We start from the raw sequence: 54,768 nt of genomic DNA on the forward strand, positions 1-54,768 counted from the left end.
AGGGTCAGCAGCCGGCCGAGGTTGACGTCGTCCAGCGCCGCCTCGACCTCGTCGAGGACGTAGAAGGGCGACGGCCGGGCGCGGAAGATCGCGACGAGCAGGGCGACCGCCGTCAGCGACCGCTCGCCGCCGGACAGCAGCGACAGTCGCTTCACCTTCTTGCCCGGCGGCCGGGCCTCCACCTCGATGCCGGTGGTCAGCAGGTCGTCGGGGTCGGTGAGGACCAGCCGCCCCTGGCCACCGGGGAACAGCGTGGCGAAGACCCGCTCGAACTCCGTGGCGACGTCGGTGAACGCCGAGGCGAACACGGAGTGGATCCGCTCGTCCACCTCGCGCACGACGGTGAGCAGGTCGCGGCGGGTGGACTTGAGGTCCTCCAGCTGCGTGGCCAGGAAGCCGTGCCGCTCCTCGAGGGCCGCGAACTCCTCCAGCGCCAGCGGGTTGACCTTGCCCAGGGTGGCGAGGTCGCGCTCGGCCCGGGCCGCGCGGCGCTCCTGCACCGCGCGGTCGTAGGGCACCGGACCGGGCTCGGGCTCCCCCGCCGCCTCGGCCGCCGCGATCTCCTGCGGCGACGGCGGCACGGGGGCGGCCGGTCCGTACTCCCCGAGCAGCGTCGGCAGGTCGACGCCGTACTCCTCCGCCGCGCGGGTCTCCAGGGCCTCGATGCGGTAGCGCTGCTCCGCGCGGGCGACCTCGTCGCGGTGCACCTCGTCGGTCAGCCGGTCGAGGTCGGCGGTGGCCGCGCGCACCCGCGCGCGCACCTCGAGCAGCTCGGCCTCGAACGAGCTCCGTGCCACGGCGAGGGCGTCCCGCTCGGCGGCCGCGCGGACGAGCGAGGCGCCGAGCGCGGCGAGGGCGCGCTCGGCACCGGTGCGCACCGACGCGGCGACGACGGCCCCCTGCTCCCGGGCCGCCCGGGCCGCGGCCGCCCGCTCGCGGGCGGCCCGCTCCTGACGCGCCTGGCGGCGCAGCGACTCCGCCCGCCCGTGCAGCGCACGGGCGCGCTCCTCGGCGGTGCGGACGGCCAGCCGGGCCTCGGTCTCGGCCTGGCGGGCGGCGGACACCTCGGCGCGCAGCCGGTCACGGGCCTCCGTCGAAGGCTCCTCCTCGACCGGCGCCGCCTCCGCCTCGGCGAGACGCTGCTCCAGTCCGGCGAGGACGCCCAGCGCCTGCTCCAGCGCCTGCTCCGCCCGGACCCGCGCGGCCAGCGACCGCTCGGCCTCGGCCTCCGCGGACCGGGCCGCGGCACCCAGCTCGGCCAGCTCGGCGGCGACGGCCGAACGGGAGCGGTCGGACGCCTGCCGCGCCGCGAGCGCGGAGTCGACCTCGTCGGAGCGAGCGCGCGCCGCGTCGCGAGCCCGGGCGAGCTCGTCGGCCAGCTGGTCGGCGCGCGCCTGCGCCGCCACCAGCTGAGTCTCCGCCTCGTCGACCCGCGCCCGCACGACGAGGTTGGACGGGGCGTCGCTCTGACCGCCCACCGCCCAGTCCGCGCCCACCAGATCGCCGGCGGCGGTGACGGCACGCACCCGCGGGTGGACGCCGACCAGCCGGACGGCCGCGTCGAGATCGGGCACCACGGCGACCCGCTCCAGCGCCCGAGCGAGGGCGGGCTGCAGCTCCTCGGGAGCGGTGACCGAGTCCAGCGCCCAGCGGGCCCCGTCGGGCAGCGCCGGCCAGCCGTCCCGCGGCCCGGGCGGCAGTCCGCCGGTGACCAGGAGACCCGCGCGGCCGCCGTCGGTGCCCTTCAGGTGACCCAGCGCGGCGGCGGCCGAGGCGACGCCGGAGACGACGACGGCGTCGGCCATCCCGCCCAGCGCGGCGGCCACCGCCACCTCGTCGCCGGCGCGCACACCCAGCCGGTCGGCGACCGGCCCGAGGACCCCCTCCAGACCCGCGCCCAGCACGGCGGCGGCGCCGTCGACCGGGGTGAGCCCCTGCGCCAGGGCGTCCCGGCGGGCCTGCCAGGAGGCACGGTCGCGCTCCGCGGCCCGCTCGGCCTCGGTCAGCTCGGCGACCAGCCGGGCCGCGGTGGCGTGGGCGGCGACCGCCTGCTCGTGCGCGGCGGCGAGTGCGGCGTCGCCGTCCTCCTGGTCGGCCACCGTCTCCCGCCGGTCGGCCAACCGCTCCGCGGCCACCTCGGCACGGTCGGCCGCCTCGCCCGCGGCGAGGGTGAGCCGCTCGATCTCGGCCTGGCCGGCGGTGACCCGGGATCGCGCGGCGGCCACCTCACCGGAGAGGCGGGCCAGCCCTTCGCGGCGGTCGGCCAGGGCCCGGGCGGCGGCCACCCAGGCCCGTTCCTCGGTGGCCAGCGCCGTCTCCAGCCCGCCGCGTTCCGCGACGACCGCGGCCAGGCGGGCGCGCTCGGCCTCCAGGCCGGCCGCCAGCTCGATCTCGGTGGCGGCGACCCGCTCGGCCTCGGCGTCGAGCTGGTCGGGGTCGCGACCGGCCGTGCCGGCCGGCGCCGCGGCGGAGAGGTGACGGTGCCGCTCGGCAGCCAGCTGGGCGATGCCGCGGAAGCGCTCACCGAGGGCCGACAGCCGGTACCAGGTGTCCGAGGCGGCCTGCAGCCGCGGGGCGCCGGCCGCGAGCTCCGCCTCGAGCTCCGCCTCCCGGCGGGAGACGACCGACAGCTCGCGCTCGACGACGGCCCGCCGTTCCCGTGCCGCGGTCTCGTCGGCGACGTCCTTGTCCAGGGAGTCGCGCAGCTGGACGAGGTCGTCGGCGAGCAGCCGCAGGCGGGCGTCGCGGAGATCGGCCTGCACACCGGCGGCCCGGCGCGCGACCTCGGCCTGCTTGCCGAGGGGCTTGAGCTGGCGGCGCAGCTCGGTGGTGAGGTCGGCCAGCCGGTCGAGGTTGTGCGACATCCCCTCGAGCTTGCGGAGCGCCTTCTCCTTGCGCTTGCGGTGCTTGAGGACCCCGGCCGCCTCCTCGATGAAGGCACGCCGGTCCTCGGGACGCCCGGACAGGACGGCGTCGAGCTGCCCCTGCCCGACGATGACGTGCATCTCGCGGCCGATGCCGGAGTCGCTGAGGAGTTCCTGGACGTCGAGGAGGCGGACCTTGTCGCCGTTGATCTCGTACTCGCTCTCGCCGGAGCGGTACATGCGGCGGGTGATCGACACCTCGGTGTACTCGATCGGCAGGGCGCCGTCGGAGTTGTCGATGGTCAGGGTCACCTCGGCCCGCCCCAGCGCCGGGCGGCCGGCGGTGCCGGCGAAGATGACGTCCTCCATCTTGCCGCCGCGCAGGCTCTTGGCGCCCTGCTCGCCCAGGACCCAGGCGATGGCGTCGACGACGTTGGACTTGCCGGACCCGTTGGGGCCCACGACGGCGGTGATGCCGGGCTCCAGCCGGAGGGTGGTGGCGGACGCGAAGGACTTGAAGCCCTTGAGCGTCAGGCTGGAGAGGTGCACGAGACGAGGACCCTAGTGGAGCGGAGGCGCTGCACCCCGCAGATCAGGGCCGGGTGGGAAGAGTGTGACGGAAGGGTCCAGAACGAGGACCCCGTCCTCCCCGGCCCTCGCGAACTCGGACCGGTGCCCTGGACGCTGCCTCAGGCGAGCGCGGGCTCGTTGTCGCCGGCCATCGACAGCAGTTCGTGGGCGATGGCCGCGTCGCGCTGGGCGCGCAGCTCCTCGAGTTCCTGCTCCAGCCGGCGCACCTTGGCCCGCAGGATCGCGTTCTCCTCGACTACTCGAAGCTCCGCGGGTGCGACGACGTGACCGAACAGGGCCTTGGCCATGACTGCAACGGCCTTTCCGAGCGAGAGGGTGAGCCCGGCGCCCCGGATGTCGGTCGGCGCGAGCTGTGGTATCCCCAGAGTGACAGGCCCGGACACGCAGGTCAACGCGAAGACTGCCTACTCCCCGTGTCGGGGGGATGTCGCGTTCGTCACTCTGTGGTGAACTGCCGGCACCCCCGCACCGGCTCGTGCCGGACGTCGACGCGCCGGACCGATCCGGGCGCGCGGGGGCCGTCGAGCTGGTCGAGCACGGCGGCGACGTCGTCGGCGGCGCCCTCCAGGACCACCTCGACGCGGCCGTCGGGGAGGTTGCGGGCAGAGCCGGTCAGCCCGGCGGACTCGGCGAGGCTCCGGACGAACCACCGGTAGCCGACGCCCTGCACGTGGCCGGTGACGACGGCGACGGCCCGGGTGGCGTTCATGCCCGCCGCCGGCGGATCGGTGCGGTGCGAGGCCGGGGCTGGCACGCGGGACAGCTGTAGCTGGACCGGTTCATGAACGACTCCCGGCGGATGGGCGTGCCGCATCGGGGGCAGGGCCGGTCGGCCTGGCCGTAGACGGCGAGGAAGCGGGAGAAGTAGCCGCTCTGCCCGTTGACGTCGACGTAGAGGGAGTCGAACGACGTGCCGCCCTGGGCAAGGGCCTCCCCCAGCACGTCGCGGACGCCGCCGAGCAGGTCGGCGACCTGTGTGCGGGTGAGCCTGTCGGTCGGCCGGGCGCCGTGCAGCCGGGCCCGCCACAGCGCCTCGTCGGCGTAGATGTTGCCGACGCCGCCGATGAGCGTCTGGTCCAGGAGCGCGCGCTTGACCTCGGTGCGCCGCCGCCGGAGCGCGGCGCTGAAACCGGCCTCGTCGAAGGAGGCGTCGAGGGGATCGATCGCGATGTGCGCGAGCCGGGGCGGGATCTCGCCGTCCGGCCCACCCTCCTCGACGGCGAGCCCGCCGAAGGTGCGCTGGTCGACGAACCGCAGCTCGCGGCCGCCGTCGGCGAAGGTGAACCGGGACCGGAGGTGCGTCTCGTCGGGCTGGCTCGGCTTCTCCACGAGCAGCTGACCGCTCATGCCCAGGTGCGCCACGAGCGCCCGGCCCGACGGTGTGCCGTCGGGCTCGGCCAGCGGGAGCCAGAGGTACTTGCCCCGCCGGTGGGCGGCGGTGAGGGTCCGGCCGGTCAGATGGGACACGAAGGACTCGGCGCCCTCCAGGTGCCGGCGCACCGCGCGGGGGTGGTGCACCTCGACCGTGGCCACGGTGCGCCCGGCGACCCACTGCTCCAGGCCCCGGCGGACCACCTCGACCTCGGGAAGTTCGGGCACGGCTCAGCCGTCCTGCTGCAGCGCCCGCCAGGCCGCCTCCGCGGCCTCCTGCTCGGCGGCCTTCTTGGTGCGGCCACTGCCCCGCCCGTAGACGCTCCCGCCGAGCAGGACCGTGGCGGCGAAGGTCTTGGCGTGGTCGGGCCCCTCGTCCTCCACCCGGTAGCTGGGCGCCCCCAGGCCACGGGCGGCGCCGAGCTCCTGGAGGCTGGTCTTCCAGTCCAGGCCGGCACCCCGGGTGGCGGCCTCGACGAGCATCGGGTCGAACAGCCGGTGGACGATCTCCGCGGCGGTGTCGAGCCCGCACCCCAGGTGGATCGCGCCGATGAGCGCCTCGAGGGCGTCGGCGAGGATCGAGTCCTTCTCGCGGCCGCCGGTGGTCTCCTCGCCGCGCCCGAGCAGCAGGTGCGGGCCCACGCCGCCGTCCCCCAGCCGCCGGGCGACGCCGGCCAGGGAGGTCATGTTGACGACGGAGGCACGCAGCTTGGCCAGCTGGCCCTCGGGGAGGTCCGGCTGGCTGCGGTAGAGCTCGTCGGTGACGACCAGGCCGAGCACCGAGTCGCCCAGGAACTCCAGGCGCTCGTTGGTCGGCAGGCCGCCGTTCTCGTACGCGAAGGACCGGTGCGTGAGCGCCAGCCCGAGCAGACCGTCGGGCAGCTCGACGCCGAGGGCGTCCCGCAGCCAGGCGGCGGACCGCTCGGCGTGCGCGGGACCGCCCGGGGCCATGCCGTCAGCAGCGCTCTCCGAGGAGCGCGTGCCGGCGACCGTGCCCACCGTCGACCCGGCGATCAGACCGAGAGGACCTGGCGGCCGTCGTACTGACCGCAGTTCGGGCACGCCTGGTGCGGCGGCTTGAGCTCGCCGCAGGCGCGGTTCGGGCACGGCGACAGGGTCGGCGCGCTGGCCTTCCACTGCGACCGGCGCGAACGGGTGTTGGCGCGGGACATCTTCCGCTTCGGGACAGCCACGGTCAGTTCTCCTCGGTGGTGGGGCGCTCGCCGGGGGTGCCCGGCGAGGACGTGGATGCGTCGGCACCGGACGCGTCGGTGCCGAACTTGGCGGCCAGCGCCGCCCAGCGGGCGTCGACGACCTCGTGCGCGTGGTCGGCCGGCAGGTCGTCCAGGCGCTGCCCGCAGTCGACGCACAGTCCGGCGCAGTCGTCGGTGCACACGGGCGCCAGCGGCAGGGCGAGGACGACGGTGTCGCGGGCCAGCGACCCGAGGTCGAGGTGGTCGCCCTCGATCCGGCGGACCTCGTCCTCCTCGCTGGTTGCCTCGGTCGTGCTGCCCTCGTAGGCGTAGAGCTCCTGGATGGCGAGCGACAGGGTGTCCTCGACGGGCTCGAGGCAGCGGGCGCAGGAGCCGGTGACCGGGACGCCGATGTCGCCGCTGACCAGCACGCCCTCCATGACCGACTCCAGCCGCAGCCGCAGGTGCACGTCGGCACCGGCGGGGACGCCGATCAGCTCCACGCGCCAGTCCTCCGGCGCGGGCGCGGTCCGGTCGAGCTCCTGCATCGACCCGGCCCGTCGGCCCAGCTCCCGGAGGTCCACGCGCCAGGGGTCGGCTGCGGGGCGCCGGGGGTCGGAGGGCCGTTGACCCTGAGACTCGGCGCCAGAGCGGAGCGGAGAGGCAGACATGTCAGTACTCGCGGTAGGCAGTGGATGGAGGCCGGCCGGGACCACCCCGTGACGTCGGGGCAAACCGGCAGTCGGACCGGGAGTCGAGACTACCCGATCCCCGCCCGGCACCGGCGGCCCGCACGTCGGCCCCAGGGCGGCCCCGTCCCGAGGCTCACCGCGAGCTCGCGAGCGGTGAGAGGGACGGGGTCCTTCTACTCGCGCAGCGTCGTGCGGGCCTTCTCCACCGAGTGCAGCATGCGCTCGAGGGTCGTCCCGAAGTCCGCGAGCCGGCTGTCGACGTACTGGTCGACCTCGGCCCGCATCCGTGCGGCGTCGGCGTGCGCCTGGGCGCCGAGCTCGTCGGCGCGGGTGACCGCCCCCCGGTAGACCTCGGTCTCGGTGATCAGCCGCTCGTGCTCGGCCTCGGCGGCGGCCAGCATCTCGGCGTGCTGGGCCCGGGCGTCGGCGAGCAGCGCCTCCCGGTGGGCCACCGCCTCCGCGACCAGCCGCTCGGCCTCCGTCTCCGCCTCGGCCAGGATGTCCTCGGCGTCGGCCTGGGCCTGGGCGAGCAGCTCGTCGCGCTGCCGGCGGGCGGTGCCCAGCAGCTCGTCGCGCTGACGACGGGCCGCCTCGAGCAGCTGCTCGCTCTCCGCGCGGGTGCGGCCGGTCAGCCGCTCTGCCTCGGCCTGTGCCTGCTGGAGGATCTCGGTGCGCTGCTCGACGATCGCGCCCGCGGCCTGCACGTCCTCCGGCAGGGACTCCCGCAGGTCGTCGAGCAGGTCCAGCAGGTGGTCGCGGGGCACCATGCAGGAGGCGGACATCGGCACGCTGCGGGCGTTCTCGATGACCGTCGTCAGCTCGTCGACCGTCTCGTACAGGCGGTACACCACCTCGGTCACGGGGTCGCCTCACGCCGCGTGCGCTCCCGGAGCCGGTCGTCGACGGCCTTGGGCACGAGCCGGGAGACGTCGCCGCCGAAGGTGGCGATCTGCTTGACCAGGCTCGAGGACAGGTGCCCGACCTGCGGTGCGGTCGGCACGAACAGGGTCTCGACCGCCGCCAGCTCACGGTTCATCTGCGCCATCTGCAGCTCGTACTCGAAGTCGCTGACCGCGCGCAGGCCCTTGACGATCACCGGGATGGCGTGGCTCCGGCAGTACTCGACGAGGAGGCCCTGGAAGCTGTCCACCGTGACGTTCGGCAGGTCGGCGACGGCGTCGCGGAGCAGCTCCATGCGCTCGTCGACGGTGAAGAGCCCGGCCTTGCCCGGGTTCACCAGCACCGCGACGACCAGCTCGTCGTAGAGACCGGCGGCCCGGGTGATGACGTCGACATGACCGTTGGTCACCGGGTCGAAGGATCCCGGGCAGACGGCGCGTCTCACGGAGAGCGACCGTACCGGAGCTGGGCCTCCCCGTAGCGGCGGTCGCGCAAGCCGGTCAGCGGTGTCGGCCACTCCCACGGCTCCTCGCGGCTGGAGCGCTCGACGACGAGCACGGCCCCGGGCGCCAGCCAGTCGCGGTCCACCAGTGAGCGCAGCACGGCGAGGACCTCGTCGACCGGCGTGTCGTACGGCGGGTCGGCGAGGACGAGGTCGAAGCGCGCGGGTGGCGCTCCGCCGACGACGCCGGGCACCGAGCCCGCGACGACCCACCCGCCGGGGAGGCCGATCGTGGCGAGGTTCTCCCGGAGCACCGGGAGGACGGCCGGTGACGACTCGACGAAGACGACGCGGCCCGCTCCCCGGGAGAGGGCCTCGAGCCCCAGCGCGCCGGTGCCCGCGTAGAGGTCGAGCACCGCGGCGCCGCGCAGGTCGGTCAGGTGCGTCAGCGCGTTGAACAGCGCCTCGCGGGCGCGGTCGCCGGTGGGCCGGACGCCGCTCTTCGGCACCTTGAGCCGGCGTCCCCCGGCGGTTCCCGAGATCAGCCGCGTCATCGCGGCCTCATGCCTTCTCCAGCCACTCGGCGCGCTCGTCGGTGGCCAGCCGGGCGACCTCGGCGGCGAGCCCGGGGTGGTCGGCCAGCCCGCGCTCGGTGTCGAGGAGTGCGGTCGCCTCGGCTCGTGCGGCGGCGATGAGGTCCTCGTCCTCCAGCAGCGAGAGCATCCGCACGCCCGACCGCCGGCCGGACTGGGCGGCGCCGAGGATGTCGCCCTCACGGCGGGTCTCCAGGTCGAGCCGGGCGAGCTCGAACCCGTCGGAGGTCGCGGCGACCGCGGCCAGCCGCTGCCCGGTGGAGGAGGAGCTGGACGCATCGGTGACCAGCAGGCACAGGCCCGGGTGCTGGCCGCGGGCGACACGGCCGCGGAGCTGGTGCAACTGGCTGACACCGAAGCGGTCGGCGTCCATGACGACCATGACCGTGGCGTTGGGGACGTCCACCCCGACTTCCACCACGGTGGTGGCGACGAGGACGTCGATCTCCCGGGCCGCGAAGGCCCGCATCCGGGCGTCCTTCTCCTCCGGGGTGAGCCGGCCGTGGAGCACCTCGAGCCGGAGCCCCGCCAGCGGGCCGGCGCGCAGCAGCTCGGCCACGTCGAGGACGGCCAGTGGGGGCCGGCGGTCGCCGCGCGGGCCGTCGTCGGGGGCGCCGTCGGCGTCCTCGGGCTCGTCGTCGGAGCCGGCAGCGTCACTGGCATCGTCGCCGATCCGCGGGCAGACGACGTAGGCCTGACGGCCCGCGGCGACCTCCTCGCGCAGCCGTTCCCACGCCCGGTCCAGCCAGTTCCGCTTCTCGCTCACCGGCACCACCGAGCTGGCCACCCCGCCGCGGCCGCTCGGCAGCTGACGCAGCGTGGAGACCTCGAGGTCGCCGTAGACGGTCATGGCGACGGTGCGCGGGATGGGCGTCGCGGTCATCACCAGGACGTGCGGGGGACGGTTCCCCTTGGCGCGCAGCGCGTCCCGCTGCTCGACACCGAAGCGGTGCTGCTCGTCGACCACGACCAGCCCCAGGTCGGCGAACTCCACGCCCTCCTGCAGCAGCGCGTGCGTGCCGACGACGATGCCGGAGCGCCCGTCGGCGACGTCGGCGCGCGCGGCCCGCTTGGCCGCGGCCTTCAGGGAGCCGGTGAGCAGCGTGACGCGGGTGCCGGCGGGGTCGCCGTCGATCTCGCCGGCGCGGCCCAGCGGCCCGAGCAGCTCGCGGATGCCGCGGGCGTGCTGCGCGGCCAGCACCTCGGTGGGTGCCAGCAGCGCCGCCTGCCCACCGGCGTCGACCACCTGGGCCATGGCACGCAGCGCCACGACCGTCTTCCCGGAGCCCACCTCGCCCTGCAGCAGCCGGTGCATGGGCTGGTCGCGGTCGAGCTCGGCGGCCAGCTCCTCACCGACCGCCCGCTGCCCGTCGGTGAGCGCGAAGGGCAGGGCGGCGTCGACCGCGTCGAGGAGGCCGCCGGAGCGTCGGGGGCGGGCGGTGCCCGGCTCCAGGGCGGCGGCACGCCGGCGCGCGGCGAGGGTGAGCTGGAGGATGAGCGCCTCGTCCCACTTCAGCCGGTGGGACGCGTGCTCGACGTCCTCCATCGTGGTCGGGCGGTGGATGTCGAGCAGGGCGGCGGCCAGGGGCAGGATCCCGTGCCGGGTCCGCATCTCCTCGGGCAGCGGGTCCTCGACCAGGCCCGCGAGGTTGCCCTGGGGACCGAGCAGCAGCTTCAGCGACTTCTGGATGACCCAGCTCGAGACGTCCTTGCTCGCCGGATAGATCGGGATCAGCGCACGGGCCCAGTCGTCGTCGCCGCTGTCATTGTCGAGCAGGTGCATGTCCGGGTGGGCGAACTGCTTCTCGCCGCGGTATTCCCCGACCGTCCCGGCGAACATCCCCCAGGCGTTCACCTTGAGCGCGGCGTGCCGGTGGTTGAAGAAGACCAGCTTCATCCGGCCGCTGCCGTCGCCGACGACGACCTCGGTGAGGCTGCCCCTGCGGTTGCGCATCGGGCGGGTGGTGACGCTGCGGACCTGCGCCAGGACCGTGACGCGGTCGCCGACCTGGACGTCGGCGAGGTCGGCCTGCTCACCGCGGCGGGCGTAGCGGCGCGGGTAGTGCCGCAGCAGGTCGCGCACGGTGTGCAGGTTGAGCTGCTCGGCCATGCTCGTCGCCGTCTTCGGCCCGAGCACCCGGGACAGCGGGGTCTCGAGGGTCACCGCCATGACATCCCCCGCCCGCCCATCACTCGACCCCCACTTGGAGCGGGACGCCGCTCGGTCCGCCGGCGTACCGGCTCACCTCGATCGTGGGGTGGACGGTCGCGAGATGGCGGCAGACGGCGTCGCCGAGGATGTCGTCCGCGCCGACCACGAGGGTCGCCATCTCGGCCCCGGCCGAGAGCAGCCGGTCGAGGAGCTCGCAGGCGACCGAGGCCAGGTCGCGGCCGATGACCACCACGTCGCCCTCCGCCGATCCGAGGACGTCCCCCGGCCGGCAGCGCCCCGCCGAGGTCAGCGCCTCCTGATCGGCGACGGTCACCTCCGCCCACCGGGTGGCGGCCGCCGCCTCGGCCATCGCGATGACGTCGTCACCGAATCGGCGGGCGGGGTCGGAGACGGCGATCGCCGCCAGCCCCTGCACCGGGGACCGGGTCGGGACGACGCCGATCTCGCGTCCGGCCTCGCGCGCCCGGCCGGCGGCGCGCGCGGCGACCGGCAGCAGGCCGGCGTCGTTGGGGAGGATGACGACCTCGTGGGCGGTGGAGGAGATCACCTCCCGCAGCAGGTCCTCCTCCCCCACGCCGTCGGGCCCGCAGGTGACCACGCGCACGCCCTCGCCGGTGAACAGCGCGGCCAGGCCGTCGCTGGGGGCCACGGCCACGATCGCCCGCGTCCCGTGGACCGGTGCGCTGGGCTGGACGGGGGCCAGCGGGGTGACCGAGATCCGGTGCGGCCGGCCCGCCTCGATCCCGGCCTCGATGGCGGCCCCGACGTCGGCGACGTGCACGTGCACGTTCCACTCGCGCCCGGTCGGGGTGTCGACACCGACGACGACGAGGCTGTCGCCGAGGGCGGCGAGGCGTTCGTGCAGGCGGGCGACGGCCTCCTCGTCGGCGTCGGCCAGCAGGTACTGCACCTCGCTGCCGGGACCGGCCGGCGGCGGATGCGGCAGGTGCTCGCCGGAGTGCCGGTGGCCGTCGTCGCGGCGGGCGAGCGGCGGACGGGCCGGTTCCACACCGGTCACCGTCGTCACCAGTGCATCCAGGACCAGGCAGAGGCCGGCTCCGCCGGCGTCCACCACGCCGGCCTCGCGCAGGGCGGCCAGCTGCCCGGGAGTGGCCTCCAGCGCGACGCGGGCTCCGTCCGCGGCCGCCCGGACGACGTCGGCCAGCTCGGTCCGGCCCTGGTCGACCGCGGCGACGGCGGCCTCGCCGCCGGCCCGCGCCACGGTGAGGAAGGTGCCCTCCTCGGGGTCGGCCACCGCGCCGTAGGCGGCCTCCGAAGCCTTCTTGAGGGCGGCCGCGAAGGCGGGACCGTCGGCCGGCGGCTGGCCGGCGAGCTGATCGGCCAGCCCGCGCAGCAGCTCGGCGAGGATCGTCCCGGAGTTGCCCCGGGCGCCGAGCACCGCTCCGCGGGCGAGGACCGACCAGGCCGACTCGGTGGTGCGCTGCCCCTCGGCATCGAGCGCGGCCACCGCGGCCTGTGCCGTGAGCAGCAGGTTGGTGCCGGTGTCGCCGTCGGGCACGGGGAAGACGTTGAGGTCGTCCAGCCGGCCCCGGGACTCGGACAGGACCTCGACCGCGGTCCGGTACCACAGCCCGACCGCGCCGTCGTCCAGCGCCTGCACCACGGCCGGAGGGTACCCATGGGCGCCGACAGCACCGGTGATGCTGCCCGACGGGGTACCTGTTCCCCGGCGGTGCGAAGGGGCCTGGCGACATCATCGCCGGCGAACGGCTAGACTGCTGGACGGTCTTGTTGCGGGTGCGCCCTCGCCCCGCCGTCTGTGAACGATTCTCTGGGAGTGATCAACCGTGGCTGCCGTGTGCGATGTGTGTGGCAAGGGGCCCGGTTTCGGTATGTCGGTGTCGCACTCGCACCGCCGCACGCCGCGCCGTTGGAACCCGAACATCCAGTCCGTGCGGGCGCTGATCGCCCCCGGCAACCGTCGCCGGATCAACGCGTGCACCTCGTGCATCCGCGCCGGCAAGGTGGTGCGCGCCTGATCCAGGCGTGAACCCGCGTCAGGGAACCCCGGAGGTCACCGACTTCCGGGGTTCTTCGCGTTCGCACGAGCCCGGCGGTGTCGGCCCTCGGGTCACCGCGGTGAGCCGCGATGCCGAGCATCGCTTCGGCAAGCGTCCGGCCACGGAGATCCGGCTCGTGGCCGGGGTGGGCGTGGAGGGTGACGCCCATGCCGGGAAGACGGTGCAACACCGCTCGCGAGTCGCCGCCGATCCGACGCGGCCGAACCTGCGCCAGGTGCACCTGATTGCCGCGGAGCTGCTCACCGAGCTGGCGGCGGTCGGCTTCGACGTCGAGCCGGGCCAGCTGGGCGAGAACGTGACGACCCACGGCCTGGATCTGCTGGCTCTGCCGCGCGCGACCCGGCTACGGCTGGGAGCGCACGCGGTGGTCGAGGTGACGGGCCTGCGCAATCCGTGCCGTCAGATCGACGCCTTCCGCCCCGGGCTGCTGAGTGACTTGGTGGGCCGCGCCCCCGACGGCAGTGTCGTGCGCAGGGCCGGAGTCATGGCGGTGGTGCTCGCTGGCGGGACCGTCCGGCCCGCCGACCCGATCGCCGTGCGACTGCCGACAGGTCCTCACCAGGCACTCGCCCCGGTCTGACACACCCTCGCCCGCACCAGGGCAGCCATCCGCATCCACGGGGCCGGCGCGGGCATTCGTCAGCTCGGCAGGGTGGTGGGTCGTCGGCGGCGGGCAGACGAGCCCCGCGGCACGGGAGCCGCCCCGGCCGCGTGGCGGCGCCCGCCGCGTCAGCCCGCGCCGATCCCCCGCGCCCGGGCGGCGGTCACGACGAGCTCGACCACCGTCTGCACCGGCAGGGCCGTGCCGTCGACCACGAGGTGGTAGTGCCGTGGCGACGCCGGGTCGCACCGGTAGAAGTGCCGCACGTAGGCCTCCCGCGCCCGGTCGCTGGCCGCCATCTCGCGCCGCACCTCCTCGACGCTGCGACCCGACCGCTGCACCGCCGCCGCCAGGCGCCGGTCGGGCGGGCCGTCGAGCCGCACGTGCAGCACGTCGGACCGGTCCCGGAGGACCATCGCGCCGGCCCGGCCGAGCACCACTCCCCCTGCGCCGGAGGCGATCTCCGCGAGGACCCGCTCGGTCTGGTCCCGGTACGCCCGTGCGTCCGGCAGCGTGGTCGTCGGCAGCACTCCTCCCACGGGATCGGGCATGGTGCCGAGCGAGGCCACCAGCCGCCAGAGCCCGCGCACCACCGTCTCGTCGTTGGCCTCCGCCTCCGCGACCGGGACGCCCAGCCGCACCGCCACCTGTGCCGGGATGGCGCGGTCGTGGAAGGGCAACCCCAGCCGCTCCGCCACGGCCGGCGCGACCTCGGCTCCGGCGGCCCCGTAGGCCGCTGAGATCGTCACGACGCCCACGACGGCTCCTCCTCCCCGTCCCTCAGCGCCAGGGGCTTGCCCAGGAAGACGGCCTGGGGAGAGCACGCGTAGACCCCGTACCCGGGGACGGGCCGGTAGCCGAGCTCGGCGTAGAGCGCGAGCGCCTCGGGCTGCCGGCGGCCGGAGTTGAGCACGATCTCCGTGTGCCCGGCCGCTGCCGCGGACTCCTCGAGGGCGGCGACCACCACCTGGGCGATCCCACGTCGACGGAACCCGGGCGCCACGTAGACCCGCTTGACCTCCGCCTGCCCCGACGGCAGCGCCCGCCACGCGCCGCACCCCGCGGGGACGCCGTCCACCTCGGCGACCAGGAACAGCCCGCGGGGCGGCAGGAACTCGCGCGGATCCACCTCGGCGGCGTCCCGCCCGCCGTAGCGGCGGAGGTACTCCTGCTGCACCTGCTCGACGAGGTGCTGCGCCACCGGGTCGTCGTACGGCAAGGCTCGCAGGTCGGCCACCGTCCCGTCCCGGAGCACACCCCGGGCGACCGGCCGATCAGCCGAAGTGGACATGGCCCGCTCCTTCCGCACCGACCGCCCGGACCACGTCCGCCGCGGCCTGCCCGCCGACCAGCACCCCCGGCCGCCGCCCCTTGCGCACCTGGCCGATCGGCGTCCAGCCGACCGGGAGGCCCGCGCGCGGCGGGAAGGTCGCCACCAGGGCGTGGTCCTCGCCACCCGTGAGCACCCACGCCAGCGGATCGGTTCCCAGCGCCGAGCCCACCTGCTGGAGCGGGCCGGCCGGTTCCAGGCAGGCCCGCACGAGGGCTGCCCGGTCCAGGTCGACGACGACGCCGCTGGCGGTCGCGATGTGGCCGAGGTCGGCGAGCAGGCCGTCGCTGACGTCGCACATCGCCGTCGCTCCGGCCTCCGCCGCGCCCGGACCGGCCGCGTAGGGCGGCGTGGGACGGCGGTGGGCGGCCACCACCGCGTTCGGGCTGCTGAAGCCCCGCCGCAGCACGGCCAGCCCGCACGCCGACCAGCCCAGTCGCCCCGCCAGCGCCACGACGTCACCCGGACGCGCGCCGGACCGCAGCACCGGTGCCCGGCCGCCCAGGTCGCCGAGTGCGGTGACCGACAGGACGACCGACGCGCTGTCGGCCGCGGCGGCCACCAGGTCCCCGCCGACCACCGCCGCCCCGAGGGGGGCGCACTCAGCCGCCAGGCCCGCGGCCACACCCTCCAGCCACGACGTCTGGGTGGACGACGGGCACGCGAGGCCCACCAGCAGCGCCGTGGCCACGCCGCCCATCGCCGCGACGTCGGCCAGGTTGGCGGCCGCCGCCTTGTGGCCGACGTCCTCGGCCGACGACCAGTCGCGGCGGAAGTGCCGTCCCTCCACCAGGACGTCGGTCGTCGCGACCACCCGCCGGTCCGGGGTGCGCAGGACGGCCGCGTCGTCGCCGGGGCCGACCTGCGCCGCTCGCGCCGTGCCGGCCTGGGCGAGGACCCGGTCGATGACCCCGAACTCGCCGACCACCTTGACGGTGTCCGCGGGATCGCCGCGAGGGACGAGGGGGCGGGGGCGAGTCATCGGTCACCCTTCGTCGCTGGGGTAGGTTGCCGTTCTGACCGCCAGCCGGCGGGGACGACGAACCGGCAGTGCTGCCCGAGGAAGGATCTCCCGTGGTCCACGCCTACATCCTCATCCAGACCGAAGTCGGCAAGGCCGCCCAGGTGGCATCGACGATCGCCGAGATCGACGGGGTGACCAAGGCCGAGGATGTCACCGGCCCCTACGACGTCATCGTCCGGGCCGAGGCCGAGACGGTCGACGAGCTCGGCCGGCTGGTCGTGGCCCGGGTGCAGTCGGTCGACGGCATCACCCGCACGCTGACCTGCCCGGTCGTGAACCTCTGAGAGTCCCGGCACCCGAGTACGCCGCACCCGAGGTACCAGCCCTGACCGAGGACACCGCTCCACCCCGCACGACGCCCGAGGACCCGCTCCGCCGCATCGCGGTGATCGCGACGGCCGTCCTGGTCCCCGTGGTCGTCGCCGCGGTGGTCCTCGCCAACGTGCTCGGTGGCCCGGGCGACGCGACGGACCCCGACCACGCCGGGCACGGCCCGGCCGCGGTCGACGGCAGCACCCCCGCCGAGCGGGAGGACCTGCCCGTCCTCCCGGTCGACGTGCCCGCCATGACCCCGGAGGCCGAGGCCTCCTGCCCGGCGCTCATGGGCTCGCTGCCCTTCGAGCTCGCCGGCGAGACCTCCCGCCGAGTGCAGTCGGACACCCCGAACGCCTACGCGTGGGGCGATCCCCCCATCGTGCTGGTCTGCGGCGTCGACCGGCCCGCCGGCTACGTCGTCGGGGTCTCGGCCATGCAGATCAACGGCGTCCAGTGGTACGTCGACACCTCCGACCCCGGGTCGACCGTCTGGACGACGGTGGACCGCCCGGTCTACGTCGAGATCACGCTGCCCGCCGAGGTCGACAGCGCCCCGGTCACGGCGCTCACCCCCGAGATCGCCGCGGCCCTGCCCTACCGGGAGCCGCAGCCGGGACCGTGAGCGGGCCCGACCGGCTCAGCGCGGGGGCAGCCGGTCCAGCTGCTCGGCCAGGACGGCACGGACCTCCGCCTCCGCCGCGTCGACGGTCGGCCCGACCGCGGTGACCCCGACGCTGAACACCCCGTGGCCGCACCAGGCGAGGGCGGCCGGTCCCATCAGAGCGGCGGCCGGCCGGGGCTCCTCCACCGTGAGCAGGCGGCAGCCACCCGGCAGGTCGGGCGGGTGCTCGTCGAGCTCGCCGTCGTAGTGCTCGGCGTCGTTGCGGGCGAGGTCCTCGGCGTACGCGCCGGCCCCGGCCCGGGCGTCGAACTGGTCGACGAAGACCCCCGTCATGGACGTCGGGCCGTCGCCCCAGAACCGTTCCCAGCCGTACCGGTAGCCGTAGTCCTCCAGGACCTCGCGCTCCCGGGCCGGATCCGCGGCGTAGCCGGCGACGTCCTCGGCCCGCTTCGCGCCGGCGGGCGGGTGCACCTCGTCGTCCGGAAGTCGTGCCCGGCCCGACGGCACGTCGGTGACGATCAACGGCTCGAGCTCCTCGGCGGAGCCGGGCAGGGGCCCCACCGCTCCCGCGGTGGGCGTCCCGGCAACCGCACGGGTGCAGCCCGTCAGGGACAGCAGACCGGCCACGACGGCGAGCAGGACGGCGCCCCGGACCGGCCGGGGCCGCCGCCCGGAGGTCACCGACCGGCCCGGGAGCCGCCGTCCAGGGCCGACCGCACGAGCCGGTCCACCAGCTCCGGGTAGCTCACCCCGCTGGCCGCCCACATCCGGGGGAACATCGAGATCGGGGTGAACCCGGGCATCGTGTTCACCTCGTTGATGACCAGCCGGTCACGTCCGTCGGATCCGGTGCCGAGGAAGAAGTCGACCCGCGCCAGGCCGCGGCAGTCCAGTGCCTGGTACGCCCGCACCGACGCCTCCTGCACCGCCGCGGTCTGCTCCGCGGGGAGATCGGCGGGCACGTCGAAGTCGACCGAGTCGTCGAGGTACTTGGCCGCGAAGTCGTACCAGTCGACGCCGGGACGCAGCCGGATCTCCGCGGGGAGGCTGGCCTCCGGCACGCCGCCGCCGACGCCGGCGAGGACGCCGCACTCGATCTCCCGGCCGGGCACCGACGCCTCGACGACGACCTTGGGGTCGACGGCGGCGGCGGTGGCGACGGCCTCGGGGAACTGCGCCCAGTCGGTCACCTTCGTGATGCCGATGCTCGACCCCGCCCGCGACGGCTTGACGAACACGGGCAGGCCCAGCCGTTCCCGCGCCGCCTCGTCGAGGAGGTCGGGGTCGGGCCGGACGGCACCGGTGGCGTCACGGAGGACGACGTGGTCGCCCTGGGGCAGCCCGGCAGCCGCCAGCAGCTTCTTGGTGAACTCCTTGTCCATGGAGGCGGCGCTGGCGAACACCCCGGACCCGACGTAGGGCAGCCCCGCCATCTCGAGCAGGCCCTGGATGGTCCCGTCCTCGCCGTAGGCCCCGTGCAGGACCGGGAAGACGACGTCGACGCCGGTCAGCGCCGGCCCGATCGCCGCGCCCGGTTCGAGGAGCGCGAAGCCCCGCCCCGCCGGGTCGCCGACCAGGGCCACGGCCGTGCCGCCGGTGACCTCGGGCAGCTTCCCGTCGGTGATCGCCAGCGGCTGGTCCGGATCGGCGAGCACCCACCGCCCGTCGGACGTGATCCCGACGCGCACGATCTCGTAGCGGTCGGGGTCCAGGGCGGCGATCACGCTCCCGGCCGACACGCAGGAGATGGAGTGCTCGGCACTGCGGCCCCCGAACACGACCGCGATCCGCACCTTGCCGGCCGTCCCGCCCGCCGCTCTGCCCGACATCAGCCGCCCGCCATCTCGCTCATCACCGCGACCCTAGTGGAGCGGATGTGACAACCTCTTCGAGTGCACGACAACGCGGCGCCCCCGGCGGCCGGAGCGATCACGGGTCCGGCGGGCTCGGAGCCGGAGCCCGCTCCCTTCCCCCTGCGACTGCGCCTGGCCGGGGCCGCGGTCCACGTCTACACGGCCAGCGGTTCCGTCCTGGCCCTGCTGATCGTGCTCGCGGCCTTCGACGGCGACGCCGCCACCGCCCTGTGGCTGGGGCTGGCGACGCTGATCATCGACGGCACGGACGGGATGCTCGCCCGCCGGCTGCGGGTCAAGGAGACGATCCCCTGGTTCGACGGCGGCCGGATGGACGACATCGTCGACTACCTGACCTACGTCTTCGCGCCCATCGTGCTGCTGTGGACCACCGGCTACCTGCCCGACGGCCCCGTCGGCTGGGTGCTGGCGGCGATCCCGCTGCTGGCCTCCTGCTACCAGTTCTGCCGGGTCGACGCGAAGACCTCCGACCACTTCTTCCTGGGCTTCCCCAGCTACTGGAACATCGTGGCGTTCTACATCATCGTGCTCGACGTGGGGCACGTCGTCGTGGGCATCACCCTGGCGGTGTTCTCCGTCCTGGTCTTCGTGCCGGTCCGCTACGTGTACCCGTCCCGCACGCGGTTCCTGCAGGGGGTGACGCTGGCCCTCACGGCGGCCTGGCTGGTCGCCTACGCCGTCCTCGTGGCGCAGCTGCCCGATCCGCATCCCGCGGTCGTGGTGGCCTCGCTGGCCTACCTCGTCTACTACTGGGGCCTGAGCTTCTACCTGACGGCGCGCGGCGCGCACCGGCGGCGGCAGGCCGCCGCGTCAGAGGCAGGCCAGCGCGCCTGACAGGTCGGCCACCAGGTCGGCGGTGTCCTCGATGCCGCACGACAGCCGCACGAAGCCGGGAGGGACGGCGTCGCCGCCCCACTGGGCCCGCCGGTCGACGGTGCTGTGCACGCCCCCGAAGCTGGTCGCCGCGGTCCACAGCCGGGTGCCGGCCAGCAGCCGCGCCACGGCGTCCTCGTCGGCCAGCTCGGCGGAGACGACGCCGTGGGGCCGCAGCATCTGCCGGGCGGCCAGGGCGAAGGACGGGTCCTCCGGCCGCCACGGCCACCGCACCCCGGTGACGGCCGGGGTGGACGCGAGCAGGTCGGCCACGGCCGCCGCGTTCGCCGCCTGGCGGGCCAGCCTCAGGTCGAGGGTGCTCATCGAGCGGTGGCCGAGCCAGGCCTCGAACGGGCCCGGGGTGCTCCCGCTGTGGTTCCGCCAGCCCTGGAGGCGCCCGTGGAGGTCGTCGTCGGTGGTGCTGACGTGCCCGAGCAGCAGGTCGCTGTGCCCGGTGAGCGCCTTCGTGTCGCTGCCGACGGTCATGTCGGCGCCGAGCTCCAGCGGCCGCTGCCCGAGCGGCGTGGCGGTGGTGTTGTCGACGGCCACGAGGGCGCCGGAGGCCTTGGCCGCCCGCGCCACGGCGGCGATGTCGCAGACGTCGAGCTGCGGGTTGCTGGGGGTCTCCAGCAGGACCATGCGGACGCCGTCGAGCCCCCCGCCGGCCGCGAACTCCTCGATGCCGGGGGTGGGCACGTACTCGGCCTCGATCCCGAAGCGCGCCAGCTCGTGCGCCGCCAGCAACCGGGTCGTGTAGTACCCGTCGGAGGGCAGGACGATCCGGTCACCCGACCCGGCACAGGCCAGGACGGCGGCCGTGAGCGCGGCCATGCCCGTGGCGAAGGAGAGACAGCGGCCGCCGTCCAGCTCGCCCACGGCAGCCTCGAACTCGCGCAGGGTCGGGTGCTCGGTGCGGGCGTAGGCGTCGGCGCCGCCCGCTCGCGGCGGCAGGTCGGCCAGGTGGAACGGAGCGGCGAACACCGGCGACGGGCGCAGCGGCGCCCCCGCGACCGGAGGTCCCTCCCCCGCCCGGACCGACCGGGTCCCGTCCCCCCAGGACTCGCGGGTTCCCGTTCCTGGTTCGCTCGCGCGGGGCGCCCCGCTCCTCGCTCGTTCCTCGCTGCGAGGCTCACGCTCCTGTCCGCTCACTCCGGCTTCGCCTCCCGCGACATGATCTCCTTCACCATCTGCGCCGGCGCCTCGCCCTCGTGGCACACGCGCACGACCGCCTCGGTGAGTGGCACGTAGACGTCGTGCGCCCGCGCCAGGTCGAGCACCGAGCGGCAGCTCTTCACGCCCTCCGCCGTCTGCCGGGTGCTCTCCTGCACCTGGGCCACGGTCATGCCCCGGCCCAGCTTCTCGCCGAAGGTGCGGTTGCGGGACAGCGGTGAACTGCAGGTGGCGACCAGGTCGCCCATGCCGGCCAGCCCGGCGAAGGTGGTCAGCTCCCCGCCCAGCACCAGGCCGAGCCGCGCGGTCTCGGCCAGCCCGCGGGTGATCAGGGAGGCGCGGGTGTTGTCGCCGAAGCCCAGTCCCTCGGCGATCCCGCACGCCAGCGCGATGACGTTCTTCACCGCACCCCCGAGCTCGCAGCCGATGACGTCGGGGTTGGTGTAGGGCCGGAAGTACGGCGTGTGGCAGGCCGCCTGCAGCGCCTCGGCGCGCGCGGTGTCGGTGCAGGCGATCACCGTCGCGGCGGGCTGCTCCTCGGCGATCTCCCGGGCGAGGTTGGGGCCCGACAGCACCGCCACGCGGTCCGGCCCGGCACCGGTCACCTCGCAGATGACCTCGCTCATCCGCTTCGTCGTCCCCAGCTCGATGCCCTTCATCAGGGAGAGCAAGGTGGCGTCGGCAGGCAGCAGCGGCGCCCAGCCGGTCAGGTTGTCGCGCAGCGACTGCGACGGGACGGCGAGGACCACCACGTCGGCGTCCAGCAGCGCCTCCGCCGCGTCCGCGGTGGCGCGGACCGAGGCGGGCAGGCGGATGCCGGGCAGGTACTCGCGGTTCTCGCCGTCCTCGGCGATCGACTTGGCCAGTTCCGGCCGCCGGGCGTGCAGCATGACCTCGCAGCCGGCGTCGGCGAGGACCTTGGCGAAGGTCGTGCCCCACGAGCCGGCTCCGAGCACGGCGGCGCGCGTCATGCGGCACTCCCCGAGAGGTCGCCGGGCAGCTCGCGCCGCGGCCGCGGGTGGAAGGTCAGCGGCGCCGGGACCCCGCGCAGCTCGGCCAACTGGTCGCGCACCCGCCCCATGATCAGGTCGGTCGTCCCGCGCAGGAGCTCGGCACCGAGCGGACGGCCGGCCCGCACCTCCGCACGGAGCGCGGAGAGGTCGACGGGCTCCCCCACGAGGTACTCGGCCGGGGCGCGGAAGCGCAGGCGCAGCTTCTTGCGGTGGTAGTCGTGCACCTCCTGCGGCCCCCACTGCGCGACCGGCAGGACCACGGCCTCGGTGGTCAGCGCCAGCCGGGCGACCCCGGTGCGCGCCTGCATCGGCCACCAGTCGGGATCGCGCGTCACCGACCCCTCGGGGTAGATCACGACGACGTTGCCGGCGTCGAGATCGGCCTTCGCCGCCGCCAGCGCCTCGTGGGCGTCGGCGGAGAACCGGGCCACGGGGATCTGCCCCGCGCTGCGCAGCAGCGTGCCGGCGAACCCCTTGAAGACCGACTGCTTGGCCAGGAAGTGCGGGAGCCGGCCGTTGTCGAACACCAGCCGGGCGCAGGCCAGCGGATCCAGGATCGAGACGTGGTTGGCCACCAGCAGCACCGGCCCGGTCACCGGCAGCCGGTCGCCGTGCCGGTAGCGCAGCCGGAACATCAACGCGGACACGGGGTAGACGACCAGGATGGCCGCGACCATCCCGTAGGTCAGCCGGCCGCGGGTGCGCCACTTGGGTGGGCGGCGCGTGCCGGGCCGGTCCGCGACCGGCCGCCTCCCGATGTCCGCGCTGCCCGAGGACGTCCCCTCCGTCATCGGTCCACCTCCCCTCGTCCCGTGATCCTGCCCATGATCGACCCCGGCCACCTCGGGTGGGCGCACCGGGTCCCCCGGCCGCGTCGCGCGAGCCGCCCGATGTGCTGACATGGATCCGTGCCCAGCTGGTCGGTCGTCGTCCCCGCGAAGCGGCTGGACGTCGCCAAGACCCGGCTGCGGCCGCTCACCGCGGCCCGGGCCGACGCCGGGGCGGCCCACCAGGAGCTGGTGCTGGCGCTCCTGGCGGACACGGTCTCGGCGGCGCTCGCCTGCCCGGCCGTCGGCGCCGTCGTCGTCGTGACCGACGACCCGGCGGCGGCCGGCGTCGTCCGCCGGCTCGGTGCGCGCACCGTGGCCGACGAGCCCGACCGCGGCCTGAACCCGGCTCTGGAGCACGGGGCTCGTCAGGCCCCCGGAGCGGCGGTCGCCGCGCTCTCGTCCGACCTGCCTGCGCTGCGGCCCGAGGAGCTCGCCGCCGCACTGGCAGCGGCCGGGAGGGCGACACGCGCCTTCGTGGCCGACGCCCAGGGCACGGGGACGACGCTGCTGACCGCGGTGGGCACGGATCTGCAGCCCCGCTTCGGCCCCGGCTCGGCCGCGGCGCACCTCGCCGGCGGCGCCAGGGCGCTCCGCGGGGACTGGCCCGGGCTGGTCCGCGACGTGGACACCGAGGCGGACCTGCGCGCGGCGCTGCTGCTCGGGGCGGGGTCATGCACGACGGCTCTCGCGGTTCACCTGGGTGCGGCACGATGACCCCGTGCCCTCCGAGAGCCCTACCCGGCCCCGCCCCCTCCCGGCCGACCGCTTCCTGAACCGGGAGCTCTCCTGGCTGGACTTCAACGCCCGCGTCCTGGAGCTGGCCGAGGACGAGAGCCTGCCGCTGCTGGAGCGGGTGAAGTTCCTGGCGATCTTCGCGAGCAATCTCGACGAGTTCTACATGGTGCGCATCGCGGGCCTCAAGCGCCGCCAGTCCACGGGGCTCTCGGTCCGCTCGCCCGACGGCCTGACCATCCGTGAGCAGCTCGAACGGGTCACCCGGCGCACCCAGGACCTGGTCCACCGGCACGCCGACGTCTACAACAAGGACGTCCAACCGCAGCTGGAGGACGCCGGTATCCGGATCGTCCACTGGCCGGACCTGGAGGACGAGGACGCGCGCCGGCTGCGGGAGTACTTCCGGGACCAGGTCTTCCCCGTGCTCACCCCGCTGGCGGTGGACCCCGCGCACCCGTTCCCCTACATCAGCGGGCTGTCGCTCAACCTCGCGGTCTCGGTCCGCGATCCCGACAGCGGCGTGTCGCACTTCGCGCGGGTGAAGGTGCCCAACAACGTGCCGCGGTTCGTGGCGGTCGGCGCCGGCGACTCGAGGGCCACGTTCCTCCCGCTGGAGGACCTGATCGCCGCCCACCTCCCCCAGCTCTTCCCCGGGCTCGACGTCGTCTCCCACCACCTGTTCCGGGTCACCCGCAACGCCGACCTCGAGGTCGAGGAGGACCGCGACGAGGACCTCCTGCAGGCGCTGGAGCGGGAGCTGGCCAGGCGGCGGTTCGGTCCCGCCGTCCGGCTCGAGGTCACCGAGTCCATGGACCCGCAGATCCTGGAGGTGCTCCTCTCGGAGATGGAGATGCAGCCCCAGGACGTCCTGCACGTGCCCGGGCTGCTCGACCTGGCCTCGCTGTGGGCCCTCTACGACCTGGACCGCCCCGAGCTCAAGGACGATCCGTTCGTCCCCGCCACGCATCCCCGGCTGTCGGAGGGCGAGACGCCCAAGAGCGTCTTCGCCACCCTGCGGGAGGGCGACGTGCTGGTGCAGCACCCCTACTACTCCTTCGCCACGAGCGTGCAGCGGTTCATCGAGCAGGCCGCCGCCGATCCCAACGTGCTGGCGATCAAGCAGACGCTCTACCGCACCTCCGGCGACTCCCCGATCGTCAACGCGCTCATCGACGCGGCGGAGGCCGGCAAGCAGGTCGTCGTCCTGGTGGAGATCAAGGCGCGGTTCGACGAGGAGGCCAACATCACCTGGGCCCGGTCGCTGGAGCGCGCCGGGTGCCACGTCGTCTACGGCCTCGTCGGCCTGAAGACCCACTGCAAGACCGCCCTGGTGGTGCGGCGCGAGCACGGCGTGCTGCGCCGCTACTGCCACATCGGCACCGGCAACTACAACCCGAAGACCGCCCGCATCTACGAGGACCTCGGCATCCTCACCGCCGACCCGCGCGTGGGCGCGGACCTCACCGACCTGTTCAACACGCTGACCGGCTACTCGCGGCAGACCAACTACCGGATGCTCATGGTCGCCCCGCACGGCATCCGGACCGGCCTCGTCGAGAAGATCCGCCGCGAGGCCCGGCACGCCGCCGAGGGCCGGCCGTCCGGCATCCGGATCAAGGTCAACTCGCTCGTCGACGAGCGGATCATCGACGCGCTGTACGAGGCCTCCGCGGCCGGCGTGCCGGTGGAGCTGCTGGTCCGCGGCATCTGCGCGCTGCGCCCCGGCGTCCCGGGGCTGTCCGAGACGATCAGGGCCCGCTCGATCGTGGGCCGGTTCCTGGAGCACTCCCGGGTCATGGCCTTCACCAACGGCGGCGAGGACGAGTGGTGGATCGGCAGCTCCGACCTGATGCACCGCAACCTCGACCGCCGGGTCGAGGTGCTGCTGCGGGTGTGCGACGACACCGCCGGCCGGGAGCTCGCCCGCATGTTCGACGAGGCGATGGCCCCCGAGGTCCGCAGCTGGCAGCTCGGCGGCGACGGCGCCTGGACCCGCACCGGCGACGTCGACTACCAGGCCGAGCGTCTGGCGGAGGTGGGTGAGCACGCTGGCTGACCGGCCGGCGCTCGTGCGGGCCGCCGGGTGCGCGCTCTGGCGACCCGGTGACGCCGGAACCGTGGAGACGGCGGTCGTGCACCGGCCGAAGTACGACGACTGGTCGCTGCCGAAGGGCAAGCCCGACCGCGGCGAGCACCTGCTCGAGACGGCGCACCGCGAGGTCGTGGAGGAGACCGGCCTCGACGTGGTGCTGGGACGGCGCAGCGTCCGGACCTGCTACGAGGTGCGGGGCGCCGACGGGCGCCCGGCGCCCAAGGAGGTCGACTACTGGACCGCCCGGTGGACCGGGGGCGGGTTCGCGCCCAACGACGAGGTCGACGAGCTGCGCTGGCTGCCGGTCGCGGACGCGTCCGCGCTGTGCAGCCATGACCACGACCGCGCCGTCCTGGCCGACCTGGCTCGGACCGACGTCCCCCGCATGCCGGCCCTGATCCTCGTGCGGCACGGGCATGCCGGCCACCGCGGGGACTGGGACGGACCCGACGACCTGCGGCCGCTCGACGAGCGCGGGTGGCGCGAGGCCCGGCGGCTGGCCCAGGTGCTGCCCCTCTTCGGTCCGGTCGCGGTGGCGTCGGCCGAACGAACCCGGTGCCGCCAGACCGTCGAGCCGCTGGCCGACGCCCTCGGCACGGACGTGCAGAGCCTCCCGGAACTCGGCGAGGAGGAGTTCGCCGCCGATCCGCAGGCCGGGCTGGCCGTGGTCGAGCGGCTGCTGACCCCCCGGGTCGAGCCGGGCGTGACCGTCGTGTGCAGCCAGGGCGGAGCGATCCCGTCGGTGCTGCTCAGCCTGGGCGTGCGGTGGGAGGGAGTGGCGGGGCGGCTGTACCCGCCGGCGGCCAAGGGCAGCGTGTGGGTGCTCGGCGGCCGGCCGGGCCGGCTGAGCGCGGACTACTACCGCGACCTCGAACCCGACCCGGCCGCGCGCGACGCCGAGCTCAGCTGACCGGCAGCGTCCTGGGCAGCCAGGCCGGGCGGGCCGCCTCGAAGGCCTCGATGTCGGGCAGCTGCCGCTCGGTCAGCCCCACGTCGTCGAGACCCTCGAGCAGCCGCCAGCGGGTGTAGTCGTCGATCTCGAACGGCACGGTCACGTCGCCGTACGACACCTGCTTCGCCTGCAGATCGACGGTCACCGGGGTGGCCGGGTCGGTCTCGATCGCGGTCCACAGGGCTTCCACGTCCGGCTGCGGGAGGACGACGGTCAGCAAGCCGGCCTTGGTCGAGTTGTTCTTGAAGATGTCGGCGAACCGGGAGCTGATGACCACCCGGAAGCCGCCGTCCATCAGGGCCCAGACCGCGTGCTCGCGCGAGGAGCCGGTACCGAAGTCGGGCCCGGCGACGAGGATCGACGCGTCCGCGTACTGGGGCTGGTTGAGCACGAAGTCCGGCTCGTTCCTCCGCCAGGCGACGAACAGCCCGTCCTCGAACCCGGTCCGGGTGATCCGCTTCAGGTACTCGGCCGGGATGATCTGGTCGGTGTCGACGGCGCTGCGCCGCAGCGGCGCGGCGGTACCGGTGTGGGTGGTGAAGGCATCCATCGGAAGGGCTCCAGTCTCAGACGCCGGCCGGCTGGGCAGGCTGGAGGTCGGCGGGGGCGGTCAGGTGCCCGGTCAGCGCGGTGGCTGCGGCGACCGACGGCGACACCAGGTGGGTGCGCCCGCCCTTGCCCTGCCGGCCCTGGAAGTTGCGGTTGCTCGTGGACGCCGAGCGCTCCCCCGGCTTGAGCTGGTCGGGGTTCATGCCCAGGCACATGGAGCAGCCCGCGCCGCGCCACTCCGCGCCTGCCTCGACGAACACCCGGTCGAGCCCCTCGGCCTCCGCCTGCAGCTTCACGCCGACCGAACCCGGGACGACGAGCATCCGGGTGTCGGGGTCGATGTGCTTGCCGCGCAGCAGTTCGGCGGCGATGCGCAGGTCCTCGATGCGGCCGTTGGTGCAGGAGCCCAGGAAGACGGTGTCGACCTTGATGTCGCGCAGCGGCGTGCCCGGCTCGAGGCCCATGTAGGCCAGCGCCTGCTCCGCTGCCCGGCGCTCGTTGTCGTCGGCGAACTCGGCCGGGTCCGGCACCCGCTCGGTGATGGGCAGGCCCTGACCGGGGTTGGTCCCCCAGGTGACGAACGGGCTGAGCTCGGCGGCGTCGAGGACCACCTCGGTGTCGAAGACGGCCCCCTCGTCGGTCCGCAGCGTCGACCAGTACTCGACGGCGGCGTCCCAGTCGGCCCCCTGCGGGGCGTGCGGGCGGCCCTGCAGGAACTGGAAGGTGGTCCGGTCCGGTGCGATGAGGCCCGCCTTGGCGCCCGCCTCGATCGACATGTTGCAGATGGTCATCCGGGCCTCCATCGACAGCGCCTCGATCGCGCTGCCGCGGTACTCGATGACGTGGCCCGCGGCGCCGTTGGTCCCGATCTTGGCGATGACGGCCAGGATGACGTCCTTCGCCGACACGCCCTCCGGCAGCTCGCCGTCCACGGTGACGGCCATCTGCTTCGGGCGGTACTGCGGCAGGGTCTGGGTCGCCAGCACGTGCTCGACCTCGCTGGTGCCGATGCCGAAGGCCAGCGCGCCGAACGCGCCGTGGGTGGAGGTGTGGCTGTCGCCGCAGACGATGGTCATGCCGGGCTGGGTCAGGCCCAGCTGCGGACCGATGACGTGCACGATGCCCTGGTCCCGGTCGCCCATCGGCGCCAGCCGGATGCCGAATTCGGCGGCGTTCTTGCGCAGCGCCTCGACCTGCGCGCGGCTGACCGGGTCGGCGATCGGCTTGAGGATGTCCAGCGTCGGGACGTTGTGGTCCTCGGTCGCCATCGTGAGGTCGGGACGGCGGACGGTGCGCCCCGCGGCACGGAGGCCGTCGAACGCCTGCGGGCTCGTCACCTCGTGCACGAGGTGCAGGTCGATGTAGAGCAGGTCGGGCTCGCCGGCGCTGCTGCGCACCACGTGGGCGTCGTAGACCTTCTCCGCCAGGGTCTTGGGCACGGTTCGTCCTCTCACGGGGGCATCCGTCGGTGATCGCGGTAGCAATCTCACTGTGTGGGATGCGAGTATTGCTCTGTGGGACAGCCTAACCCCGTCGCCGTTCTGGACAAAGCGGTGACCATCCTCCGCGCCGTCGCCGACGAGCCGGCCACGCTCGCCGAGCTGGTCAGCCGCACCGGCCTGCCCCGGGCGACCGCCCACCGGCTCGCCGTCGCGCTCGAGGGGCACCGCCTCGTCCGGCGCACACCGGAGGGCGCCTGGGCGCCGGGCCCCGGACTGGCCGAGCTGGGCCGCGCGGGCGCCGATCTCGCCGACCTCGCCGAGCGGCACCTCGTGACGCTGCGGGACGCGAGCGGGGAGAGCGCCCAGTTCTACGTCCGGGACGGCGCCATGCGCGTGTGCATCGCGGCCGCCGAGCGCACCAGCGGACTCCGCGACACCGTGCCGGTCGGGGCCCGGCTGCCCATGACCGCCGGGTCCGCCGCGCACGCCCTGCTGGCCTTCACCCCCGCCGAGGAGGTCACCCGCCTCCTGCCCGCGGCGAGCTTCACCGCGCGCACGCTGCTCGACGTCCGCCGCCGCGGGTGGGCGCACAGCGTCGCCGAGCGCGAGCCCGGCGTGGCCTCCCTCTCGGCGCCCGTGCGCGACGGTGCGGGCGGCGTCCTCGGCGCCGTCTCCATCTCCGGCCCGGTGGAGCGACTGGGCCGCCGGCCGAGCCCCGAGATCGTCGGCGCCGTCCTGGAGGCGGCGGCGGCGATCAGCCGAGCGGCTCGCTGACCGGCGCGCGCTCCGCCGGCACGAAGATCTCGTCGCTGCGGGCGCCGGACACGGCGGCGATCCGGAACTCCAGGGGCAGCGACGGGTCGAAGCGCCCGCGCTCGATGGAGATCACGGTCTGCCGGGAGACGCCCAGCCGTTCGGCCAGCGCGGGCCTGGGGCCACCCGAGCGCGGCCCGCCGCGCCGCCAGGTCGTTCTGCACGCCCGCCCCTCACGACTCCCGGCGACGGATCAGCGCGTAGCGCAGCCCGCCGTCGGCGATCGCGAACGCCGACAGCATCATCAGCACCACGTCGGTGGAGATCTCGAGGCCCAGGAGGCTCATCGCCCCGAGCAGCGGACCGACGGCCGTGAGCAGGTCGAGGAGGGCGCCGGACGCGGCCTTGTCCATCCAGCGCGTGTCCACGTTCTCCTCCGCGCGCCCATCGGTCTCCACGCGCCGGCCGGCGCCCACGACGAGCCAGGCCGGCCCGATGCACGGCCCCAGGAGCTTGACAGGCGCGTCGCTGCGGAGGGCTCCGGCCACCCGACGGCCGCCGCCTGCGCGGGCGCGCCGTCAGACCAGGCGACGGGCGCCGGCGGAGGGGACCACGTCGAACGTGCGGGGCGCGGCGTAGCCGTCGCGGGCGAAACGCTCGGCCACGGCGTCGGCCACCAGCCCGGCCCGGTCGCGGTCGACCAGCACCACGACGCTGCCGCCGAACCCGCCGCCCACCATGCGGGCGCCGTGCGCCCCCGCCTCGACGGCCGCCTCGACGCAGGCGTCGAGCTCGACGGTGGAGATCTGGAAGTCGTCGCGGAGCGAGATGTGGCCCTCGGTGAGCACCGGGCCGATCCTGCGAGGGTCGCCGGCGTCGCGGAGGATGTCGACGACCCGCAGCACCCGGGCGTTCTCGGTGACGATGTGGCGCGCCCGCCGGAGCAGGAGAGGGTGGTCCTCGAGCGGCGCCAGGCTCGCGACGTCCGGGACGTCGCGGAGAGCGGCGACGCGCAGCCGCGCTGCGGCGTCCTCGCACTCCCGGCGGCGGTCCCCGTAGCCGCCCTCGGCATGGGTGTGCGAGGTGCCGGTGTCGACGACGAGGAGCTCCAGGCCCGCGGCGGCCAGGTCCAGGGGCACCTGCTCGGTCCGCCTCTGCCGGGTGTCCAGGAACAGGGCGTGACCGGCGGTGCACAGCAGCGAGGCCGACTGGTCGAGGATCCCCGTGGGTGCCCCGACGAAGTCGTTCTCCGACCGGCGGGCCAGCTCGACCAGATCGAGCCGGCCGAGCTCGGGGGCGACGAGATCGCCGAGCGCCAGGGCGACCGAGCAGGTCAGCGCCGCCGACGAGGACAGCCCCGCCCCCACCGGCACGTCGGTGTCGACGAGCACGCTGACGCCACCGGCCAGCCGGTCGCGGAGGCCCTCCACCACGCCGGCCGGGTAGCCGGCCCAGCCCCGCGGCCGGCCCGGGGCCAGCTCGTCGACCGGCAGCTCCACCGGGTCGGCGTCCCCCTGCAGGGACACGAAGGCCACTCGCCCGTCGGTGCGCCGCCCGACCGCCGCGCGGGTGGTGTGCGGCAGCGCCACCGGCAGCACGTAGCCGTCGTTGTAGTCGGTGTGCTCACCGATCACGTTCACCCGGCCCGGCGCGGCCCAGACCCCCTCCGGCGCGACGCCGAACCGCTCGGTGAAGGCCCCGTGCGCCCGAGCGGCGGCCGCCTCGTCGGTGGACGGCTTCCCGGCGCTCACTCCACGACCACGTTTCGCAGCTGCTCGGCGATGTCCTCGGGATTGGTGTCGGTGATGAAGGCGCCCATGCCGGACTCCGACCCGGCCAGGTACTTGAGCTTGCCGGGCGCCCGGCGGAGCGAGAACAGCTGGAGGTGCAGCCACCAGTCGTCCCGGTGGCGCACCGGCGCCTGGTTCCAGGACGCGATGTAGGGCATCGGGGTGTCGAAGCGGCGGGCGAACCGGGCGAGGACGTCGAGGTACACCTGGACGAAGGCGTCGCGCTCGGCGCCGTCGAGGGCGGGCAGATCGGGCACCTTCCGCAGCGGGAAGAGCTGCACCTCGTAGGGCCAGCGGGCGGCCGCCGGCACGAACGCCGTCCAGTGCTCGTTCGCCGCGACCACCCGCGGGCCGGCCGCCTCGGCCGCCACCACCTCGGCGAACAGGTCGGCCCCGGCCGCCGCCCGGTGCCGCCGCACCGAGTCGAGGACCTTCTCCACGCGGGCGGTCACGAAGGGATAGGCGTAGATCTGGCCGTGGGGGTGCGACAGCGTCACCCCGATCTCCTCGCCGTGGTTCTCGAAGCAGAAGACCTGCTCCACGCCGTCGAGAGCGGCGAGCTCCGCGCTGCGCTCGGCCCACACGTCCACGACCAGGCGGGCCCGGTCGGCCCCGAGGTCGGCGAAGACTCGGTCGTGCTCGCTGGTGAAGCACACCACCTCGCAGCGCCCGAACCCCGGCCGCAGCTCCGCCAGCGGCGCCCCGGGCGCCGTGGCGGGCACGTCCCGCTCGACGGCGGTGGCCAGCGACGGAAAGCGGTTCTCGAAGACGACGACCTGGTAGTCGCTCTCCGGTACCTCGGTCCGGCGGCCGTCCCGGGAGGGACACAGCGGGCACTGGTCGGCCGGCGGCAGGAAGGTTCGGGTCTGGCGGTGGGAGGCGACGGTCACCCACTCCCCCAGCAGCGCGTCGAAGCGCAGCTGCGAGCGGGTCGCCACAGGGGGCAGGTCGCGCGGGTCGACGGCGTCGCGGGACGTCGGCTCCCCGTCGAAGTAGAGGATCTCCCGGCCGTCGGCCAGGCGACGGCTCGTCCTGATCACGGCCCGACGCTATCTCCGCCGGTGATCTTCGGGCCACTCGGCCGCGGCGGTGGCCGCCCCCGGGATGCGAGAGCCCCCGACCGTGGTCGGGGGCTCTCGTGTGCTGTAGCCCCGAAGGGATTCGAACCCTCGCTACCGCCGTGAGAGGGCGGCGTCCTAGGCCGCTAGACGACGGGGCCGTGCCACGACAGTCTGCCATGGCCCTCGGCGCCGCCGCCGAGGGGGGCCCGGAACGCCGAGAGCCCCCGACCGTGACGGTCGGGGGCTCTCGTGTGCTGTAGCCCCGAAGGGATTCGAACCCTCGCTACCGCCGTGAGAGGGCGGCGTCCTGGGCCGCTAGACGACGGGGCCGTGCAGTGCTGCGGAGGAGAGAACTGCTTCCTCGCTGGGGTACCAGGACTCGAACCTAGACTAACGGAACCAGAAACCGTCGGGCTGCCAATTACCCCATACCCCATGGGCGGCACCTCACGGCGCCGCAGAAGACGATACCTGACGCATCCGGCGGCCGTGGCACCGCCCCGCCCGAGGGTCAGCGCGCCACAACCGGGAACGCCCCCGCCGGTGCCCGCAGGTCGACGGCGGCCGTCCAGATCTCGGGGTGCAGCCGGCGCCGGGACCGGGCGACGACGGTGACGTAGGCGGCCATCGTCGTCAGGCTGAGCGCGGCGAAGGTGAGGCCGACGCCGGCCGGGACCGCCTCGGTCGCCACCCCCTCCCCCAGCGCGCCGGCCAGCACGAAGATGACGACGTTGTTCACCGCGTGCAGCGCGATCGCCGCCTCCAGACCACCGGTCAGCCACACCACGGCGGAGGCGACCAGCCCGAAGGCGAAGCGGTCGAGGAACGTCAGCGGGTCCTGAGCGCCGTGGGCGGCCGCGAACAGCAGGGCGCTCAGCACCGCCGCGACCAGGGCGCCGGTCCGCGGAGCGCGGATCCACCCGGCGATCGCCTGGCTGAGGTAGCCGCGGAAGACGTACTCCTCCGCCGCCGACTGCAGGGGTGTCGTGAGCAGGACCACGACCAGCAGCCAGCCGAACGACGGCATCGGGCCGGACACCTCCTCGTCCCCCGCGACGAAGGTGATGACCACCGACAGCCCGATGCCCACGCCCACGGTGGCCAGGGCCATCAGGGTGTACGGCACCAGGAGCCGCGGGCGCAGGCGCGCCAGCACCGAGGAGGACCACCCGCGGCTCATCCCGTGGGCGACGGTCCACACCATCCACACGCACGGGATCGCGACGATCAGCGACGCGTTGACGAAGAGCAGCACCCAGGGGTCGGTGAGCTCCTCGAGCGCCAGGTCGGGAAGCGTGCCCGGGTCGGCCCCGGAGGCGAGCAGGCCCAGCACGCCGGCGATCGCCGTGACGACGGCGAGGGCCACGTACACGACGCCGAGCAGGAGCAGGCCCAGCAGCGGACGCCACCACGCCCAGTCCCGTGACCGCATGACCTGCAGGAAGGAACGGGGCTCGTCGTGCGGGGGCGTGCCCGGCGGCGGGGCCCACCGCACCACCGGCGGGAGCTGCGGCGCCCAGGGCTGCGGCGTCCAGGGCTGGGGCGTCCAGGGCTGCGGCGTCCAGGGCTGCGGTGCCCAGGGCTGGGACGTCGAGGGCTGGGACGTCCAGGGCTGCGGCGTCCAGGGCTGCGGGGCCCACTGACCGGGTGCCGGGTGGCCGGCCCCCCACGGCTGCGGTGCCCACTGGCCGGGTGCCGGCCGGCCGCGTCCCTCCGGCTGCTGCTCCCACTGCTGGGGCAGGGGCGGCTGCGGCGTCCAGGACTGGTACCCCCACGGCGGCGGGGCCCACGGCCGGGGCACCTGCCACGGTTCGGGACGGCGCGTGGGCGGGGGGCCCTCGTAGCTCTCCACGGCGGGATCGCCCCAGGGATCGGTCATCCGGCCGAGGGACCGGACCCGCCGTCGGTCACGGCCCGCGCCGCGGCCAGCCGGGCCAGGGTTCGATCCCGCCCCAGGAGCTCGATCGACTCGTAGAGCGGAGGGGACACGGTACGGCCGCTGACGGCCACCCGCACCGGCCCGAACGCCTGCCGGGGCTTGCGGCCCAGCCCCTCGACGAGGGCGCTCTTCAGCGCCTCCTCGATCGCCGCCGTCGACCAGTCCGGCAGCTGGGCCAGGGCCGCGGTGGCGGCGTCGAGCACCTCGGCGGCCTCGGGCCCGGACAGCTGCTTCTCCGCCGCCGCCGGCTCGATCTCGACCTCGTCGACGAACAGGAACCGCAGCAGGCCGACCGCCTCCGAGAGCACGATCATGCGTTCCTGCGCCATCGGCGCGATCGCCTCCAGGACCCGCCGCTGCTCGGCCGTCGGCGGCTCGCTCACGAGGCCGGCTGCGGTCAGGTAGGGCGTGACCCGCTCGATGAACTCGTCGACCGGCAGGGCGCGCAGGTGGGTGGCGTTGATGGCCTCGGCCTTCTTGAGGTCGAACCGCGCCGGGTTGGCGCTCACCCGCGTGACGTCGAAGGCCTCCACCATCTCGGCCATCGAGAAGATGTCGCGGTCCTCGGCGATCGACCAGCCCAGCAGCGCTAGGTAGTTGGCGAACCCCTCCGGCAGGAAGCCGCGCTCGCGGTAGACGTCGAGGTTGGACTGCGGGTCGCGTTTGGACAGCTTCTTGTTGCCCTCGCCGGTCACGTACGGCAGGTGGCCGAACCGCGGGGTGTCCTGCGCGACGCCGATGTCGGTCAGGGCGGCGTAGAGGGCGAGCTGTCGCGGGGTGGAGGGCAGCAGGTCCTCCCCGCGGAGCACGTCGGTGATCTCCATCAGCGCGTCGTCGACGGGGTTGACGAAGGGGTACAGCGGCGCGCCGTTCCCCCGGACGAGCACGAAGTCGGGCACCGACCCGGCGGCGAAGCGCACCTCGCCGCGCACCAGGTCGGTCCAGACGAGGTCCTCGTCGGGCATCCGCAGCCGCAGCACCGGCTCGCGCCCCTCGGCGCGGAAGGCGGCCCTCTGCGCGTCGGTGAGGAACCGGTCGGCGTTGTCGTAGCCGAGCTTGGGGTCCTGTCCCGCCGCCAGCCGGCGCGCCTCCACCTCGTCGTTGGTGGAGAACGACTCGTAGGCGTGCCCGCCGGCCACCAGCTTGGCGGCGACCTCCCGGTAGATGTCGTGCCGCTCGGACTGCCGGTAGGGGCCGTGCGGGCCGCCCACCTCCGGGCCCTCGTCCCACTCCAGGCCGAGCCAGCGCAGGCAGTCGAGCAGGTGCCGGTAGGACTCCTCGGAGTCGCGAGCGGCGTCGGTGTCCTCGATGCGGAAGACGAAGGAGCCGCCGGCGTGCCGGGCGTGTGCCCAGTTGAACAGCGCCGTCCGCATCAGGCCGACGTGCACCATCCCGGTCGGCGACGGGCAGAACCGGGTGCGGACCGCACTCATCGCGCGCCACCCGCGGTGGACAGGCCCTCGGCCGCGGCGACGGTGTTGGTCAGCGTGCCCAGGCCCTCGATCGTGCACTCCACCCGCTGACCCGGACGGATCGGGCCGACCCCGGACGGCGTGCCGGTGAGGACGACGTCGCCCGGGAGCAGGGTCATGACCTGCGAGATGTAGGAGATCAGCGTCGGGACGTCGAAGATCAGCTGGCTGGTCCGGCCCTGCTGGCGGGGCTCGCCGTCCACCGTGCAGGTGACCTCGAGGTCGGCCGGGTCGAGGCCCAGGGCACCCAGGTCGGTCTCGATCCAGGGCCCGATCGGGCAGAAGGAGTCGAACCCCTTGGCGCGGGTCCACTGCCCGTCGCTCCTCTGCATGTCCCGCTCGCTCACGTCGTTGCCGATCGTGTAGCCGAAGATGCTGCCCGGCACCTGCTCGGGGGGCACGTTGCGGGCACCGCGGGCACCGATGACCACCGCGAGCTCGACCTCGTGGTGCACGTTGGTGCTGCCCGGCGGGATGCGGATCGCGTCACCGGGCCCGATGACGGCGGTGGAGGGCTTGAGGAAGAGCAGCGGCTGCTTCGGGGCGTCGCCGGTGAGCCCCTTCATCTCCTCGATGTGGTCGGCGTAGTTCTTGCCGACGCACACGACCTTGCTGGGCAGGATGGGCGAGAGCAGCCGGACATCGGCCTGCGCGTAGCGGGCCCCGGTGAAGGAGATCCGGCCGAAGGGATGGCCCTCGATCTGGGCCACCTGGCCGTCCCCGTCGAGGACGCCGAAGGACATGCCCTGGGGTGAGGCGAAGCGGACGATGCGCACACCGCGAGGTTAACCGCCGGGCGCCGGGCGGCCCGGGGCCCTACCGTGCCGCCCATGGCCTGCCGTTTCACCGAGCTCGTCGTCGACAGCCGCGATCCCGGGGCCCTGGCCGCCTTCTGGGCCGCGGTCCTGGACTACCGCATCCTGGGACGGGACGAGGACGGCGCGGTGGAGATCGGCCCCGAGGCCGGGTTCGGGGGTGCGGCACCCACGCTGGTGTTCGCGCCGGTCCCCGATCCCACGCCCGGCAAGGTGCGGCTGCACATCGACCTCAACCCCACCGACCGCGAGCAGGACGAGGAGCTGGACCGGCTGCTGGGCCTGGGCGCCACCCGGGCCGACGTCGGGCAGCGCGGCGACGAGGGCTGGCACGTGCTCGCCGATCCGGAGGGCAACCAGTTCTGCCTGCTGCGCAGCCGCCTCGACCCGCTCTGAGGTCGATCAGCCTGCCTGGGTCGGCCGGTGCAGGACCGCATACGTCAGCGCGTCGACCAGTGCGTGCCAGGAGGCCTCCACGACGTTGTCGTGGACGCCGACGGTCGTCCACTCCCCCACCCCGTCGGTGGTGTCGATGAGCACGCGGGTGGTCGCGCTCGTGCCGCCCTTCCAGCCGAGGATGCGCACCTTGTAGTCGGCCAGCGAGACGCCGGCCAGCTCCGGATAGCGACCGATCAGGGCCTGTCGCAGCGCGTTGTCGAGCGCGTTCACCGGTCCGTTGCCCTCGCCTGTGCTGATGACCCGCTCGCGGCTGCCGTCCGGGTTGAGCAGGTGCACCTTCACGGTCGCCTCGCTGACGACGACGCCGTTGCCCCAGTGCTCGACGGAGGTCTTGTAGCTCTCCAGCTCGAACAGCGGGGGCGGCGCGTCGGGGAGCTGAGAACGGAGGAGGAGCTCGAAGGAGGCGTCGGCGGCCTCGAAGGACCAGCCGTCAGCCTCCAGCACCTTCACCTGGTCCACGACGCGGGCGATGGCGTCGTCGTGTCCCGTCAGGTCCACCCCGAGCTCGCGGCCCTTGAGCTCGACGGAGGCACGGCCGGCCATCTCGGTGACCAGGATGCGCATGTCGTTGCCCACCACGGCGGGATCGAGGTGGTTGTACAGCTCGGGGCTCACCTTGATGGCGCTGGCGTGCAGACCGGCCTTGTGGGCGAACGCCGAGGCACCGACGAACGGCTGGTGCTCGTCGGGCGCGATGTTGGCCAGCTCGGCGATCGCGTGGCTCACCCGCTGCAGCTCCCGCAGGCACTCCGCGGGGACCACGGGCAGGCCCATCTTGGTGACCAGGTTGCCGATGAGGGCGAACGTGTCGGCGTTGCCGGCCCGCTCGCCGTAGCCGTTGGCGGTCCCCTGCACGTGGGTGACCCCCGCCTCCACGGCCGCGAGGGTGTTGGCCACGGCGCAGCCGGTGTCGTCCTGGCAGTGGATGCCCAGCCTGCCGCTGGTGCGTGCCCGCACGTCGGCCACCACGCGGCCGACCCCCATCGGCAGCATGCCCCCGTTCGTGTCGCACAGGACGCCGACCTCCGCCCCGGCCGCGAACGCCGTCTCGAGCACCCGCACGCCGTAGTCGGGGTCCGCGGCGTAGCCGTCGAAGAAGTGCTCGCAGTCGAGGAACACCCGCCGGCCGTGCGCGACGAAGAAGGCCACGGTGTCGGCGACCATCGCCAGGTTCTCCTCCAGCGTCGTGCGGAGCGCGTCCCGGACGTGGCGGACGTCGGACTTCGCCACGAGGCAGACGACCGGCGTCCCGGCGTCCAGGAGGGCCCGCACCTGGCCGTCGTCCTCCACGCGGACCCCGGCCTTGCGGGTGGCCCCGAAGGCGACCAGCTGGGCGTGCCGCAGCTTCAGCTCCGTGCGGGCCCGGGCGAAGAACTCGGTGTCCTTGGGCAGGGCGCCCGGCCAGCCGCCTTCGATGAACCCCACGCCGATCTCGTCGAGCAGCCGGGCGACGGCCAGCTTGTCGGCCACGGAGTAGCTGACGCCCTCGCGCTGGGCGCCGTCGCGCAGGGTGGTGTCGAAGACGTGGAAGTCGGTGCTGGTCACGGTGCTCTCCCGGGTGGAATGGGCCCGAACACGAAAAAGACCCCCCGGGTACGGGAGGTCTGCGCGCAGTCGGGGAGGTGACTGCGCGCTAGGCGATGATGATCGTGCCGTCGGTGTGCATCGCCACCATGAAAGCACGCGCGGCACGTCCGTGGCGGCACCCCTGGTCCGGAGACGCGGCCACCGGACCCGCGCCCCCGGTGCCCACCGCGGTGATCCGACCGGCTGGCAGCCGGCCGGGCACGCCGGCCAGGCGGAGCGGCCCCGTCCGGACACCCGTCGCGAGCGGGGAGAGGGACGGGGCCCTCGTTCAGCCCGAGGCGAGCGCTGCCAGCCGGTCGCCGACCTCGCTGGTCCGCACGGGCCCCTGCGGAGCACGCGTCGAGAGGTCGAAGGCGACGGCGGCGTTGACCTTCCGGGCCTGCTCGGTGCGGCCGAGGTGCTCGAGCAGCAGGCCGATCGACAGCACGGTGGCGGTCGGGTCGGCGACGCCCTGGCCGGCGATGTCGGGGGCCGATCCGTGCACCGGCTCGAACATGCCCGGGTTGGTCCCCGACGCGTCGAGGTTGCCGCTGGCGGCCAGCCCGATGCCCCCGGTCACCGCGGCGGCGATGTCGGTGATGATGTCGCCGAAGAGGTTGTCGGTGACGATGACGTCGTAGCGACCCGGGTCGGTGATGAAGAACATCGAGGCGGCGTCGACGTGCTGGTAGGCGACGGTCACCTCGGGGAACTCGGCCGAGATCTCCTCCACCGTGCGCGACCACAGGCCACCGGCGTGGGTGAGGACGTTGGTCTTGTGGATGAGCGTGAGGTGCCTGCGCGGCCGGGCGACGGCCCGCTCGAAGGCGTAGCGCACCACCCGCTCGACGCCGAACGCCGTATTGAGGCTGACCTCGGTGGCGACCTCCTGCGGCGTGTCCCTGCGCAGCACGCCCCCGTTGCCGACGTAGGGGCCCTCGGTGCCCTCGCGCACGCACAGCATGTCGATCGTGCCGGGGTCGGCCAGCGGGCTGGCGACGCCGTCGAAGAGCCGGGCCGGGCGGAGGTTGACGTGGTGGTCGAGCTCGAAGCGCAGCCGCAGCAGCAGTCCCCGCTCCAGGATGCCGGGCGGCACGCTCGGGTCGCCGATGGCGCCCAGCAGGATCGCGTCGTGCCCGCGCAGCTCCTCGACGACCGGGTCGGGCAGCAGCTCACCGGTGCGCTGCCACCGCATGGCGCCCAGGTCGTAGTGGGTGGGCTCGACGTCGGGGGCCACCTCCCGCAGGACCTTCAGGCCCTCGGCCACGACCTCGGGGCCGATACCGTCTCCAGCGATCACTGCCAGGCGCATGGGGACCGACACTAGGTCAGAGCGGATTGAGGTCGGCGGCCCGGGCCTCGCGGGCACCGATGTGGCCGGCGATGTCAACGAGCAGCTCGGCGGGCACACGGCTGTCCACGGTGACCGCCATCAGCGCCTCACCGCCGCGGGTGGTCCGGCTGACCTGCGCCCCGGCGATGTTGATGCTCGCCTCGCCGAGGGCCGCACCGACCGTGCCGACGACACCCGGGCGGTCGGTGTAGACGAAGAAGAGCAGGTACCCCGACAGGTCGAGGTCGATGTCGAACCCGTTGACCGCGGTCAGCTTGGGCACCTGGTTCTTGCCGAAGAGCGTGCCCGAGACCGTGATCTGCGTGCCGTCGGCCATCGCGCCGCGCACGGTGATGAGGTTGCGGTAGTCGGGGCTCTCGATGTCGCTGGACAGCGACACCTCCAGGCCGCGCTGCTCCGCGAGCAGCGGGGCGTTCACGTACGTCACCTGCTCCTCGACGACGTCCGAGAACACGCCCTTGAGGACGGCCAGCTGCACGACGGAGACGTCGAACTCGGCGATCTTGCCGCGCACCTCGACGTTGACCGACTGGGCCAGGCCGCCGGCCACGGCGGTGAACACGCGCCCCAGCTTCTCGGCCAGCGGCAGCCCCGGCCGGACGTCCTCCGCGACGACGCCCCCGGCCTGGACGTTCACCGCGTCGGGCACGAACTCGCCCTGGAGCGCCAGCCGCACCGACCGGGCGACGGCGGTGCCGGCCTTGTCCTGCGCCTCCGTGGTCGACGCGCCCAGGTGCGGCGTGACCACGGTGTTGCGCAGCCCGAACAGGGGGCTGTCGGTGCACGGCTCCTTGGCGAAGACGTCGATGCCGGCCGCACGCACCTGACCGGAGGAGAGGGCGTCGACCAGGGCTGCCTCGTCGACCAGCCCGCCGCGGGCGGCATTGACGATGATGACCCCCGGCTTCGTGGTGGCCAGCTCGGCGGCACCGATCAACCCGACCGTCTCCGGGGTCTTCGGCAGGTGGATGGTGATGAAGTCCGACTCGCGGAGCAGCTCGTCCAGCGGGACCAGCCGCACGCCCAGCTGCGCGGCGCGGCCGGGCTGGATGTAGGGGTCGTAGGCGATCAGCGTGACGCCGAACGCGGCCAGCCGCTGGGCCACGAGGACGCCGATGCGGCCCAGACCGACCACACCGACGGTCTTCTCGGTCACCTCGACACCGGTGAACTTCGACCGCTTCCAGGCGCCCTCCCGCAGCGACGCGTCGGCGGCCGGGATGTGCCGCGCGGCGGCGAGGAGCAGGGCGACCGCGTGCTCGGCGGCGCTGACGATGTTCGACGTCGGTGCGTTGACCACCATGACGCCGCGCTCCGTGGCGGCGGCGACGTCCACGTTGTCCAGGCCGATGCCGGCGCGGGCGACCACCTTGAGGTTCGGCGCGGCCGCGAGCGCCTCGGCGTCGATCTGCGTGGCGCTGCGGATCATCACCGCCGCCGCGTCGGCGAGGGCGGGCAGCAGCGCGCCGCGGTCGGCTCCGTCGACGTGCCGGATCTCCACGTCGGTCCCGAGCACCCCCAGCACGCTCGGTGCGAGCTCTTCGGCGATCAGGACGACGGGCAGGGTCCCCGGCACAGTGGCGGTCACAGGGCGACAGCCTAGGAGCGTCCGCAGAGTGGGACGACACCGCACCAGCGGGGACCTGCGTCCTTGTGCCCGTTCAGCCGCCCCGACATCCTGGCCGCGGGGGTCGGGAACGCCGGCGCTCGACGGAGGAGATCATGAGCCAGTCCGACAACCAGGGTCGTCCCGAGTCCCCCGCGCAGGGTTCCGGCGGCACTCCGCAGTACGGGTCCGAGCCGCGACAGCAGCAGTACGGTCAGCAGCCGTACGGCGGTCAGGCCCCCTACGGCCAGGAGCACGGCCGGGACCGGTACGGACAGGGCGAGTACGGGCAGGGCGAGTACGGGCAGGGCGAGTACGGGCAGGCGGAGTACGGGCAGGCGGAGTACGGCCAGGGGCAGTCCGGCCAGCCCGGCTACGGGCAGCAGGCGTACGGGCAGGCCCAGTACGGGCAGGCGCCGTACGGGCAAGCGCCGTACGGGCAAGCGCAGTACGGGCAAGCGCAGTACGGGCAAGCGCAGTACGGGCAAGGGCAGTACGAGCAGGCGCCGTACGGGCAGCAGCCCGCCTACGGTCAGCAGTACGGGCAGGTGCCCTCGTACGGGCAGTACGGTTCGGGCCAGCCGGCCAGGCCGGGCACGGTGGTCACCGCCTCCGTGCTGGGTTTCGTCTTCGGCGCCCTCGGCGTGATCTTCACGCTCCTGACGATCGCGGCCGGGTCGGCGGCGTCGTCGGTGTTCGGGTCCCTGGCCGACGACGACGACGTGGCCAGCGGCATCTTCGCCGCCGTGCTGCTCATCGCCCTGCTCATGGCCGTCTGGACGGTGGTGACCATCTGGGGTGCGGTGTGGGCCCTGACCGGCCGCAGCCGGGTGCTGCTGATCGTCGGTGGCTCGATCGCCATCGCCGTCACCCTCTTCGGGTTCCTGGGCAGCCTCGGGAACGTGGACTCGTCGGGCGGGGGCGGCGTCGTGTGGAGCCTGCTGCTGCTCGTGGCGGCCGTCGCGATGGTCGTCCTGCTGACGGTCCGGCAGTCGGCCGGCTATTTCGCCGCCCACCGGGCCCGTCGCGGTCGCTGAGCGAGGACCCCGTCCTCCCCACTCCTCGGGGAGGGACTCCCTGCGCCCGCGGATCGCGGGCTCGCCGCGGCACCTCGGAGGAGGCCGGGCCCGGGCCCGACGCGAACGGCCCCCGCCGCCTCGGGCAGCGGGGGCCGTTCGACGCCCGGATCAGCTGCGGGCGGCGGTGCCCGTGTAGTCGTCGGACGCCGACACCCAGCTCATGAGACCGCGCAGCTTGCGGCCGGTCTCCTCGATCGGGTGCGCCTCGGCCTCGGCGCGGCGGCGCTTGAAGTCCGGCGCCCCGGCATCCTGGTCGGCGATGAAGGCCGCGGCCCACGAGCCGTCCTTGATCGCGGCGAGGACCTCCTTCATGGAGTCCTTGACGTGCTGGTCGATGATCTTGGGGCCCGTGGTGTAGTCGCCGTACTCGGCCGTGTCGGACACCGACCAGCGCTGCTTGGCGATGCCGCCCTCGTACATGAGGTCGACGATCAGCTTGAGCTCGTGCAGGCACTCGAAGTAGGCGATCTCGGGCTGGTACCCGGCGTCGATCAGGGTCTCGAACCCGGCCGTCACGAGCGCGGACATGCCGCCGCACAGCACTGCCTGCTCCCCGAAGAGGTCGGTCTCGGTCTCCTCGGTGAAGGTCGTCTTGATGACGCCGGCACGCGTGCCGCCGATCCCCTTGGCGTAGGAGAGCGCCAGCTGCAGCGCCGAGCCGCTGGCGTCCTGCTCGACGGCCACCAGGCAGGGCACGCCCTTGCCGTCGCTGAACTCCCGGCGCACGAGGTGACCGGGGCCCTTGGGGGCCACCATCGCGACGTCGACGCCCGCCGGGGGCTTGATGTAGCCGAACCGGATGTTGAAGCCATGGCCGAAGAACAGCGCGTCGCCGTCCTGCAGGTTGGGCTCGACGGACTCGGCGTAGAGCGTCCGCTGGACGTGGTCGGGGGCCAGGATCATGATCAGGTCGGCCTCGGCAGCCGCCTCGGCGGGGGTGACGACCCGCAGCCCCTCGGCCTCGGCCTTGGGGCGGCTCTTGCTGCCCTCGGGGAGGCCGACGCGGACGTCGACCCCGGAGTCACGCAGGGAGAGCGCGTGCGCGTGTCCCTGGCTGCCGTACCCCAGGACGGCGACGGTGCGCCCCTGGATGATCGAGAGGTCGGCGTCGTCGTCGTAGAAGATCTCGGCGGCCATGCGGTGGTACGTCCTTTCGGTTCGGTGCGGGAGTCGGACGGGCGGCCCCTCTCCGGAGGCTCGCCCGAGCTTGCGAGGGATGAGGTGGAGAGCGGTCCTCTTTCAGGCGCTGCGTTCGACCGGGCGCAACGTACCGGCGCCCGACATCGACCGCGGACCCCGGCCCAGGGCCACGGTCCCGGACTGCGCCATCTCCTTGATGCCCAGCGGGGCGAGGACGGCGAGCAGCGCCTGCAGCTTGTCGGGGGTGCCGGTCGCCTCGAGGGTCACGGTGTCGGGGTTGACGTCGACGACCCGCGCGCGGAACAGCTCGGCGGTCTGGAGGACCTGGGTCCGCTCGGCCATGGGCGCGCGGACCTTGACCAGCAGCAGCTCGCGCTGGACCGCGGCGGCGGAGTCCAGCTCGACGATCTTGATCACCTCGACCAGCTTGTTCAGCTGCTTGGTGATCTGCTCCAGCGGCGCGGACTCCGCGTCGGCGACGATCGTCATGCGGGAGAGATCGGGGTTCTCCGTCGGCCCGACGGCGAGCGACTCGATGTTGAACCCACGGCGGCTGAACAGCGCCGAGACGCGGGCCAGCACACCGGACTTGTTCTCGACCAGCACCGACAGCGTGTGGCGTGACATTGCGGAAGGCGACCTTTCAGATCGACCGGCACCGTGACGGCCCCGTTCAGGGGCCCGCGCCGGGCGGAGCGAGGGGTGGGGGGAACGGGGGTCCTACACCTGTCCGTCGCCGAAGACCGGGCGCACGTCGCGGGCGGCCAGGATGTCGTCGTTGCTGGCGCCCGCGGCGACCATCGGCCACACCTGGGCGTCGTGGCCGACCACGAAGTCGATGACCACCGGCGCGTCGTCGATCGCCATCGCCTTCTCGATGACCGCGTCGACGTCGTCCTTGGTCTCGCAGCGCAGCCCGACGCAGCCGAGGGCCTCCGCGAGGGTGACGAAGTCGGGGATGCGGACCGGCTTGGGCGTCCCGTCGGGGTTGCGGGCGTGCAGCTTGGTGTTGGAGTAGCGGCCCTCGTAGAAGAGGGTCTGCCACTGCCGGACCATGCCGAGGTTGCCGTTGTTGATGACGGCGACCTTGATCGGGATGCCCTCCATGGCGCAGGTGGCGAGCTCCTGGTTGGTCATCTGGAAGCAGCCGTCACCGTCGATCGCCCAGACGGTGGCCTCCGGGCGGCCGTACTTCGCCCCCATGGCGGCCGGCACGGCGTAGCCCATGGTCCCGAGCCCGCCGCTGTTGAGCCAGGTGCCCGGCTTCTCGTACTTCACGAACTGGGCGGCCCACATCTGGTGCTGGCCGACACCGGCGGCGTAGATGGCGTCCGGGCCCGCGATGGCCCCCAGCCGCTCGATCACGTACTGCGGCGACAGGGAGCCGTCCTCGGGCCAGTCGTAGCCGAGCGGGTAGCGGGCGCGCCAGTCGTCGAGCTGCGCCCACCAGGCGGTGAGGTCCGCGGTGCGGCCGGCCTGCCGGTCCGCGCGCAACGCCTCGACCAGCTGGGCGATGGTCTCCTTGGCGTCGCCCACGATCGGCACGTCCGCCTTGCGGTTCTTGCCGATCTCGGCCGGGTCGATGTCGGCGTGCACCACCTGCGCGTTCGGCGCGAAGGTCGACAGGTTGCCGGTGACCCGGTCGTCGAAGCGCGCCCCGAGGGCCACGATGAGGTCCGCCTTCTGCAGGGCGGTCACCGCGGCGACGGTCCCGTGCATCCCGGGCATGCCGAGGTTCTGCGGGTGGCTGTCGGGGAAGGCGCCGCGGGCCATCAGCGTGGTGACCACGGGCGCGCCGGTCAGCTCGGCGAGCTCGGCGAGCTCCTCCGTCGCGCCGGCCTTGAGCACGCCGCCCCCGACGTAGAGGACCGGCTGGCGGGCGCCGGCGATCAGCGTGGCCGCCTCGCGCACCTGCTTGCCGTGGGGTCGGGTGGTCGGCTTGTAGCCGGGCAGGTCCAGCCGCGGCGGCCAGGAGAAGTCGGTGGTCGCCTGCAGGACGTCCTTCGGGATGTCGACCAGGACCGGGCCGGGCCGGCCGGTCGCCGCCAGGTGGAAGGCCTCCGCGATCCGCTGCGGGATGTCCGCGGCGTCGGTGACGAGGAAGTTGTGCTTGGTGATCGGCATCGTGATGCCGCGGATGTCGGCCTCCTGGAAGGCGTCGGTGCCGATGGCGTGGCTGGGCACCTGGCCGGTGATCGCGACGATCGGCACCGAGTCCATGTAGGCGTCGGCCAGCGGCGTCACCAGGTTGGTCGCACCCGGGCCCGAGGTCGCCATGCAGACACCCACCCGCCCGGTGGCCTGCGCGTACCCGGTCGCCGCGTGACCGGCGCCCTGCTCGTGGCGGACGAGGACGTGGCGCACCTTCGAGTCGAACAGCGGGTCGTAGGCGGGCAGGATCGCCCCGCCCGGGATGCCGAAGATGACCTCGACGCCGACCGCCTCGAGGGAGCGGACCAGGCTCTGCGCCCCGGTGATGCCGCTCGCCGGCTGGGCGGCGGCCGCGGCGACGGAGCGGGCCGTCGTCTCGACGCCGGTCAGGGCGGCGGCGGCCTCCCGGGTGGCGTCGCGGGACGTCTCACGGGCGGTGTGCTCGCTCGGGGTGGTGGTCATCTCGGCGTTCTCCTGGGCCTGGCACGTGTCGTGAATGGCGGTACGAGGTGTGGCTTCGGGCAACAAAAAACCCCTCGTGCCACAGGCACGGAGGGGTCAGCGCGTCGGTCGGCGACCGGCGCGCTAGGCAACTACGAGGCTGCGCGAGCAGCCGTCGTGGAGCGGGCAGGCGCGAGGCACCTGCACACTGTGCGCCTCGGCGGAGGGCGCCGTCAACCAACCCGTCCCACTCTGTGGACACCGGCGTCCATTTCCGGGCCCTCCGGAGCGAGCACCGCGGCGTCGGAGGCGTCGAGTCGAGCGGCGGCAGCTCGGCGACGCCGGGGGCGCGAGCGCGAGGGCCGCCGCCTGCGGTCACGACCGGGGCCGCGGGGCGTCCTCGGGTCGGGATCCCCCGCTCAGCGCGAGCCGACGAGGCCGGGCAGCAGCACGGCGGCGCCCTCGGCGACCAGCTCCGTGATGCCCGGGAGGGGCAGGGGGCGCCCGACGGCGAAGCCCTGCGCGAACCCGCAGCCGTACTTCGTGAGGGCGGCCAGCTGGGCCGCGGTCTCGACGCCCTCCCCGACCACGTCGAGACCCAGTGCGCGGGCGATCCCGATGACCGACTCGCACAGCGCCTGGCTCTGCGGATCGCGGTCGATGCGGGAGATCAGGGACCGGTCCAGGCGCACGATGTCGATGGGCAGCCGGGTCAGGTGGGCCAGCGCGGACGCGCCGCTGCCGAACCCGTCGAGCGCGACGTGCACGCCCATCAGCCGCACGCTGGAGACGTCGAGCGCGAGCCGTTCGTCGTCCGAGGCGACGGCGGGCGCGCCGATCTGGAGCACCAGACGCTCCGGGGACAGACCCGACACCGCCAGGGCGGACTCGACATCGGTGACGAGCGTGCCGCCGGAGAGATACCCGAACGGCACCGTGAAGCCGATGCGCAGCGGAGTCCCGGCTTCGGGCAGACCGGTGGCGGCCGTGGCCGCCGCCTCCAGCCCCCACCGGACGAGCCCACCGATCAGCCCGGCGCGCTCGGCCAGCGGGACGAACTCCACCGGCGGGATCTCCCCGAGCGAGCCGTGCCGCCAGCGCAGCTGCGCCTCGACGCCGGTGATCCGCTCCTCCTCCAGCGACACGATCGGCTGGAAGAGCAGGTAGAGCTCGTCGCGCGCCGCGGCGCCCGCCAGCTCGGAGCGGAGCAGGTCACGTCGGGCCGCGGCTTCGCCGAGCGCGTCGTCGTACCGGCGGGCCCTTCCGGCGCCGGCCTCGTGCGCGGCCCGCACCGCCAGGTCCGCCCGCGCGAGGACCGCCTCGACGTCCGACCCCTGCTCGATGTCCACCACGCCGATGCCCGCGGTCAGCTCGACCAGGCCCGCCGGGGTGACGATGGGCTGCTCCACGGCGGACAGGCAGCGGTGGGCCAGCCGGTCGGCGTCGGCGTCGGCGCCATGGCTGAGGACGGCGAACGCGCCGCCGCCCATGCGCGCGACGGTGTCCTCTCCGCGCACGGTGGCGCGCAGCCGGCGTCCGATCTCGGCCACAGCGAGGGTACCGGTCTCCCGGCCGGCGTTCTCCCGGGCGGCCGTGAGCCCGAGCAGGTCGACCATCAGCAGCGTCGTGGGACCGCCGGGGCCGGTGACCGCGTCCTGGAGGAGCCGGAGGACGCCGGCCCGGTTGGGCAGGCCGGTCATCGGGTCGGTGTAGGCGACGGCCTGCAGCGCCTGTTCGCGCGCGTTCCGCTCCGTCATGTCCCGGCAGTGCAGGACCACCGCGCCCACGTCGGGGTGCCGGCGCAGGTCGGAGACACCTGCCTCCAGGTAGTGCCACTCCCCTGCCGCGTCGGGCAGCCGCACGGTCAGCAGGCCGGCGCCTCCCGGATCGGCGTCCGGCGCGATCCCGGCGACCGGCAGGACCGCGGCCAGCGCGGGGACGTCGTCGGGGTGCACCGCTTCGAGGAGCAGCCGTCCGAGGAGGGTCGGTGCCGGGTTCCCGAGGGCGCGTTCGAGAGCCGGCGACGTCCAGTTGATGCGGAGGGCGTCGTCGAGGATGACCACCCCGTCCCCGCTGGAGTGCACCAGGGACCGGAAGTACGCCTCGCTCCGCCGGAGCCGGGCGGCGGTGCGCCGCTCCTCGCGCAGGGCGAGCACGCGGTGGGCCGTGGCCAGCCCCGCGCAGGCAAGGACACCGGTCACCGTGACCTGGCTGGGGAGGGAACCCAGCATCGTCACCACGCCGGCCACCGTCATGGCCAGCAGCATCGCCAGGTGCGGCAGGACGTGACCGAGGTCGGTCGCACGTCCACCGGCGTCGGGGTGCCGGTCCGCGGGCTCCCGCGCGGGCCCCGGGTCCATGAGCGCGGCGAGCCCGAGGAGGGACAGTCCGCAGACGACGAGGAACCGGCTGCCGTCGAGGACCCCGGAGCTCCCCGACATGAGCGCGGACGTGGCCAGTGCCCGCCCGGTGGTGAGCAGCACCGCGCCGGCGAGAAGGACCAGGGCCATCCGGCGGCGACGCACGTCGACCACGCCGAGCACGGTCACCGCCGCCGCCATCGTGACCGAGGTGGCGACCACCGCGGCGCCCAGCACCAGCCCTTCGGCCAGTTCCAGGTCGGCCCAGCTGCCGCGCGGCCCGACGATCATCATCTGGACGGCGACGAGGCAGGCAGAGGTGAACAACGCCAGCTCGACGGCGACCCGGGGGCCGGCCCGCAGCCGACACCGCTCCACGAGCGTCAGGATCGCGACGATCGCGATGACGTAACCCGGCACCGTGGGGACCCAGCGGAGCACCGCCAGGTCGATCCCGTCGGCCGGCCGGAGGAGGTAGGCGAGCGCGGTGCCGGCGACCGGCAGCGGTGGGGCGAGCGCCAGCAGCCGCCAGCCGCGCAGACCACGACCGGACGAGCTGCCGACGCTCCACAGCAGCACCGACACGATCAGGCCGACGGCGGCGACACCCGCGTCGGCCACCGGGAGCCACGAGGGCACGGCGACCGCCGCCGCGCAGCCGGTCAGGCCGAGCGCGGCGCAGCCGAGCAGCACAGTCCGACGCGGGTCCACACCGGGTCTGTCGGCACTTCTCCCGAGCGTGACGAGCCGACCCCGGCGGCCGTCACCCCTCCGGGGGAGGTTTCCGAGACCGCACGGTCCGTCGGGTACGGGGGGCGGGCGTCAGCCGCAGATCGCGCCCTGGGCCGCCGACCCGACGAGCTTCGCGTACTTGCCCAGGACGCCGGTCGTGTAGCGCGGCGGCAGCGGGGCCCAGCCCTCGCGGCGGCGGGCGAGCTCCTCCTCGTCGACCAGCAGGTCCAGGGTGCGGGCGGAGAGATCGAGCCGGATCCGGTCACCGTCGCGGACGAAGGCGATCGGTCCCCCGTCGGTCGCCTCCGGGGCCACGTGGCCGACGCACAGGCCCGTCGTGCCACCGGAGAACCGGCCGTCGGTCAGCAGCAGGACGTCCTTGCCGAGGCCGGCACCCTTGATCGCGCCGGTGACCGCGAGCATCTCGCGCATGCCCGGACCACCCCTCGGCCCCTCGTACCGGATCACCACGACGTCGCCCGCCTGGAGCGTGCCGTCGGTGACGGCGTCCATGGCCCCCTGTTCGCCATCGAAGACGCGTGCCGTGCCCTCGAACACCTCGGCGTCGAAGCCGGCCGACTTCACCACGGCTCCGTCCGGCGAGAGCGAGCCGCGCAGGATGGTCAGCCCACCGGTCTTGTGGATCGGGTCGTCCATCGCGCGGATGATCGCGCCGTCGACGTCCGGCGGGGCGATCTCAGCCAGGTTCTCGGCCATGGTCTTCCCGGTGACGGTCAGCACGTCGCCGTGCAGCAGGCCGGCGTCGAGCAGGGCGCGCAGCACGACCGGGACGCCACCGACGCGGTCGATGTCGGTCATGACGAACCGGCCGAACGGCTTGACGTCGGCCAGGTGCGGCGTGCGGTCGCCGATCCGGTTGAAGTCCTCGAGGGTCAGGTCGACCTGCGCCTCGTGCGCGATGGCCATGAGGTGCAGGACGGCGTTGGTCGAGCCCCCGAGGGCCATGACGACGGTGATGGCGTTCTCGAAGGCCTTCTTCGTCATGATCTGGCGGGCGGTGATGCCCTTGCGGAGCAGGTTCACCACGGCCTCGCCGGAGGCGATCGCCACGGCGTCGCGGCGGCTGTCCGGGGCCGGCGGCGCGGCGCTGCCGGGCAGCGCCATGCCCAGGGCCTCGGCCACGCTGGCCATGGTGTTGGCGGTGTACATGCCGCCGCAGGACCCCTCGCTGGGACAGGCGGCCTTCTCGATGGCGTCGAGCTCTTCCCGGGTGATCAGCCCCCGGGCGCAGGCCCCGACGCCCTCGAAGACGTCGATGATCGTGAGGTTGTCCCGGTCGCCGAGCTTGCCCGGCAGGATCGAGCCCGAGTAGACGAAGACGCTGGCCAGATCGAGGCGGGCAGCCGCCATCAGCATGCCGGGCAGCGACTTGTCGCAGCCGGCCAGCAGCACCGAGCCGTCGAGGCGCTCGGCGAACATGACCGTCTCGACCGAGTCCGCGATCACCTCGCGGCTGACCAGCGAGGCGCGCATGCCCTCGTGGCCCATCGAGATGCCGTCGGAGACGGAGATGGTGCCGAACTCCAGCGGGTAGCCGCCGGCGGCGTGCACCCCCTCCTTGGCGCGCTTGGCCAGCCGGTCGAGGGAGAGGTTGCAGGGGGTGATCTCGTTCCAGGACGACGCGACGCCGATCTGCGGCTTGCCCCAGTCGTCGTCGCCCATGCCGACCGCGCGGAGCATCGCGCGGGCCGGTGCCTTGGCGATGCCGTCGGTCACCTCGTAGCTACGAGGCTTCAGCGGACTGTGCGTCCCGCTGTGGGAGTCGTTGCCGGGGATGAGGTCCTCGCCGATCGTCACGTCCCCGGATGATAGGCCGGTGCGGCCGGCGGACAAGGAGTGCGTCGATACTGGTATCGACACCACCACTGCCCTCGGAGTTCCCGTGCCACCGTCCGCCCGCCGCGAGCTCGCCGGCTTCCTCGTCTCGCGTCGCCGCCAGGTGGACCCCGCTGCCGCGGGGCTCCCGGCCGGCGGGGCGCGCCGGACCCCGGGCCTCCGTCGCGAGGAGGTGGCGCTCCTGTCCGGCGTGAGCCACACCTGGTACACGTGGCTCGAGCAGGGCCGCGACATCCGACCGTCGCGACAGGTGATCGACGCCCTGGCCCGCACGCTGCGGATGTCGCCGGCGGAGCACGAGTACGTCCGGCGGCTCGCCGGCCACGGGAGCTCGGCCCCGGCGGATGCGACGGAGGGCCTCCCGGCCCACGTGCAGCGGCTGATCGACGCGCTCGGCCCGTCGCCGGCCTACGCGATCACCGGCACGTGGTCGATCGTCGGCTGGAACCGCGCCTACGAGCGGCTCTACCCCGGCGTCGCAGCGGTTCCGCCGGCGGACCGGAACCTGCTCTGGCTCGTCTTCACCGACCCGGCCGTGCGGAGGCTGCTCGGCGACTGGACCACCGACAGCCGGCGCTTCCTCACCCAGTTCCGCGCCGAGGTGGGACCGCGCCTCGCCGACCGGGAGGTGGTCGACCTCGTCGCCCGCCTGGAGGCGGCCAGCCCACACTTCCGCACCGGCTGGGCGAGCCACGACGTCGACCGCTTCAGCTCGGGCGAACGGCGCTTCGAGCACCCGGAGGTCGGCACGTTGCTGCTGGAGCACCACCAGCTGACCCCCGCGGACGCCCCCGGGCTGCAGCTGGTGGTCTACACCGCCGCGGAGGGCAGCGAGACAGCCGCCAAGCTCGGTCGCCTGACCCCGGAACCGGGACGCGGCGCCTGGTGACCGCTGCCTGGGAGGATGGCCGTCCGTGAGCGCTCCCGCCCGCATCCGGATGAGCCGGACCGCCCTGCTGCCCGTGGGTCTCCTCGTCATCTGCATGCTCCCGCTGGCCACCGTGTCGGCCTGGACGCTGCTGCTCCTCCTCGTGCCTGCGGCCATCGCGACGTGGGTGGTGCGGGTCGGTGTCGACGTCGGGGACGACGGGGTGATCGTGCGGTCGGCGTTCGGCCGCCGGCTGGTGCCCTGGGCCCGCGTCGCCGGGATCCGCGTCGCCCCCCGCGGGGAGCTGCGGCTGGTCACCACCGCGCGCACCGAGGTGCGGCTGCCGGTGCTGCGGGCGCGCGACCTCCCGCGGCTGGCCGCGGTGTCCGGTGGCCGGATCGACGTGCCCGTGCCGCCGGCGTGACCGGTCAGTAGTTCTCGACGACGTTGAGCAGTTCCTGGCCGGCGAGGATCCGGGCGAGCTGGTCGGTGACCGCCCGCGTCGCTCGGGCACCGGTCTCGGGGACCTCGCCGCCGACGTGCGGCGTGAGCAGCAGGCCGGGCGCCGTCCACAGCGGGTGCCCCGGCGGCAGCGGCTCGGGGTCGGTGACGTCCAGTGCCGCCCTCAGCCGGCCGCTGGACAGCTCGGCCAGCAGGGCGTCGGTGTCCACGATGACGCCACGGGCGGCGTTGACCAGGAGAGCGCCGTCCGGCATCGCGGCGAGGAAGGCGGCGTCCACCATGCCGGTCGTCTCGGGGGTCACCGGGACGATGAGGATGACCACGTCGGCGTGCGGCAGCAGGTCCGGCAGCTCTCCCATGGCCCGCACGCCCTCCCGCGCGGTGCGGGCGACGTAGGTCAGCTCGACGTCGAATCCGGCCAGCATCCGCCCGATCGCCCGGCCGATGTCACCCGCGCCGACGACGAGGACGCGCGCTCCGACCAGCGACCGGTGGGTGCTGAACGACCAGCGGCCGGCGTCCTGCTCGCGGACGAAGAACGGGATGCCGCGCTGGGCGGCGAGGGTGGTGGTGACCGCCCACTCCGCCGTCGCAGGCGTGTGCGCCCCCCGGGCGTTGCACAGCACCACCCGCTCGGGCAGCCGCCGGATGAACTTCTCCGCGCCCGCGCTCAGCAGCTGCACGAGCTGCAGGCGGGGCAGGGCCTCGATGAACCCGTTGTCGGGGAGGGTCGCTCCCGAGGCGCGCGGCACCCACACCTGCGCCAGGGCGGCGTCACCGGCGGGCGGGCCGTCGTCCGGATCGACGCGGTGCGCGCGGACGCGCGGGGACAGCGCCTCCGCGGCGGCGGCGATCGCGCTCGAGGGCACGAGAACGTGCAGGGGATCGTCCGGCTGCAGAACGACGTGAGGCACGGTTCCGGACTCTAGGCGGCGCCCTCACACGCGCACGTACTGTGATCCGGGTGGGATCACGGGCGGGCGCACGGACGACGCGACTGCTCGCCGTCGCGCTCACCGCGGTCGTGCTGACCGGGTGCGGGAGCGACGGGTACGAACCCAGCGGCCCGTTCCGCCCCGTGCCGGAGGGGGCGCCGCCCGAGGTGGGACCGCCCTCGTCGGGCGCCCCCGTTCCCGGCGACCCGGCGCAGCCGGGAGCCGGCGAGGACGGCGGCGACTCCAACGTGGTCGCCTCCGGGCTCGCCGTGCCCACCGGGCTGGTCCTCCTGCCCGACGGCAGCGCGATCGTCGGGGAGCGGGACACCGGCCGCCTGGTCCAGGTGTTCCCCGACCGCTCCCCCGCCCGCGAGCTCATGACGGTGCCGGGCATCGACACGGCCGGCGACGGCGGGCTGCTGGGCCTGGCGCTCTCCCCGACGTACCTCGAGGACGGCCTGCTGTTCGCCTACGTCTCCACGGCGACCGACAACCGGGTGGTCCGCTTCCCGCTCGGCGGGACGCCGAACCCCGTGCTGACCGGCATCCCGCGGGGTGACCGGCACAACGGCGGAGGGATCCTGTTCGGCCCGGACGGTCACCTCTTCATCGGCACCGGAGACACCGGCAACCCCGAGCTCGCCGGGAACCCGGACTCGCTGGCCGGCAAGGTCCTGCGGATCGACGTCTTCGGGCGGCCGGTGGATGCCACCCCGGTCTACAGCCGCGGCCACCGCGACGTCACTGCCCTCTGCCAGTCGGGGCTGCCCGACGAGGCCGGGGAGGTGACGGTGTACGCCACCGACGCCGGTGACGGTCCCGACGAGGTGAACCGGGTGACCGCCGGCGCGGACTACGGCACCGTCGCCCCGCTGATCGACGTACCCGCCGAGGAGGCGGGACTGGGTGGCTGCGCCGCCGCGGGGGGCGGGGTGTTCCTCGGCGCGCTGGACGGCCGGCGGGTGCACGCGTACGCCCTCGACGGGACCGGCATGGCCGTCGGCGGCGCCGAGGAGTTCCTGGTCGGCGAGTACGGCCGGCTGCGCACCGTCGTCCTCGACGCCGAGGGTGCGCTGTGGATCACCACGTCGAACCGCGACGGCGTCGGGACACCCGTCGAGGAGGACGACCGGGTGCTCCGGGTCCTGCCGCCGTCCGCCGCCGGCACCTCGCCCCTCTGACACCCCCTCCGACACCTCGCCCTCCGACACCTCGCCCTCCGACACCTCGCCCCTCTGGGTCGAGCTGCCACCCGGTCGCCGGCGTGGGCGCATGGTCGCCGGCTGCGCGCGGCCCTCGACCGCCCGCTCGACGGTGCGGCGTGGCCGCCCGCTCGACGGTGCCGGGTGGCCGACGGCCAGGCGCGCTCCAGCCGCGGTGGTCCGGCGCGACGACGGGACGGCCCCATCGCCGCGGTACGCGAAAATCTCTCGGAGAACGCGCTGGTGACCGGCCAGAACTGTCAGACCCTGTCCGTAGATTCGTTCATGTGTTCGAGGTCGGGTTCGGGGTCGCGGTGACGGTGGCGCCGTTGGATGTGGCGCCCTGTCCGGTGGAGGTGCTGCCGGCGGGGGTGACGGCGCGGCCGAGCCGGTTGGGTGAGCTGCTGCCGGTCGGGGCCCGGAGCGATGCCGAGATCGCGCTG

General features: G+C 74.3%; 53 protein-coding genes and 3 tRNA genes (1 of these 56 only partly in view). 15 read left to right on the top strand and 41 right to left on the bottom strand.

Going from position 1 to position 54,768, the window contains the following annotated elements; translation table 11 throughout:
* The 12 genes from smc to ACFSHS_RS07070 all read right to left on the bottom strand — a co-directional run.
* Window positions 1–3,413: the 5' portion of a chromosome segregation protein SMC gene (smc, locus tag ACFSHS_RS07015; protein ID WP_376873498.1), read on the bottom strand. The gene continues 154 nt to the left of window position 1, outside the view; the window shows 3,413 of its 3,567 coding nt (coding positions 1–3,413); its start codon is at window positions 3,411–3,413; the stop codon falls past the left edge of the window.
* Between the two features lie 140 nt (window positions 3,414–3,553).
* Entirely contained in the window at window positions 3,554–3,742 is a 189-nt protein-coding gene (locus tag ACFSHS_RS07020) for a hypothetical protein (protein WP_376873500.1), read from the bottom strand.
* A 149-nt stretch (window positions 3,743–3,891) separates the two neighbouring features.
* Window positions 3,892–4,164, bottom strand: a complete 273-nt coding sequence (locus tag ACFSHS_RS07025) for an acylphosphatase (RefSeq protein WP_376873502.1) — start codon at window positions 4,162–4,164, stop codon at window positions 3,892–3,894.
* Window positions 4,161–5,054, bottom strand: coding sequence for a bifunctional DNA-formamidopyrimidine glycosylase/DNA-(apurinic or apyrimidinic site) lyase (gene mutM / locus ACFSHS_RS07030; RefSeq protein WP_376873504.1), 894 nt, complete (start codon window positions 5,052–5,054; stop codon window positions 4,161–4,163). Before mutM ends, ACFSHS_RS07025 begins: the two co-directional genes overlap by 4 nt.
* Window positions 5,055–5,057: 3 nt before the next feature.
* Window positions 5,058–5,777, bottom strand: a complete 720-nt coding sequence (rnc, locus tag ACFSHS_RS07035; RefSeq protein ID WP_376873506.1) for a ribonuclease III — start codon at window positions 5,775–5,777, stop codon at window positions 5,058–5,060.
* Between the two features lie 62 nt (window positions 5,778–5,839).
* Window positions 5,840–6,019: a 50S ribosomal protein L32 gene (rpmF, locus tag ACFSHS_RS07040; RefSeq protein ID WP_376873508.1), complete on the bottom strand. Its 180-nt coding sequence runs from the start codon at window positions 6,017–6,019 to the stop codon at window positions 5,840–5,842.
* A gap of 2 nt (window positions 6,020–6,021) precedes the next feature.
* Window positions 6,022–6,603: a YceD family protein gene (locus tag ACFSHS_RS07045; RefSeq protein ID WP_376873510.1), complete on the bottom strand. Its 582-nt coding sequence runs from the start codon at window positions 6,601–6,603 to the stop codon at window positions 6,022–6,024.
* Between the two features lie 281 nt (window positions 6,604–6,884).
* Entirely contained in the window at window positions 6,885–7,571 is a 687-nt protein-coding gene (locus ACFSHS_RS07050; RefSeq protein WP_376873512.1) for an SPFH domain-containing protein, read from the bottom strand.
* Window positions 7,568–8,056, bottom strand: coding sequence for a pantetheine-phosphate adenylyltransferase (coaD, locus tag ACFSHS_RS07055; protein WP_376873513.1), 489 nt, complete (start codon window positions 8,054–8,056; stop codon window positions 7,568–7,570). The genes ACFSHS_RS07050 and coaD overlap by 4 nt, the downstream gene beginning before the upstream one ends.
* The gene (gene rsmD / locus ACFSHS_RS07060) at window positions 8,053–8,607 is read right to left on the bottom strand and encodes a 16S rRNA (guanine(966)-N(2))-methyltransferase RsmD (RefSeq protein WP_376873515.1); all 555 of its coding nucleotides are present in this window, start codon (window positions 8,605–8,607) and stop codon (window positions 8,053–8,055) included. The genes coaD and rsmD overlap by 4 nt, the downstream gene beginning before the upstream one ends.
* Window positions 8,608–8,614: 7 nt before the next feature.
* Entirely contained in the window at window positions 8,615–10,816 is a 2,202-nt protein-coding gene (gene recG / locus ACFSHS_RS07065) for an ATP-dependent DNA helicase RecG (RefSeq protein WP_376873517.1), read from the bottom strand.
* A gap of 19 nt (window positions 10,817–10,835) precedes the next feature.
* Complete coding sequence (locus ACFSHS_RS07070) at window positions 10,836–12,443, bottom strand: DAK2 domain-containing protein (protein ID WP_376873519.1); 1,608 nt, start codon at window positions 12,441–12,443, stop codon at window positions 10,836–10,838.
* 193 nt (window positions 12,444–12,636) lie between these two features.
* Here ACFSHS_RS07070 and rpmB point away from each other — a divergent pair, with 193 nt between their 5' ends.
* Complete coding sequence (gene rpmB / locus ACFSHS_RS07075; RefSeq protein ID WP_425427062.1) at window positions 12,637–12,819, top strand: 50S ribosomal protein L28; 183 nt, start codon at window positions 12,637–12,639, stop codon at window positions 12,817–12,819.
* Between the two features lie 100 nt (window positions 12,820–12,919).
* The gene (locus tag ACFSHS_RS07080) at window positions 12,920–13,441 is read left to right on the top strand and encodes an MOSC domain-containing protein (protein ID WP_376873522.1); all 522 of its coding nucleotides are present in this window, start codon (window positions 12,920–12,922) and stop codon (window positions 13,439–13,441) included.
* Window positions 13,442–13,590: 149 nt separating this feature from the next.
* Here the strand turns inward: ACFSHS_RS07080 and ACFSHS_RS07085 are convergent, their stop codons facing one another.
* Genes ACFSHS_RS07085 through ACFSHS_RS07095 form a run of 3 tightly spaced genes read right to left on the bottom strand, consistent with a single transcriptional unit; the run spans window position 13,591 to window position 15,774 of the window.
* Window positions 13,591–14,220, bottom strand: coding sequence for a cytidylate kinase-like family protein (locus ACFSHS_RS07085; protein ID WP_376873524.1), 630 nt, complete (start codon window positions 14,218–14,220; stop codon window positions 13,591–13,593).
* Entirely contained in the window at window positions 14,208–14,753 is a 546-nt protein-coding gene (locus tag ACFSHS_RS07090) for a GNAT family N-acetyltransferase (RefSeq protein ID WP_376873526.1), read from the bottom strand. The genes ACFSHS_RS07085 and ACFSHS_RS07090 overlap by 13 nt, the downstream gene beginning before the upstream one ends.
* Complete coding sequence (locus ACFSHS_RS07095; RefSeq protein WP_376873528.1) at window positions 14,737–15,774, bottom strand: thiamine-phosphate kinase; 1,038 nt, start codon at window positions 15,772–15,774, stop codon at window positions 14,737–14,739. The genes ACFSHS_RS07090 and ACFSHS_RS07095 overlap by 17 nt, the downstream gene beginning before the upstream one ends.
* Before the next feature lie 92 nt (window positions 15,775–15,866).
* Between ACFSHS_RS07095 and ACFSHS_RS07100 the strand changes: the two genes are divergently transcribed.
* Window positions 15,867–16,100, top strand: coding sequence for an Lrp/AsnC family transcriptional regulator (locus ACFSHS_RS07100; protein ID WP_376873530.1), 234 nt, complete (start codon window positions 15,867–15,869; stop codon window positions 16,098–16,100).
* A 101-nt stretch (window positions 16,101–16,201) separates the two neighbouring features.
* Complete coding sequence (locus tag ACFSHS_RS07105; RefSeq protein WP_376873532.1) at window positions 16,202–16,753, top strand: DUF3515 domain-containing protein; 552 nt, start codon at window positions 16,202–16,204, stop codon at window positions 16,751–16,753.
* A gap of 15 nt (window positions 16,754–16,768) precedes the next feature.
* Here the strand turns inward: ACFSHS_RS07105 and ACFSHS_RS07110 are convergent, their stop codons facing one another.
* Entirely contained in the window at window positions 16,769–17,434 is a 666-nt protein-coding gene (locus ACFSHS_RS07110) for a hypothetical protein (RefSeq protein WP_376873534.1), read from the bottom strand.
* Window positions 17,431–18,582 carry a D-alanine--D-alanine ligase family protein gene (locus ACFSHS_RS07115; protein ID WP_376873536.1) on the bottom strand — a complete coding sequence of 384 codons (1,152 nt, stop codon included), beginning with the start codon at window positions 18,580–18,582 and terminating at the stop codon, window positions 17,431–17,433. The genes ACFSHS_RS07110 and ACFSHS_RS07115 overlap by 4 nt, the downstream gene beginning before the upstream one ends.
* A 63-nt stretch (window positions 18,583–18,645) precedes the next feature.
* On the opposite strand from ACFSHS_RS07115, the gene ACFSHS_RS07120 reads away from it, so the two are divergent.
* Window positions 18,646–19,461 carry a CDP-alcohol phosphatidyltransferase family protein gene (locus tag ACFSHS_RS07120; protein ID WP_376873538.1) on the top strand — a complete coding sequence of 272 codons (816 nt, stop codon included), beginning with the start codon at window positions 18,646–18,648 and terminating at the stop codon, window positions 19,459–19,461.
* Here ACFSHS_RS07120 and ACFSHS_RS07125 read toward each other — a convergent pair.
* From ACFSHS_RS07125 to ACFSHS_RS07135, 3 genes are read right to left on the bottom strand one after another with little or no spacing between them, the layout of a single operon-like run.
* The gene (locus tag ACFSHS_RS07125; protein ID WP_376873540.1) at window positions 19,438–20,715 is read right to left on the bottom strand and encodes a cystathionine gamma-lyase; all 1,278 of its coding nucleotides are present in this window, start codon (window positions 20,713–20,715) and stop codon (window positions 19,438–19,440) included. The genes ACFSHS_RS07120 and ACFSHS_RS07125 overlap by 24 nt on opposite strands.
* Window positions 20,646–21,641 (bottom strand): NAD(P)H-dependent glycerol-3-phosphate dehydrogenase, encoded by a 996-nt coding sequence (locus ACFSHS_RS07130; RefSeq protein ID WP_376873542.1) that lies wholly within the window; start codon window positions 21,639–21,641, stop codon window positions 20,646–20,648. Before ACFSHS_RS07130 ends, ACFSHS_RS07125 begins: the two co-directional genes overlap by 70 nt.
* Window positions 21,638–22,474 (bottom strand): lysophospholipid acyltransferase family protein, encoded by an 837-nt coding sequence (locus tag ACFSHS_RS07135; RefSeq protein WP_376873544.1) that lies wholly within the window; start codon window positions 22,472–22,474, stop codon window positions 21,638–21,640. The genes ACFSHS_RS07130 and ACFSHS_RS07135 overlap by 4 nt, the downstream gene beginning before the upstream one ends.
* A 117-nt stretch (window positions 22,475–22,591) precedes the next feature.
* On the opposite strand from ACFSHS_RS07135, the gene cofC reads away from it, so the two are divergent.
* The 3 genes from cofC to ACFSHS_RS07150 are packed head-to-tail and all read left to right on the top strand — an operon-like array spanning window position 22,592 to window position 26,250.
* On the top strand, window positions 22,592–23,227 hold the full coding sequence (gene cofC / locus ACFSHS_RS07140) for a 2-phospho-L-lactate guanylyltransferase (RefSeq protein ID WP_376873546.1): 636 nt from the start codon (window positions 22,592–22,594) through the stop codon (window positions 23,225–23,227).
* A gap of 4 nt (window positions 23,228–23,231) precedes the next feature.
* A complete protein-coding gene (locus tag ACFSHS_RS07145) occupies window positions 23,232–25,304 on the top strand; it encodes an RNA degradosome polyphosphate kinase (RefSeq protein WP_376873548.1) in 2,073 nt (690 codons plus the stop codon).
* Window positions 25,288–26,250, top strand: coding sequence for an NUDIX hydrolase (locus tag ACFSHS_RS07150; protein ID WP_376873550.1), 963 nt, complete (start codon window positions 25,288–25,290; stop codon window positions 26,248–26,250). Before ACFSHS_RS07145 ends, ACFSHS_RS07150 begins: the two co-directional genes overlap by 17 nt.
* Here the strand turns inward: ACFSHS_RS07150 and leuD are convergent.
* Together leuD and leuC are read right to left on the bottom strand one after the other, a co-directional pair.
* A complete protein-coding gene (gene leuD, locus ACFSHS_RS07155) occupies window positions 26,243–26,842 on the bottom strand; it encodes a 3-isopropylmalate dehydratase small subunit (protein WP_376873552.1) in 600 nt (199 codons plus the stop codon). The genes ACFSHS_RS07150 and leuD overlap by 8 nt on opposite strands.
* A gap of 16 nt (window positions 26,843–26,858) precedes the next feature.
* Complete coding sequence (leuC, locus tag ACFSHS_RS07160) at window positions 26,859–28,280, bottom strand: 3-isopropylmalate dehydratase large subunit (protein ID WP_376873554.1); 1,422 nt, start codon at window positions 28,278–28,280, stop codon at window positions 26,859–26,861.
* Between the two features lie 75 nt (window positions 28,281–28,355).
* Between leuC and ACFSHS_RS07165 the strand changes: the two genes are divergently transcribed.
* Window positions 28,356–29,057 (top strand): IclR family transcriptional regulator, encoded by a 702-nt coding sequence (locus ACFSHS_RS07165; RefSeq protein WP_376873556.1) that lies wholly within the window; start codon window positions 28,356–28,358, stop codon window positions 29,055–29,057.
* Here the strand turns inward: ACFSHS_RS07165 and ACFSHS_RS07170 are convergent.
* From ACFSHS_RS07170 to ACFSHS_RS07205, 8 genes are all read right to left on the bottom strand, one after another.
* The gene (locus tag ACFSHS_RS07170) at window positions 29,038–29,205 is read right to left on the bottom strand and encodes a helix-turn-helix transcriptional regulator (protein ID WP_458199740.1); all 168 of its coding nucleotides are present in this window, start codon (window positions 29,203–29,205) and stop codon (window positions 29,038–29,040) included. The genes ACFSHS_RS07165 and ACFSHS_RS07170 overlap by 20 nt on opposite strands.
* Window positions 29,206–29,269: 64 nt before the next feature.
* Window positions 29,270–29,464 carry a hypothetical protein gene (locus tag ACFSHS_RS07175; RefSeq protein ID WP_376873560.1) on the bottom strand — a complete coding sequence of 65 codons (195 nt, stop codon included), beginning with the start codon at window positions 29,462–29,464 and terminating at the stop codon, window positions 29,270–29,272.
* Between the two features lie 150 nt (window positions 29,465–29,614).
* The gene (galK, locus tag ACFSHS_RS07180) at window positions 29,615–30,787 is read right to left on the bottom strand and encodes a galactokinase (protein ID WP_376873562.1); all 1,173 of its coding nucleotides are present in this window, start codon (window positions 30,785–30,787) and stop codon (window positions 29,615–29,617) included.
* Entirely contained in the window at window positions 30,784–31,866 is a 1,083-nt protein-coding gene (gene galT / locus ACFSHS_RS07185; protein WP_376873564.1) for a galactose-1-phosphate uridylyltransferase, read from the bottom strand. Before galT ends, galK begins: the two co-directional genes overlap by 4 nt.
* A gap of 106 nt (window positions 31,867–31,972) precedes the next feature.
* A tRNA-Glu gene (locus tag ACFSHS_RS07190) sits at window positions 31,973–32,045 on the bottom strand.
* Window positions 32,046–32,144: 99 nt separating this feature from the next.
* Window positions 32,145–32,217, bottom strand: a tRNA-Glu gene (locus ACFSHS_RS07195).
* Between the two features lie 34 nt (window positions 32,218–32,251).
* Window positions 32,252–32,323, bottom strand: a tRNA-Gln gene (locus ACFSHS_RS07200).
* A 75-nt stretch (window positions 32,324–32,398) separates the two neighbouring features.
* Window positions 32,399–33,319, bottom strand: a complete 921-nt coding sequence (locus tag ACFSHS_RS07205; protein WP_376873566.1) for a CPBP family intramembrane glutamic endopeptidase — start codon at window positions 33,317–33,319, stop codon at window positions 32,399–32,401.
* Between ACFSHS_RS07205 and ACFSHS_RS07210 the strand changes: the two genes are divergently transcribed.
* Window positions 33,318–33,530 (top strand): hypothetical protein, encoded by a 213-nt coding sequence (locus ACFSHS_RS07210; protein WP_376873568.1) that lies wholly within the window; start codon window positions 33,318–33,320, stop codon window positions 33,528–33,530. The two genes, ACFSHS_RS07205 and ACFSHS_RS07210, sit on opposite strands and share 2 nt — an antisense overlap.
* Before the next feature lie 232 nt (window positions 33,531–33,762).
* On the opposite strand, the gene gltX is transcribed toward ACFSHS_RS07210, so the two are convergent.
* Together gltX and ACFSHS_RS07220 are read right to left on the bottom strand one after the other, a co-directional pair.
* Window positions 33,763–35,259, bottom strand: a complete 1,497-nt coding sequence (gltX, locus tag ACFSHS_RS07215; protein ID WP_376873570.1) for a glutamate--tRNA ligase — start codon at window positions 35,257–35,259, stop codon at window positions 33,763–33,765.
* Window positions 35,256–36,074, bottom strand: coding sequence for a fumarylacetoacetate hydrolase family protein (locus ACFSHS_RS07220; protein ID WP_376873572.1), 819 nt, complete (start codon window positions 36,072–36,074; stop codon window positions 35,256–35,258). The genes gltX and ACFSHS_RS07220 overlap by 4 nt, the downstream gene beginning before the upstream one ends.
* 54 nt (window positions 36,075–36,128) lie before the next feature.
* Between ACFSHS_RS07220 and ACFSHS_RS07225 the strand changes: the two genes are divergently transcribed.
* Window positions 36,129–36,509, top strand: a complete 381-nt coding sequence (locus ACFSHS_RS07225) for a VOC family protein (RefSeq protein ID WP_376873574.1) — start codon at window positions 36,129–36,131, stop codon at window positions 36,507–36,509.
* 6 nt (window positions 36,510–36,515) lie between these two features.
* On the opposite strand, the gene cimA is transcribed toward ACFSHS_RS07225, so the two are convergent.
* From cimA to serA, 3 genes are all read right to left on the bottom strand, one after another.
* Window positions 36,516–38,117, bottom strand: coding sequence for a citramalate synthase (cimA, locus tag ACFSHS_RS07230; protein WP_376873576.1), 1,602 nt, complete (start codon window positions 38,115–38,117; stop codon window positions 36,516–36,518).
* Window positions 38,118–38,427: 310 nt separating this feature from the next.
* A complete protein-coding gene (locus ACFSHS_RS07235) occupies window positions 38,428–39,450 on the bottom strand; it encodes a 3-isopropylmalate dehydrogenase (protein ID WP_376873578.1) in 1,023 nt (340 codons plus the stop codon).
* A gap of 16 nt (window positions 39,451–39,466) precedes the next feature.
* Window positions 39,467–41,080, bottom strand: a complete 1,614-nt coding sequence (gene serA, locus ACFSHS_RS07240) for a phosphoglycerate dehydrogenase (RefSeq protein WP_376873580.1) — start codon at window positions 41,078–41,080, stop codon at window positions 39,467–39,469.
* A 134-nt stretch (window positions 41,081–41,214) separates the two neighbouring features.
* Here serA and ACFSHS_RS07245 point away from each other — a divergent pair, with 134 nt between their 5' ends.
* Window positions 41,215–42,135 carry a hypothetical protein gene (locus tag ACFSHS_RS07245; RefSeq protein WP_376873582.1) on the top strand — a complete coding sequence of 307 codons (921 nt, stop codon included), beginning with the start codon at window positions 41,215–41,217 and terminating at the stop codon, window positions 42,133–42,135.
* A 150-nt stretch (window positions 42,136–42,285) separates the two neighbouring features.
* Here the strand turns inward: ACFSHS_RS07245 and ilvC are convergent, their stop codons facing one another.
* The 5 genes from ilvC to ilvD all read right to left on the bottom strand — a co-directional run bounded on the left by ilvC (window position 42,286) and on the right by ilvD (window position 50,819).
* Entirely contained in the window at window positions 42,286–43,395 is a 1,110-nt protein-coding gene (gene ilvC / locus ACFSHS_RS07250; RefSeq protein ID WP_376873604.1) for a ketol-acid reductoisomerase, read from the bottom strand.
* Between the two features lie 21 nt (window positions 43,396–43,416).
* Entirely contained in the window at window positions 43,417–43,944 is a 528-nt protein-coding gene (gene ilvN, locus ACFSHS_RS07255) for an acetolactate synthase small subunit (protein WP_376873584.1), read from the bottom strand.
* 93 nt (window positions 43,945–44,037) lie between these two features.
* Window positions 44,038–45,930 (bottom strand): acetolactate synthase large subunit, encoded by a 1,893-nt coding sequence (locus ACFSHS_RS07260; protein ID WP_376873586.1) that lies wholly within the window; start codon window positions 45,928–45,930, stop codon window positions 44,038–44,040.
* A gap of 398 nt (window positions 45,931–46,328) precedes the next feature.
* A complete protein-coding gene (locus ACFSHS_RS07265) occupies window positions 46,329–48,980 on the bottom strand; it encodes a putative bifunctional diguanylate cyclase/phosphodiesterase (RefSeq protein ID WP_376873588.1) in 2,652 nt (883 codons plus the stop codon).
* A 111-nt stretch (window positions 48,981–49,091) separates the two neighbouring features.
* Window positions 49,092–50,819 (bottom strand): dihydroxy-acid dehydratase, encoded by a 1,728-nt coding sequence (gene ilvD / locus ACFSHS_RS07270; RefSeq protein WP_376873590.1) that lies wholly within the window; start codon window positions 50,817–50,819, stop codon window positions 49,092–49,094.
* An 85-nt stretch (window positions 50,820–50,904) separates the two neighbouring features.
* Between ilvD and ACFSHS_RS07275 the strand changes: the two genes are divergently transcribed.
* Window positions 50,905–51,747: a helix-turn-helix transcriptional regulator gene (locus ACFSHS_RS07275; protein ID WP_376873592.1), complete on the top strand. Its 843-nt coding sequence runs from the start codon at window positions 50,905–50,907 to the stop codon at window positions 51,745–51,747.
* A 25-nt stretch (window positions 51,748–51,772) separates the two neighbouring features.
* A complete protein-coding gene (locus tag ACFSHS_RS07280; RefSeq protein WP_376873594.1) occupies window positions 51,773–52,150 on the top strand; it encodes a PH domain-containing protein in 378 nt (125 codons plus the stop codon).
* A gap of 4 nt (window positions 52,151–52,154) precedes the next feature.
* Here the strand turns inward: ACFSHS_RS07280 and ACFSHS_RS07285 are convergent, their stop codons facing one another.
* Window positions 52,155–53,102 (bottom strand): 2-hydroxyacid dehydrogenase, encoded by a 948-nt coding sequence (locus ACFSHS_RS07285; RefSeq protein ID WP_376873596.1) that lies wholly within the window; start codon window positions 53,100–53,102, stop codon window positions 52,155–52,157.
* 50 nt (window positions 53,103–53,152) lie between these two features.
* On the opposite strand from ACFSHS_RS07285, the gene ACFSHS_RS07290 reads away from it, so the two are divergent.
* Window positions 53,153–54,304, top strand: coding sequence for a PQQ-dependent sugar dehydrogenase (locus ACFSHS_RS07290; protein WP_376873598.1), 1,152 nt, complete (start codon window positions 53,153–53,155; stop codon window positions 54,302–54,304).
* Window positions 54,305–54,768 lie beyond the last annotated feature (464 nt).

This window comes from Blastococcus deserti (assembly GCF_042682525.1).
Lineage (GTDB): Bacteria > Actinomycetota > Actinomycetes > Mycobacteriales > Geodermatophilaceae > Blastococcus_B > Blastococcus_B deserti.

What these genes read in the sequence shown, in the direction of transcription:
- ACFSHS_RS07020 (WP_376873500.1), bottom strand. Translation starts at nt 3,742, where the DNA reads ATGGCCAAGGCCCTGTTCGGTCACGTCGTCGCACCCGCGGAGCTTCGA.
- ACFSHS_RS07025 (WP_376873502.1), bottom strand. Translation starts at nt 4,164, where the DNA reads ATGAACGCCACCCGGGCCGTCGCCGTCGTCACCGGCCACGTGCAGGGC.
- rnc (WP_376873506.1), bottom strand. Translation starts at nt 5,777, where the DNA reads ATGGCCCCGGGCGGTCCCGCGCACGCCGAGCGGTCCGCCGCCTGGCTG.
- rsmD (WP_376873515.1), bottom strand. Translation starts at nt 8,607, where the DNA reads ATGACGCGGCTGATCTCGGGAACCGCCGGGGGACGCCGGCTCAAGGTG.
- recG (WP_376873517.1), bottom strand. Translation starts at nt 10,816, where the DNA reads ATGGCGGTGACCCTCGAGACCCCGCTGTCCCGGGTGCTCGGGCCGAAG.
- ACFSHS_RS07090 (WP_376873526.1), bottom strand. Translation starts at nt 14,753, where the DNA reads ATGTCCACTTCGGCTGATCGGCCGGTCGCCCGGGGTGTGCTCCGGGAC.
- ACFSHS_RS07095 (WP_376873528.1), bottom strand. Translation starts at nt 15,774, where the DNA reads ATGACTCGCCCCCGCCCCCTCGTCCCTCGCGGCGATCCCGCGGACACC.
- ACFSHS_RS07115 (WP_376873536.1), bottom strand. Translation starts at nt 18,582, where the DNA reads ATGTCGGGCAGAGCGGCGGGCGGGACGGCCGGCAAGGTGCGGATCGCG.
- ACFSHS_RS07130 (WP_376873542.1), bottom strand. Translation starts at nt 21,641, where the DNA reads ATGACGCGCGCCGCCGTGCTCGGAGCCGGCTCGTGGGGCACGACCTTC.
- ACFSHS_RS07135 (WP_376873544.1), bottom strand. Translation starts at nt 22,474, where the DNA reads ATGACGGAGGGGACGTCCTCGGGCAGCGCGGACATCGGGAGGCGGCCG.
- leuD (WP_376873552.1), bottom strand. Translation starts at nt 26,842, where the DNA reads ATGGATGCCTTCACCACCCACACCGGTACCGCCGCGCCGCTGCGGCGC.
- ACFSHS_RS07210 (WP_376873568.1), top strand. Translation starts at nt 33,318, where the DNA reads ATGACCTGCAGGAAGGAACGGGGCTCGTCGTGCGGGGGCGTGCCCGGC.
- ACFSHS_RS07205 (WP_376873566.1), bottom strand. Translation starts at nt 33,319, where the DNA reads ATGCGGTCACGGGACTGGGCGTGGTGGCGTCCGCTGCTGGGCCTGCTC.
- gltX (WP_376873570.1), bottom strand. Translation starts at nt 35,259, where the DNA reads ATGAGTGCGGTCCGCACCCGGTTCTGCCCGTCGCCGACCGGGATGGTG.
- ACFSHS_RS07225 (WP_376873574.1), top strand. Translation starts at nt 36,129, where the DNA reads ATGGCCTGCCGTTTCACCGAGCTCGTCGTCGACAGCCGCGATCCCGGG.
- ACFSHS_RS07235 (WP_376873578.1), bottom strand. Translation starts at nt 39,450, where the DNA reads ATGCGCCTGGCAGTGATCGCTGGAGACGGTATCGGCCCCGAGGTCGTG.
- ACFSHS_RS07245 (WP_376873582.1), top strand. Translation starts at nt 41,215, where the DNA reads ATGAGCCAGTCCGACAACCAGGGTCGTCCCGAGTCCCCCGCGCAGGGT.
- ilvN (WP_376873584.1), bottom strand. Translation starts at nt 43,944, where the DNA reads ATGTCACGCCACACGCTGTCGGTGCTGGTCGAGAACAAGTCCGGTGTG.
- ACFSHS_RS07260 (WP_376873586.1), bottom strand. Translation starts at nt 45,930, where the DNA reads ATGACCACCACCCCGAGCGAGCACACCGCCCGTGAGACGTCCCGCGAC.